This is a genomic window from Micromonospora sp. CA-111912, from assembly GCF_050948415.1.
In the GTDB taxonomy this organism is placed as follows: Bacteria; Actinomycetota; Actinomycetes; order Mycobacteriales; family Micromonosporaceae; genus Micromonospora.
The window spans coordinates 2046161-2103831 of record NZ_CP192007.1; the positions used below are offsets into that span (position 1 = coordinate 2046161).

46 protein-coding genes (2 of these 46 running past the window's edge) are annotated in these 57671 nt (G+C 74.5%); 19 read left to right on the plus strand and 27 right to left on the minus strand.

The genetic code is table 11. The features are described 5' to 3' along the window. A protein-coding gene (locus ACQPZO_RS09325; RefSeq protein ID WP_433348819.1) for a caspase family protein crosses the window boundary here: on the plus strand, positions 1-1930 show its 3' portion. 59 nt of this gene lie to the left of the window's left edge; the window shows 1930 of its 1989 coding nt (coding positions 60-1989); its start codon lies beyond the left edge, outside the window; its stop codon occupies positions 1928-1930. Positions 1931-1975: 45 nt separating this feature from the next. Here ACQPZO_RS09325 and ACQPZO_RS09330 read toward each other — a convergent pair whose 3' ends face one another. From ACQPZO_RS09330 to ACQPZO_RS09340, 3 genes are all read right to left on the minus strand, one after another. After that, positions 1976-4081, minus strand: a complete 2106-nt coding sequence (locus tag ACQPZO_RS09330) for a CHAT domain-containing protein (protein ID WP_433348821.1) — start codon at positions 4079-4081, stop codon at positions 1976-1978. 37 nt (positions 4082-4118) lie between these two features. Next, on the minus strand, positions 4119-6851 hold the full coding sequence (locus tag ACQPZO_RS09335) for a CHAT domain-containing protein (RefSeq protein ID WP_433348823.1): 2733 nt from the start codon (positions 6849-6851) through the stop codon (positions 4119-4121). A gap of 153 nt (positions 6852-7004) precedes the next feature. Then, on the minus strand, positions 7005-7490 hold the full coding sequence (locus ACQPZO_RS09340; RefSeq protein ID WP_433348825.1) for a peptidase inhibitor family I36 protein: 486 nt from the start codon (positions 7488-7490) through the stop codon (positions 7005-7007). A gap of 221 nt (positions 7491-7711) precedes the next feature. Between ACQPZO_RS09340 and ACQPZO_RS09345 the strand changes: the two genes are divergently transcribed. The 8 genes from ACQPZO_RS09345 to ACQPZO_RS09380 all read left to right on the plus strand — a co-directional run bounded on the left by ACQPZO_RS09345 (position 7712) and on the right by ACQPZO_RS09380 (position 16052). Beyond that, positions 7712-8962, plus strand: coding sequence for a helix-turn-helix domain-containing protein (locus ACQPZO_RS09345; RefSeq protein WP_433348827.1), 1251 nt, complete (start codon positions 7712-7714; stop codon positions 8960-8962). Between the two features lie 207 nt (positions 8963-9169). Further along, positions 9170-9490: a putative quinol monooxygenase gene (locus ACQPZO_RS09350; RefSeq protein WP_433348829.1), complete on the plus strand. Its 321-nt coding sequence runs from the start codon at positions 9170-9172 to the stop codon at positions 9488-9490. Next, positions 9487-10713 carry a cytochrome P450 family protein gene (locus tag ACQPZO_RS09355; protein WP_433348831.1) on the plus strand — a complete coding sequence of 409 codons (1227 nt, stop codon included), beginning with the start codon at positions 9487-9489 and terminating at the stop codon, positions 10711-10713. Before ACQPZO_RS09350 ends, ACQPZO_RS09355 begins: the two co-directional genes overlap by 4 nt. Before the next feature lie 147 nt (positions 10714-10860). Continuing rightward, the gene (locus ACQPZO_RS09360) at positions 10861-11544 is read left to right on the plus strand and encodes a TcmI family type II polyketide cyclase (protein WP_433348832.1); all 684 of its coding nucleotides are present in this window, start codon (positions 10861-10863) and stop codon (positions 11542-11544) included. A 100-nt stretch (positions 11545-11644) separates the two neighbouring features. Continuing rightward, positions 11645-13087 (plus strand): M48 family metalloprotease, encoded by a 1443-nt coding sequence (locus ACQPZO_RS09365; RefSeq protein ID WP_433348834.1) that lies wholly within the window; start codon positions 11645-11647, stop codon positions 13085-13087. Further along, positions 13045-14529 (plus strand): hypothetical protein, encoded by a 1485-nt coding sequence (locus ACQPZO_RS09370; protein ID WP_433348836.1) that lies wholly within the window; start codon positions 13045-13047, stop codon positions 14527-14529. Before ACQPZO_RS09365 ends, ACQPZO_RS09370 begins: the two co-directional genes overlap by 43 nt. A gap of 144 nt (positions 14530-14673) precedes the next feature. Continuing rightward, complete coding sequence (locus ACQPZO_RS09375; RefSeq protein WP_433348838.1) at positions 14674-15159, plus strand: hypothetical protein; 486 nt, start codon at positions 14674-14676, stop codon at positions 15157-15159. Beyond that, entirely contained in the window at positions 15156-16052 is an 897-nt protein-coding gene (locus ACQPZO_RS09380; protein ID WP_433348840.1) for a hypothetical protein, read from the plus strand. The genes ACQPZO_RS09375 and ACQPZO_RS09380 overlap by 4 nt, the downstream gene beginning before the upstream one ends. Before the next feature lie 122 nt (positions 16053-16174). Here ACQPZO_RS09380 and ACQPZO_RS09385 read toward each other — a convergent pair whose 3' ends face one another. Beyond that, a complete protein-coding gene (locus ACQPZO_RS09385) occupies positions 16175-16798 on the minus strand; it encodes a TetR/AcrR family transcriptional regulator (protein ID WP_433348842.1) in 624 nt (207 codons plus the stop codon). Between the two features lie 219 nt (positions 16799-17017). Here ACQPZO_RS09385 and ACQPZO_RS09390 point away from each other — a divergent pair, with 219 nt between their 5' ends. Next, positions 17018-19915: a BTAD domain-containing putative transcriptional regulator gene (locus tag ACQPZO_RS09390; RefSeq protein ID WP_433348845.1), complete on the plus strand. Its 2898-nt coding sequence runs from the start codon at positions 17018-17020 to the stop codon at positions 19913-19915. Here ACQPZO_RS09390 and ACQPZO_RS09395 read toward each other — a convergent pair. From ACQPZO_RS09395 to ACQPZO_RS09475, 17 genes are all read right to left on the minus strand, one after another. Then, positions 19830-21071 (minus strand): NADase-type glycan-binding domain-containing protein, encoded by a 1242-nt coding sequence (locus ACQPZO_RS09395; RefSeq protein ID WP_433348847.1) that lies wholly within the window; start codon positions 21069-21071, stop codon positions 19830-19832. The two genes, ACQPZO_RS09390 and ACQPZO_RS09395, sit on opposite strands and share 86 nt — an antisense overlap. Further along, positions 21068-21592, minus strand: coding sequence for a phage tail protein (locus ACQPZO_RS09400; RefSeq protein ID WP_433348849.1), 525 nt, complete (start codon positions 21590-21592; stop codon positions 21068-21070). The genes ACQPZO_RS09395 and ACQPZO_RS09400 overlap by 4 nt, the downstream gene beginning before the upstream one ends. A 31-nt stretch (positions 21593-21623) precedes the next feature. Then, entirely contained in the window at positions 21624-23579 is a 1956-nt protein-coding gene (locus tag ACQPZO_RS09405; RefSeq protein WP_433348851.1) for a putative baseplate assembly protein, read from the minus strand. Next, on the minus strand, positions 23579-23989 hold the full coding sequence (locus ACQPZO_RS09410) for a GPW/gp25 family protein (protein WP_161692193.1): 411 nt from the start codon (positions 23987-23989) through the stop codon (positions 23579-23581). The genes ACQPZO_RS09405 and ACQPZO_RS09410 overlap by 1 nt, the downstream gene beginning before the upstream one ends. Positions 23990-23994: 5 nt before the next feature. Continuing rightward, positions 23995-24276 carry a PAAR domain-containing protein gene (locus tag ACQPZO_RS09415; protein ID WP_433348853.1) on the minus strand — a complete coding sequence of 94 codons (282 nt, stop codon included), beginning with the start codon at positions 24274-24276 and terminating at the stop codon, positions 23995-23997. A gap of 26 nt (positions 24277-24302) precedes the next feature. Further along, the gene (locus tag ACQPZO_RS09420; RefSeq protein WP_433348855.1) at positions 24303-26144 is read right to left on the minus strand and encodes a VgrG-related protein; all 1842 of its coding nucleotides are present in this window, start codon (positions 26142-26144) and stop codon (positions 24303-24305) included. Further along, positions 26128-26898, minus strand: coding sequence for a LysM peptidoglycan-binding domain-containing protein (locus ACQPZO_RS09425; RefSeq protein WP_433348856.1), 771 nt, complete (start codon positions 26896-26898; stop codon positions 26128-26130). The genes ACQPZO_RS09420 and ACQPZO_RS09425 overlap by 17 nt, the downstream gene beginning before the upstream one ends. Before the next feature lie 3 nt (positions 26899-26901). Beyond that, the gene (locus ACQPZO_RS09430; RefSeq protein WP_117672064.1) at positions 26902-27339 is read right to left on the minus strand and encodes a phage tail protein; all 438 of its coding nucleotides are present in this window, start codon (positions 27337-27339) and stop codon (positions 26902-26904) included. Positions 27340-27398: 59 nt separating this feature from the next. Continuing rightward, positions 27399-29975, minus strand: a complete 2577-nt coding sequence (locus ACQPZO_RS09435; protein ID WP_433348859.1) for a hypothetical protein — start codon at positions 29973-29975, stop codon at positions 27399-27401. 52 nt (positions 29976-30027) lie between these two features. Further along, a complete protein-coding gene (locus ACQPZO_RS09440; RefSeq protein WP_433348861.1) occupies positions 30028-30186 on the minus strand; it encodes a DUF6760 family protein in 159 nt (52 codons plus the stop codon). Continuing rightward, on the minus strand, positions 30183-30632 hold the full coding sequence (locus ACQPZO_RS09445; RefSeq protein ID WP_433348863.1) for a hypothetical protein: 450 nt from the start codon (positions 30630-30632) through the stop codon (positions 30183-30185). The genes ACQPZO_RS09440 and ACQPZO_RS09445 overlap by 4 nt, the downstream gene beginning before the upstream one ends. 4 nt (positions 30633-30636) lie before the next feature. After that, complete coding sequence (locus ACQPZO_RS09450; protein ID WP_350888608.1) at positions 30637-31080, minus strand: phage tail protein; 444 nt, start codon at positions 31078-31080, stop codon at positions 30637-30639. 24 nt (positions 31081-31104) lie between these two features. Then, a complete protein-coding gene (locus ACQPZO_RS09455; protein ID WP_433348865.1) occupies positions 31105-32634 on the minus strand; it encodes a phage tail sheath family protein in 1530 nt (509 codons plus the stop codon). A 180-nt stretch (positions 32635-32814) separates the two neighbouring features. Next, complete coding sequence (locus tag ACQPZO_RS09460) at positions 32815-32994, minus strand: hypothetical protein (protein WP_433348867.1); 180 nt, start codon at positions 32992-32994, stop codon at positions 32815-32817. Positions 32995-33071: 77 nt separating this feature from the next. Further along, on the minus strand, positions 33072-33683 hold the full coding sequence (locus ACQPZO_RS09465; protein ID WP_433348869.1) for a DUF6939 family protein: 612 nt from the start codon (positions 33681-33683) through the stop codon (positions 33072-33074). After that, entirely contained in the window at positions 33673-34467 is a 795-nt protein-coding gene (locus tag ACQPZO_RS09470; protein ID WP_433348871.1) for a hypothetical protein, read from the minus strand. The genes ACQPZO_RS09465 and ACQPZO_RS09470 overlap by 11 nt, the downstream gene beginning before the upstream one ends. Beyond that, a complete protein-coding gene (locus ACQPZO_RS09475) occupies positions 34455-38078 on the minus strand; it encodes a phage tail protein (protein ID WP_433348873.1) in 3624 nt (1207 codons plus the stop codon). The genes ACQPZO_RS09470 and ACQPZO_RS09475 overlap by 13 nt, the downstream gene beginning before the upstream one ends. Before the next feature lie 427 nt (positions 38079-38505). Here ACQPZO_RS09475 and ACQPZO_RS09480 point away from each other — a divergent pair, with 427 nt between their 5' ends. After that, on the plus strand, positions 38506-40398 hold the full coding sequence (locus ACQPZO_RS09480) for a hypothetical protein (protein ID WP_433348875.1): 1893 nt from the start codon (positions 38506-38508) through the stop codon (positions 40396-40398). A 33-nt stretch (positions 40399-40431) separates the two neighbouring features. Here ACQPZO_RS09480 and ACQPZO_RS09485 read toward each other — a convergent pair whose 3' ends face one another. Next, positions 40432-41190, minus strand: a complete 759-nt coding sequence (locus ACQPZO_RS09485; RefSeq protein ID WP_433348877.1) for an eCIS core domain-containing protein — start codon at positions 41188-41190, stop codon at positions 40432-40434. A gap of 520 nt (positions 41191-41710) precedes the next feature. Then, complete coding sequence (locus tag ACQPZO_RS09490; protein ID WP_433348879.1) at positions 41711-41965, minus strand: hypothetical protein; 255 nt, start codon at positions 41963-41965, stop codon at positions 41711-41713. Here ACQPZO_RS09490 and ACQPZO_RS09495 point away from each other — a divergent pair. Further along, a complete protein-coding gene (locus ACQPZO_RS09495; protein ID WP_433348881.1) occupies positions 41964-42323 on the plus strand; it encodes a hypothetical protein in 360 nt (119 codons plus the stop codon). The two genes, ACQPZO_RS09490 and ACQPZO_RS09495, sit on opposite strands and share 2 nt — an antisense overlap. Before the next feature lie 44 nt (positions 42324-42367). Here ACQPZO_RS09495 and ACQPZO_RS09500 read toward each other — a convergent pair whose 3' ends face one another. From ACQPZO_RS09500 to ACQPZO_RS09515, 4 genes are all read right to left on the minus strand, one after another. Then, positions 42368-44485 (minus strand): ATP-binding protein, encoded by a 2118-nt coding sequence (locus ACQPZO_RS09500; protein ID WP_433348883.1) that lies wholly within the window; start codon positions 44483-44485, stop codon positions 42368-42370. A 3-nt stretch (positions 44486-44488) separates the two neighbouring features. Next, positions 44489-45115, minus strand: coding sequence for a DUF4255 domain-containing protein (locus tag ACQPZO_RS09505; RefSeq protein WP_433348885.1), 627 nt, complete (start codon positions 45113-45115; stop codon positions 44489-44491). Between the two features lie 4 nt (positions 45116-45119). Beyond that, positions 45120-48827, minus strand: coding sequence for a VWA domain-containing protein (locus ACQPZO_RS09510; protein ID WP_433348887.1), 3708 nt, complete (start codon positions 48825-48827; stop codon positions 45120-45122). Positions 48828-48940: 113 nt separating this feature from the next. Next, positions 48941-49564, minus strand: coding sequence for a helix-turn-helix transcriptional regulator (locus tag ACQPZO_RS09515; protein ID WP_387024591.1), 624 nt, complete (start codon positions 49562-49564; stop codon positions 48941-48943). Between the two features lie 154 nt (positions 49565-49718). Between ACQPZO_RS09515 and ACQPZO_RS09520 the strand changes: the two genes are divergently transcribed. The 7 genes from ACQPZO_RS09520 to ACQPZO_RS09550 all read left to right on the plus strand — a co-directional run. After that, positions 49719-51050 (plus strand): COG1470 family protein, encoded by a 1332-nt coding sequence (locus ACQPZO_RS09520; RefSeq protein ID WP_433348890.1) that lies wholly within the window; start codon positions 49719-49721, stop codon positions 51048-51050. 131 nt (positions 51051-51181) lie between these two features. Next, entirely contained in the window at positions 51182-52171 is a 990-nt protein-coding gene (gene rfbB / locus ACQPZO_RS09525) for a dTDP-glucose 4,6-dehydratase (RefSeq protein WP_433350906.1), read from the plus strand. 60 nt (positions 52172-52231) lie between these two features. Then, complete coding sequence (locus ACQPZO_RS09530) at positions 52232-53011, plus strand: TetR/AcrR family transcriptional regulator (RefSeq protein WP_433348892.1); 780 nt, start codon at positions 52232-52234, stop codon at positions 53009-53011. Positions 53012-53260: 249 nt separating this feature from the next. Beyond that, positions 53261-54574: a hypothetical protein gene (locus ACQPZO_RS09535; protein WP_433348894.1), complete on the plus strand. Its 1314-nt coding sequence runs from the start codon at positions 53261-53263 to the stop codon at positions 54572-54574. Between the two features lie 17 nt (positions 54575-54591). Beyond that, a complete protein-coding gene (locus tag ACQPZO_RS09540) occupies positions 54592-55695 on the plus strand; it encodes a transporter substrate-binding domain-containing protein (protein WP_433348896.1) in 1104 nt (367 codons plus the stop codon). 13 nt (positions 55696-55708) lie between these two features. Further along, entirely contained in the window at positions 55709-56803 is a 1095-nt protein-coding gene (locus ACQPZO_RS09545) for a hypothetical protein (RefSeq protein ID WP_433348898.1), read from the plus strand. Then, positions 56800-57671, plus strand: partial view of a tetratricopeptide repeat protein gene (locus ACQPZO_RS09550; RefSeq protein WP_433348900.1) — the 5' portion only. The gene runs 1372 nt beyond the window's last position; 872 of the gene's 2244 nt are visible here — the first part of the coding sequence; it begins with the start codon at positions 56800-56802; its stop codon lies off the right edge, out of view. The genes ACQPZO_RS09545 and ACQPZO_RS09550 overlap by 4 nt, the downstream gene beginning before the upstream one ends.

The window sequence follows — 57671 nt, forward strand, 5'->3', positions numbered from 1 at the left end:
CGACCTGCGCGGGTGCCGGACCGACATCGACGACGCCCTGGCCTACCTGCAGACCCGCACAGCACCCGGCGTCGACCTCGACGCGCTCGTGCTGTCCGACGGGCAGGCCACCCGGGCGGCGGTGATCGGGGCGCTGCGGTCCCATCTCGGCCGGGCCCGCTCCGTGGACACCGCCCTGTTCTGGTTCAGCGGCCACGGGTCGCAGGCTCCCGCCCCGCAGTGGTGGTACGCCGAACCGTCCCACCTGGTGCAGACCCTGGTCTGCGCGGACAGTCGCCACGGCGGGGTGCCCGACCTGCTGGACAAGGAGCTGTCGATCCTGCTCGACGGCGTCGCCCGCCGGGCGGGACACGTTGCCGTGGTGCTCGACAGCTGCCACTCCGCGGGCGCCACCCGGGAACTTGAGGGTCGGGAACCGGGCGCGCGGGCCCGCGCGGTGGAGCCGATGCCGGCGTCGCCGGGGCGGGAGCTGCTGCTGCCGGAGCTGGCGGGCGACGAGCCCCCGTCACCGCCCGCGCCGGACCACGTCCTCCTGGCCGCCAGCCGGTCACACGAGGCGGCCCAGGAGATGGACCTGGGTGGCCGGCGGCGGGGGCTGTTCAGCTGGGCGCTGCTGCGCGCCCTCGGCCGGCTCGGCCCGACGGCGACGTACCGGGACCTGCTGGTCGCCGCGCAGGCCGAGGTGGAGCAGAACGCGTACCAGCAGGTGCCGCAGCTCGTTCCGCCCGGTCGCGGCATCGCCGACCGGCCCTTTCTCGGCGGACGCCTCGCGCCGCCGTCGTCGGGCCTGGTGTTGCGGTACGCCCGCGACGGGTGGGAGGTGAACGCCGGAAGCTGTCACGGTCTGTTCCCGCCGCCCGACGCCACGGCGGGCGCGGCCCGCGTCGCCGTCGTCGGCGGGTCGCCGGCGCGGGAGGCCGAGGTCGTCCAGGTGCTCGCCGAACGGAGCCTGGTGGAGCCGGTGGGATGGCGGCCCGAGCCGGACAGGCAGTACCGGGTGGTGCTCAGCCGGGTCCCGCTGCCGGCCACCACCGTGGCGGTGGGCGGCGTGGACCAGGACCGCGCCACCGCTGCCGCCGTGCTCGCCGCGCTCGGCACGGCCGGGCCGGGCGGTGGGCCGTCGGCGCACCTGCGTCCGGTCGATCCGGCGGGCACCGACACGGTCCCGGAACTGCGGGTACGGACGCCGAGCCCGGGCGTGGCCAGGGTGGAGGACCGGCACGGCGTCCGGTTGACCGGGGACCTGACCGGCGTCGGCGGCGGCGGGGCGGGGCGGGCCGTCCGGGCGCTGGAACACATCGCCCGGTGGCGGCAGCTGCGCGACCTCGCCAACCCGGTGACCGGGTTGGCGGGCGCGGTGGCCGTCGAGGTGGTCGCGGCGCGACCGGGGGAGTCGATCGCGCCGCTCACCCGTCCGCCCGTCGAGGCGGACGGGGACGGCGTGATCAAGCTCCGCTACGAGCCCGGCCCGGCCGGGTGGGTGCCGCCCACCGTCTTCGTCCGGCTGCACAACCGCAGCGACCGGCGGCTGTTCTGCGTCCTGCTGAACCTGACCGAGCGATTCCGGGTCCACGCCGACCTGTTTCCGGGCGACCACGTCGTTCCGGGTGGGCGTGCGGCGGCCCTGCGGGGACGCCGGGTGGTGGTGACCCTGCCGGCCGGCTCCGTGGTCGAACCGGGGAGGCGGGCGCGGGACTGGCTGAAGCTGGTGGTGGCGGAGGAGCAGTTCAGCCCGGAGCCGTTCGAGATGCTGGCGCTGGACGACCCGCGCGGCGTCGCCCGGGGGCCGCTCGCCGTCCAGGGCTTCCTCGACCGGATCGGTCGCGCCGTCGCGCACCGCGACCTGGTGGCGTCCGCCGAGGACGGCGCGTACGACTGGGCGACCGTCACCGTCCCCTTGGTGATCGAGGTTCCCGGGCCCGGGAACTGAGCCGGCGGCGTCGGTCGGCTCGGATCCCGGGAACACCATGCCCGCTCAGATCCCGTGGTACACCATGGCGCTGCGGTACGCCGGGTCCGCGAGGGCCGGGCCGGTGACGTCCATGGGGGCCGGTGCCAGCCCGGCCGGCGTCGTGCGGTCCGGAGATGCCAGCCACCGGCGCACCGCGCGGACGGCGGCGGCCGGCCGCAGCCCGCCGCGGACCAACCCGGTGTGCAGGACGGCCAGCATCAGCGTGGCGACCGGGCGGGGCACCGGCCGGGCCCAGCCCACCACCCCGGTGAAGCCGGCCGCCAGGAACGCCTCGGCGAGCGGCGCGGACCCGTCGCCGGTGGGCGGCAGGACGACCAGGCCGCCCTCGGTCGCGGTGCGCGTCGTCCGCCCGGTGATCGCGGCGGGGCCCAGGTCGGCCGGCCCGGCCAGCTCCAGCGCCCCGGCGGCGCTGACGCCGCAGGTCAGGTGCAGCATCGACGCGTCGAGGCGGCGGCGTACCTCCTCCGGCGTGCCGGGGCCGTCGCTGCCGCCGTCGGCGCGGCCCAGGACGACCGCCCGGGGGTAGAGGCGGCGGCACAGGCGCACCAGGCTCGCCTCGTCGTGGCCGCCCCGGGGGTCCACCACGAGCACCGGGGCCTCGGTGACCCGGAGCGGGACCCGCCCTGCCAACTCGCCCGCCTGCCGGGCGGAGGTGACGTGGGAGATGACCGCGTCGTCGTCGGGCAGGGGCTCGGCGCCGACGACCACGACCCGGGGCGGTAGGGCACCGTCGGGGCGGCCGTCGCGGAACCTGCCGTCGTCCGTGTGCAGCAGCAGGCGCGTCCCGTCCGGCCGGGGCCAGGCCAGCGCCTGGACCCGGACGCCGCGCAGCGCCTGCGCCACCGGGACGAACCGGTCGTGGAGGGCGTCGCCGACCCGCCCCTCGGGGTTGCGCCCGTCGAGGAGCCTCGCCAGGTCGACGGCGAGCGGAACGACGCCGGACGGGTCGGCGGGCAGGGCGTCCGCGGCGGCCGACAACGCCACGGCGGCGGCCCGGACGTCGTCGTCGGCGTCCCCCCACCCGTCGTCGGCGTCGTCGCGACCGCGCAGGTACAGCGCCACGGCCAGCACGATCCGGTCGGCGGCGGTGGCGGTGGCGCCCGCCGCGTGGGTGACGGAGGTGGCCAGTCCCACCAGGTCGTCGACCAGCCCGGCCGGTGGCGGCGGCGCGTCCGGTCGCAGCAGGGCTGCGAGGGCGGCGTACGGGTCGCCGTCGCCCGCCACCCGTTCCCGCAGGGCGCGCCGCAGCGCCGCCAGGTCGACGGGGGCCGCCGACCGCCTGGCGCGGTCGCCGTCGCCGGGCCCGGGCTCCGGCCCGCGCAGGACCGTGACGGGAAAGTCCAGCGGGTCCACGGTGGTCGTCGCCCGCCCGCCGAGGAGGTTCGGCAGCCGCGGCATCGTGCCGGCTTCCATTCCGTCCGAAATCCGGCGCTGCACGTCCTGCAGCGTCGCCATCGTCCGCATCATCGGCCCGAAGTCGATGTCGATGCCGATGCCGGTGCCGGCGCCGGCCTCGATCCCGACGAACAGGTCCCGTACCGCCTCGGCACACGCCAGCATGGCCTTCGCCCCCTCGGTCACCTCCGCGCCGAGCAGGTCATCGGCCAGCACCTGCTGAAAACAGTCGATGGCCCGTTCGACCTCCGTGAGGGCGGGCCCGTGGTCCCCTCCCGCCAGCAGGGTCGGCACGTCGAGCGACTGCAACCCGCGGATCGCCGCGGTCAGGTAGAGCTGGCCCAGGGTCATCCGCGCGATGCACGTGAACATGGGTGGCAGGTTGGTCGCCGCGAGTGCTTCCTCCAGCAGCCCGGCCGCCCGCTGCCGGTCGCTCTCCGGCCCGCCGTGCGCCATCTGCCGCGCGCCGAGGAACCACCCCAGCTGGCTGGCGACCTGTGCCCGCATCGGGTCGCCGGGCCGGAGATGGCCGTACGCCTCGGTCAGGCAGTCGACCGCCTCGTCGAGCGCGGGCAGGGCGGCCGGCCGCCCGGGTCCGGCACGCCAGTACCGGTCGGCGAGGATCTGGAAGAGCTCGAGCAGCGGGCGCGTGCGGGCGGCTCCGGTCAGCCGGGCCAGCCGGGCCCTCAGCTCCTTCTCGGTGTCCTCTGCCACGGTCTCCCTCTCCTGCCCGGGGCCACCATCCGGCGGCTCACCATCCCCAATGGACGAAACCGGCCCAGGCGGCGACGTGGGCGAGTTCCTCGTGGTGCAACTGCTGGTGTAGCCGCGCAGGCATGCGGTCCGGGAGCGACCGCTCGGGGTCGAGCATCCAGATCTGCGCCCGCCGCAGCGCCTCCCACGCGGGCAGCCCCTCGGCCATCACGTGGTGGTGGAACATGTACATCAGCACCGAGGTGGCCCGGTCGGGGATAGCCCACTGGGTCGAGAGCACCGACCGGACCCCGCCGGCGAGGAACGCGGTGCCCAGGCTGTACGCCTCGTCGTACCCGTTGATCGCCAGACCGGTGCGGCAGGCGGCGAGCACGATCAGGCCGATGTCGCGGTCCGGCGACCGTGCCGTCAGCTCGATCAGCTCCTCGGCGGTCAACCGCCCGCCGCCGTCGAGCAGGAGGTAGGAGGTGGCGGACTCCGGGTCGGTGTTGATGACGCCGTGGCAGGCGAGGTGCAGCATGGCGCCGGAGCCCGGGCTGGTGCTGGTCAGCCAGTCCCGGACCTCGTCGACGCTGCCGGGCCCGGACCTGCTCGGCGAGCCGTCCACCCGCCGGCCGACGTACCTCCCGCCGGGGTAGAAGGACCGATGGATGGCGTAAGCCTCGGCCCGGGCCGCAGCCAGGTCCGGCGCCACGTCACCGGTGTCCGGGTCCCCCACCACCAGGCCGACCGGTGTGGGCGGCACGGGGGCTAGGGCGGCCGAGTGGCACAGCATGCGCGCCGAGGCGGCCTGCGAGAACGCGACCAGTTGCACCGCGTAGGTGCCGTCCGACCGGCGGGCCGCCTGCCACGGGAACCGGGCGAGTTCCCCCATCGGCACCAGGACCACCCGTGGCGGCCGGTCGGCGTCGGGACGGGCGAGCGTGGGCAGGTATCGCTCCACCAGCGGGCCGATCGCCGCCCGCCAGGCCCAGTCGCACATCGAGTCGAGGCTGGCGGCGAAGTCGGTCGGATCGTCGAGGGCGGTCAGGTCCCGGCCCGGGTCCGCGACGGCCGCGTCCCGCCGGGCCAGGGCCCTGAGGTACCGCTCGACGTCGAGGTCGTTGCGAACGTGCAGGTTGGGCAGGGGGATGTAGCCGGTCGGTCCCCGCTGCGGTGCGATGACCGCGAAACCCGGCACCGGCCCGTCCCCCGGCACCAGGTAGGCGAGCGCGTCGGCGTCGAGGGCGGCCAGGGCGGTGCGGATCTCGTCGAGGCCCGGCGCGTCGAGCATTGCCCCGCCGCCATCCGGGGCGGCGAGCACGGTCAGCACCTCGTGGCGCAGGTCGGTCGGGAGGCTCTCCGCCGAGCCGGCCGCCGCGGCCTCCCGCCAGCGGCGCGCGAGGTCGGGCCGGCCGGCGTCGTCGAGGCGACGGGGGATGTTGCGGACCTCGGTGGCCGCGTGGAGGGCGAGTCCCCGGCCGGCGTCGAGGGCCCGGATAGCGGCGTCCGGATCGTTGAACACAAGGCACTGCCGGGCGACGTCGACCGCGTCCCGGGCCGCCCGGCGCGCGGCGCGGTTCGCGGCCGGCAGGTCGGACTGGAGCAACACCTTCCAGGCGTGTTCCTGGAGTCCCTCCAGGGCCGCCTTGTGCGGGTCCGGCACGGCTCCGCGCCGCCGCCGGGTGTACGACAGCATCTCGTTGATGCCCGCCCACATCGGGTGCGCCGGACCACCGGCCAGCGTCCGCGCCTGCTCGAGCAGCCCGTCCGCCTCCTCGACGTCCCGGGTGGAGCCGGTGAGGTCGCCGCGGTGGTACAGGGCGACCGCGAGCCCCAGCAGGTGGACTGGGCGCTTGGGGCTGTCGGGGCCGGCGAGGGCAACCGCCGTGCGGAGATGCTCGATGCCCTGCTCGACGCGGGCCGGGTCGGCCCCCCAGCCGGAGTAGACGGCCACGCTGCCGATGCTCCCGTGGTACGACGCCCGGCCCTCCGCGCCGAGTTCCGGCCGCAGCGTCAGGTTTGTCATGGCGGCGAGTTGCTCGTCGGTGAGGGCTGTCGCCGGGGTGTCCGGGCTGTCGTCGTACATTCCGGACAACGGACCGGCGAAGGTCGCCATCTCCTCGAAGGCGCTCCGCAGCGGGTCGTCCGGTGGCAGGTGCTCGACGGTCTGCCCGAGCTGGTCGATGGACGGCCGCAGGTCCTCGTTTCGATGGTGCGCCCCGAGGACGTCCACGAGGCCGGCGAAGGTGTCCGCGAGGTGCGCCATGGCGGGGTTGCCGGCCAGCCGGTTCCGGATCCGGCGCGCCTCGTCCGGGAAGCGCCGCAGCGCGGCCTCGTCGCCGCTCTCGAGAGCCTGCAGGTACGTGAGCATGGCCCGGACCGAACCGACCAGCGGCGCGGTCGCCGGGTTGTCGTCACCGCCGACCTGGTCGAGGAGAGAGTCCAGCTCCGTGAGCATCGCCCGCTCGTCCGCCACCTCCCCGTCGGCACCGGCCCGCAGCAGCGCTATGGTGCGGGCCGCCGCGCGCACCTGTGGCCACTCCGCCGTGTCGGGCGGGTGTCGTTCGGCGATCTCCAGCAGGTCGGCGATCTGCCGCGTCCGGTTCCGGTCCCCAGGCGGGACGGAGCGCAGGAGCGCGGGCAGCAGATCGGCCGCCAGGACGCCCCGGACGGCCAACCCGGCGGGGAGCCGGTGCAGGTCGGCGACCGCCGCGTCCAGGTCGCCCCGCCCGAAGGCCGCCCGGCTGATGGCGACACACCGTTCGGTGATGCCGGCCGCCTCGTCCACGCGTTCCCCCTCGCCATGTTCAGCCCGACGACTGGACCTGACGGACGGCGGGCGCCGGACGGGCTCCCGGACGGAGTCGAATCCGTCCGGGAGCCCTCGGCGACTTATCGGTGGTGGTGCGAATTCAGCGGTTGCCGACCGGCCGGCTGCCGGTCAGGAGAACTTGATCGAACCCGCCCGGTTGCCCCACCCGTCACCGATGTTTCCGAGCACGGGCGCCTGGTCGATCCAGGTCGACGACGCGCCGGTGAAATTGATCCCGTCGAAGAGCTTCACGTCGCACTGGTGGTAGGTGTGCACCGAGCTGATCTTGTTGTTCAGGTCGCCCGCCGCGGTGCTGCGCAGGTCGTCCCACTGCAACTCGGCGTCGTAGGCCGGCGTGCACTCCTGGCCCTGGACCCAGGCCAGCACCGTGCCGGTGTAGTTCGCCCCGGTGTAGGTGCGGGCGATGACCAGACTGGCCTGGGCGCCGACCGCGCGCAGGGCCCGGTCCTCGCTGCTCGCGCAGGTTACCGCCCCGGTGTCGAGGTTGACCGCGCAGTTGCGCTGCGGCGCTGCGGCGGCCGGTGCGGCGAACACACCGAGCAGGCTCAGGGTGCCGAGGGCTGTGCCGGTCATGGTTACCATTCGTGCCTTCATCGTTCTCTCCTTCGTCTCGTGAACCGGTGCGGACCGTCGATGACGTCCCGGGTCCATTGCTAGTCGCCGGCCCGCTTGATCGGGAGGCCCACGGGCCTGGATCAATCAACTCCGGACAATGTGTGTTCACCAGCGGCAACGCCACAGCCGCCCGGCCCGGCTGGACAGCGTCGGTAACGATGAATCGGATTTGCTCCGAGTTCTGGGTGAAAGGGAGCTGAGTGGCTCGTCAGGAGAGACCCGTCGATCCGACCGCCGGCCCGGTACAGGCCCTCGCCTACGAACTGCGCAAGCTCCGCGCCGAGGCGGGCAACCCCACCTACCGTCAGCTCGCCAGATCCGCCGGCTACGGCGCGACGACCCTGTCGGAGGCGGCCGGCGGAGCCCGCCTGCCGACGCTGGAGGTGCTGCTGGCCTACGTCGGCGCGTGTGGGGGCGACCCCGACGAGTGGCGGCGGCGCTGGCACGAGACGGCGGAGCGGGTGCGCCCGGCGGAGCCCGTTCGGCAGGTCGCGGGGGAGCGGGACGGCGACCCGGAGGAGGTCGGCGCTGCGGGCACGGAGGGCGGCGGGGCGAGCCCGGAGGGCGACGGCGCGGGTGCGGAGGGCCCCGAACTGTCGGCGGTTGCGCCGTCCGGGGTGCGGCGCCCCGGGAACGGGCCGCCCCGGTCGCCGCGCCCGCGGTGGGTCGTACCCGTCGTCGCAGTCGCCGCCGCGATCGTCGCCGTCGTCACGGTGGTCGAGCTGCCGGACGACGGCCCGACGGCCCCCGGTACGGCGCGCTGTCCCGCCGTGCCGGACGGGGCCGCCTTCACCGGGGTGACCTACGGGGGCGGCGCCCACGTGCGCGACGGGGCGGCCCGGGACGAATCCGTGCTGACCACCATCCCGCCGGACTGCACGGTCGGCTTCACCGGCTTCTGCGTCGGCGAGAAGGTCTACGACAACACCGGCGGCATGCCGGACGTGCGCTGGTTCAAGGTGGCCGGCGGCGGGGTCGTCTCCTCCGCGGTCGTGCACGGCAACCCGCCGCGTGACCTGCGGGCGTCGGACTGTCGCAACGGCCGTCCGACCTCGACCAGCCTCGAACTGTCCGTCGTCGCCGGGGCGGGCCGATCCGAGATCGTGACGTTGCGGGCCACCGGCAAGGACCTGTACGTCGTGGGCTTCGCCACCTCCGCCGGGGACCCGGGGGCGTCCGGCGAGCGAATCTGGCGGCAGGTCAGGCTGGTCGACGTGCGGGATCCGACCGTCGGGGCGAGCGTCCGGCTCGACGCGCTGCCGGGCCCCTCGGCTCGTGGGCCGGTCGTCCTGGTCGCTGCGGCCTGCCTCGGCGGCGACAGCCCGACCGGTCTGGTGCGGGCCCGTCAGGTTCGGCCGGAGGATCCGCGCGGGGCGGTGCCGGTGACGCTCGACCAGCGGCAGCTGGCCGAGGCGGTTGGGTCCGCCTGCCGCTATCCCAGCCGGGGGTGAGGGGCGGGCCGGCCGGGCCCGGGTTTCTCGCAATCCCCCGGCGTGCGGCGGCCGGGCCGGGCGGGCGTCAACGGGCTGTCACCGGTGGCCCACAGTTTCTGGCGCACCGTGACGCTGGGGTGACGCCCGCCCCCGCAGACTCCATTCGCACAGGGCCGGCGAAGGAGACCTCATGATCGGAATGCGGCGGGTGCCCGGAGGCACGGGATGACGGGCGTGCGCACGGTGCTCGCGATGCGCACCAGGGAGGGCTGTGAGCAGCGGTTCGAGGCCGAGTGGCTCTCGGCCGCCGAACAGATCCGCACCCTCGACGGGTGCCTGCGTCAGGACCTGGTCCGCGACGCCGAGGACCCGCGCAGCTACCTGATCATCAGCGACTGGGCGGACCGGGAGCGGTTGGACGCCTTCGGCCGAAGCGAGCAACGGGACCGGCTGCTGCGCGTGGTCCGTGAGCTTCGCGAGTCTGCGCAACGGCACACGTACCAGGTCCTGCACGTCCTGCGGAGCGAGCCCGAGGAGTCGCGATGACCGAGCACCCCGTCCCCGCGTCGGAGCTGTACACCGACGCGTTCGCCGCCGACCCGTACCCCAGCTACGCCCAGCTGCGGGCCGACCGGCCCGTCTGCCCGGTCAGCTCGCCGCGGTTCGACTCGTACCTGATCAGCAGGTTCGACGACGCCCGGACGGCGCTGACCGACCCGAGACTGTCCAAGGACCTCTACGGGCCAGGACAGCACTACCTGCGGATCTTCGGGCCGAACTCGGAGGGGTTGAACAAGAACATGCTCAACTCGGATCCGCCGGAGCACACCAGGCTGCGTCGGATCGTGTCGCAGGCGTTCGCGCCGCGCCGGATCGAGGCGCTGCGCCCCCGCGTGGCGGAGATCGTGGACACGCTGCTCGACCGGATCGTCCCGCGGGGCGGGTGCGACCTGATGCGCGACTTCGCCATCCCGCTGCCGATGCTGGTGATCAGCGACCTGCTCGGGCTTCCGGAGTCCGACCACGAGCGGGTCCTCGACTGGACGCAGGTGATCAGGACGTCCGGCTCCGCCAACCGCAGCCCCGAGAAGGACCGGGCCGCCGTGCAGGAGGCCCAGCTACGCCTGCATCACTACCTCATCGACCTGGTGCAGGCCAAGCGCGCGCACCCCGCCGACGACATGATCGGCGCGCTGGTCGACGCCTGCGACCGCGACGGGGAGCTGACCGAGCAGGAACTGGTCACCACCACCTTCCTGCTGCTGTTCGCCGGGCACCAGACCACCGCGGACTTCATCGGCAACGCGACGGTGGCCCTGCTCACCCACCCCGACCAGCTCGAACTGCTGCGGGCCAGGCCGGAGCTGCTGCCGTCGGCGATCGAGGAGCTGCTGCGGTTCGACGGCCCGTTGCCGGTGGCCAGCCCGAGGATCGCCACCGAGGACGTCGAGTACCAGGGCGTGTGCATCCCGCGCGGGTCGGTCGTCGGTGTGGCGATCAACTCGGCGAACCACGACCCGGAGCACTTCGCCGACCCGGACCGGCTGGACGTCCGCCGCGAGCGCGCCCCGCACATCGGGTTCGGCTACGGCGTGCACTACTGCCTGGGCGTCTCGCTGGCCCGGATGGAGGCGCAGATCGGCATGGGGACGCTGCTGCGCCGGCTACCCGGGCTGCGGCTCGAGGTGCCGGTCACCGAGCTGCGCCGGCTGCCGGCAGCGTCGCCGTTCCGTGGCCTGCTGGAGCTGCCGGTCCGGTTCGCCGCCTGACGCGCCCGGTGGCCCCGCCCGCCCGGCCCCGCCCGCCCGGCCCCGCCCCATGTCCGCCCGATCCATGGCCGCCCGGCTCGCGTCCGCCCGATCCATGTCCACCGGTCGATGCCGCCCGGTTCACGTCCATCCACCTGAGGAGCAGCCATGATCTACCGGTCCGTGATCGTCTGCCACATCGTCCCCGGCAGCGAGGGCACCGTCGGCGACGTCTTCGGCTACTACGACAAGACGACCCGACCGCAGGATCTCGGCGTGATCGGCCGGACCCTGCTGTCACTGGACGACCTGTACATCCACGTGATCGAGCGCAACATGGACCCGAAGGCGTCGCTGGGCAAGGCCCGGGGACTGCCCGCGTTCCAGCAGATCGCCGAGGCCATCGCCCCGTACGTGACGCCGTATCCGAAGAACTGGCAGAACCCGTCCGACTCCGTCGCCAAGGAGTTCTACAGCTGGGTTCCGACCGGGGGATCGGTGCCCGCCTCGGACTCGGACGACGGGAACATGACCGTCATCGTCGCCCGGATCAAGCCCGGGGCGGAGCCCAACGTCGCGCGGGTGTTCGCCGAGTCCGACGCGGGATCGCTGCCGGTCGAGCTGGGCGTCACCGGGCGCTGGCTGTACTCCATCGACGACGTCTACCTGCACCTGCTGGAGCGCACCGACGCGGCGTTCGCCCAGGCCATGCGGGAAAGCCACGCCAAGCCGGCCTTCGCCAAGATCATGGAGGACCTGAACACGTTCATCACCCCGTACAACCCGGAGACCTGGCGCGGCCCGGAGGACGCGGTGGCCAAGGAGTTCTACCGCTGGCGCGCCGAGGACTGAGGCTCCCGACGCCGGGGATCGCCGACCCGACAGCTTTCGCGCCCTCGTCCACCTACGCTCAGCCGACCACCGTCGACAGCGGAGCGGATGGTGAAGCGTGGTGGGACAGCCCTCTTCCGCCGCCACCGGGGCCGAACCCGGTCTGCGCTGGCTGCACCTACTGGTGCTGCTCGCCCTCGTGGCCGTGGGGGTGGGCGTCGGCGACGTGGTGTTCGTCGTCCACAACCTCGGGCACTGGGGCGAGGTGCAGGCGTGCGCCGCCCTGCACGACCTGCCGCCCGACGGCGGGCAGGTCGCCCGCCTGGTGGGCCGCAGTGCCGAGTACGACCGCTGCGCCGCCGGGTTCGAGGCCACCCGCCAGGCGGCGCAGCTCACCGGTGGGACGGCGATGCTGGTGCTGGCGGGGCTGGTCGTGTTCCTCGACGGCCTGTCGGTGCGGCTGGGGCTGTCCCGCCGGGGCCGGCGCCGGCCCCCCGACGGGGACGCGGCGGCGCGGATCAGGCAGCGGTTCGAATTCTGGTGCGACGAGTTGGGGCTGCGCGGCCGGGGGCGCCCCAGGGTGGTCGTCGCGCCTGTCGGGGCAGCCGACGCGCAGGCGTACACGACCGCCGTCCCGTACGGCCGGGCCGTCGTCGTGGTGCCCGTCGCCCACGCGTACGGCCGCCGGGACGTCCTCGACCTGGTGGTGCTGCACGAGCTGGCCCACGTCCGGGCCAGGGAGGTGTCGTGGGCTGCGGCGACGTGGTGGGCGGGGTGGCTTGTCGTGCCGGCGCTCCTCTCGGCCATGGCCCCGGTGCTGGTCGCGCCCGCCGCCGTGACCGGGTCGTACGCCGTCTCGCTGTCGATCGCGGCCGGGGCGGCGACCGCGATGCTGATCCTGCGCGCCGCCGTGCTGCGCCGCCGCGAGCACGCCGCCGACCGGTTCGCCGTCGCCCGGGGGGACCTGCGGGACGCGCTGGTCGCCGCCGCCGACGACGGGGAGGCCACCGGCAGCCCGGCGCGGTGGAGGCCGGGCCGGCTGTTCGTCACCCATCCGGACCCGTCCGGCCGGGTCGCGGCGCTGGGGCACGACGACCGGTGGGAGGGCGGCTTCGCCGTCGCGGCCGTCATCGGGCTGGCGGCGATGTCCGCCCTGCAGAGCACCCGCCGCGTGCTGCTGCACACCCCCGACACGCCCCTTCCGCTCGGCGTGGACAAGGAGGACCTCGCGGTGGCGGTCGCCGCGCTCGTCTGGGCGGCGGCGACCATCCCGATCTGGATCCGCCATCCCGCGCCCACCCGGCGTCGCTGGTGGGCGCGGGTGCTCGGCGCCGCCGTCGGTCTGGCGGCCGGGTGCGCCCTGCCCAGTGTCGGGACGACCGCGTCGATCTACGCCACCTTTACGGCCGGGTTCGGGCCGGCCGCACTCGCCTGGCTGGTGCCGGCGCTCGTCGGCGTCGCCGCGCTCGCCGCCGGCTGGCCGAGGCGGCGGCGGCCCTGCCCGGCGGCGCCCGACGCGTCGTGGCGGCGCTCCTGTCGGTGCTCGGCGCGGCGGTGCTGCTGACCGCGGTCGCGCTCACCGCCACGCTGCTGCTGTACGGCCACTGGGCGTGGCACAGCGTGGCCATCGACCGGGTCCTGTGGAGCACGCCGGGTCGCCTCCAGAGCTGGGCCGCCGTGGCGCTGGTGGCGGCCTGCGTCCTGCCGGTCCTCGCGAGGGCGAGTGGCCGAGGTGGCCGGTGGTCGGTGCGCCGGCTCGCCCTGCTGGTGGCGGTCGCCGGCATCGCGGCGGGGCTCGTCGGCGCGGTTGCCGCCGCGCCGCTCGCCGACCGGCTCGTCGGCGACGACGCCGCGTTCTTCCCGCTGTCCACCGGCTGGTGGGCGTGCGCGGCGGCGGGCTGGGGGGTGGCGCTGGCGCTCCTGCTGTCGCTGGGGGCGCGCGGCCCCGACGGCGGGGTGGCCGTGGCCTGGCTGGCCGGCGCGGGTGTCACGGCCGTGAGCGGCACCGTCCGGTACGCCGGGGAGGTGCTCGCCGGCCGAGGCCCGGCCCACCCGCTCACCTTCGTGCAACGGCCGTGGTGGCTGCTGACGGCCCTGGTGCTCTTCTCCACCCCGGCAGCGGTGCTGGTCCGGGACGTCGTGGCGGCGCGGCGGGAGCGGGTCGGCCGCCCGCCGGTGCCTCGCCGGGCCTGGCCGGTACCCGTGGCGACCCTCGCCGGAGCCGTGGCGGTGACCTGCGTCGTGGCGCTCGGCTGGACCGTGCCGGTCACCGGCCGGCAGGGCGACCTGGCCCGGTTCCTGGCGGCGCGCGTGGATCCCGCTGCGGCGGACGGCGGCCGGGGCCGTCCCGCGGGCACCGCCCCCGGCCGGCCGCTCACCCGGCAGGGGGCGGACGCCGTGCTGGCCGGGGCGCGACGCGGCCTGCCGTCGGACTGGCCGCCGACCCGCACGGTGGCGTGGACCGGCACGGACGACCCGGCGACCGTGCGGCCGAAATCGTGTGCGGACCGGTTCGCCGCCGTCCGGCAGGCCGAGGCGCTGCGCGCGGCGGTGACCACCCGCGAGGTCAGGCTGGAGGTGCCGGCCGGCGTCCTGCCACCGCTGGGGGCCACGCTGCACCTGCGGCTGACGTCGTACCCGTCCGCCGACGCGGGGGAGCAGGTCGTCGCCGCGGCCGGGGACACCGTGGCGGCCTGCCCCCGCTGGTCTGTGCCGGCGCCGCTCGCCGACGACGGGGTGTCGCGCCGGTGGGCCGTCGCCATGCCGGCGCCGGACCTGCCGTACGACAGCTGCCGGACCAGGATCACCGAGTCCTCGTCCGTCGGCGGTCTTCCCGCGGTGACCGGCGGGGCGATGGTCGTGGTGGGGATCGGCCACAACGTGGCGGTGGCGGAGATCGCGTACGGGCGGCCCTTCCGGGACCAGTTGGAGCCGAAGGAGCAGGGCCTGCTCGACGACCTCGCGGTCGTGGCGGCCCGGCTGATCGTGAACGCCCTCGACTCCTGAGGGCATTCGGGTGCGTACGGACGGCCACCCGCCCCGACCGCTCGACCGATCCCGGTCAGCGGGCTGTGACTGTTCTGCTACACAGGTTCGAGGTACCCCGACGGCTTCCCGCTCCACAGCGGACGAACGGATCGGTGATGCGCCATGGTGGATTCGACGCCCAGGTCCGAGTCGGGCCTGCTGCACCTCAGCGATCTCGCCCGGGAGGTGATCGAGGCCGCCGCGCCGGAGGAGGCCGGCCTGCTGCCCGAGGTGACCGCAGCCTGGCTCGCCGGTGACCTCGCTGCCCGGCCCGGCCGGCGGGGGCGTCGGCGGGGTGCCGCGATCGGCCTCGGCCTGGACGCGCCGCTGCTGGTCACGGTCGTCTACCCGGTGCTGGCAGCGGCACTCACCCCGCTCGCCGTCCCGGCCGCCGGGCGGGGCTGGCGGCGGCTGTCCGACCGGTGGCGACGCCGCCGGCGGCGCACCGACGTCGTGATCCCCCGCGAACTCGTCGAGCAGGCCGAGACGGTCCGCGACGCGATCCTGGCCAGCGCGCCGGGCGTGGGGGTGTCCCGCCGCCGGGCCGCCGTGCTCGCCGAGGCCGCGTACGCCGCGCTGATCCGGCGGCAGTTCGGCGGTGACCGGTGACCGGGCGTCCCGCCGGCCGGCCGCTGAGCAGGCGCCACGCCCTCCGGCTGGCCGGTGCCGGCCTGACCGGGATGCTCGTCGGATGCGGCGACGACGCCGGGCGGCCCGCCGGGGACCCGACCCTGCCGACCGCCGGGTCCGGCCCGTCGCCGGGCACCGCCGGTGTCCTTGCCGACCGGCTCGCCGGCTACCGCAGCGCGTTCCGCTTCATCCGGACCAACACCATGGCGTACGACGACGAGGCGGCGTCGGCCAGGGACACCGTCGCGATGCGGGTCGAGATCGCCGCGTTCCTCGCCTGGGCCCGGGACCACGGCCACCCCGACATCCGCCCGGCCCTGCCCCGGGTCCCCGCCGGCGAGGAGTACCTGCTGGATCCGCTGATGGGCAACGACGAGAGCCTCGACACCGTGCCGCTGGCCGGCGCCCGACAGCCCTTCGGCCGGCTGATCCCCGACGCCGAGACGGTCAAGAGCTACCCCTCCACCCGGCAGGCCGGGTTCGCGCTCACCGTGCTGAAGACGGTGCTGTCCCGGGCCGAGTACGCCCGGCTCGTCACCGAGTCCCCGTTGGTGCGGACGGCCGGCGGCAAGAGCATCATCACCATCTACCCGTTCTCCGCGCCGGAGCCGAAGGGCGGCGACTCCTACCTGGTCCTGCTTCCCGGCGTCCGGGACGCCTTCCGGGTGGACCCGGCGCTGCGCTGGCTGGTCGCCAACCCCGGTCAGGCCATGTCCGGGGAGAACCAGCGCCGGCTGGTCGGGGGCGGCGGGACGCTGTACACGGCGGAGGGGTACCGGGTCGTGTACATCGACAGCGCCCGGGCCGGGGACGTGCCCGCCGTGGTCGCCGGCGCGCTGTACGAGGCGCTGTGGACGGTCCGGGACGGCTGACCCGGCCCCCTCGGCGGAGTGCGCGTCGGCCGGCGCGGCGCCGGCCCGGCTCGATGCCGTGCCGGCGGCCCGGTCGGCGTAGCCGCCAGCTCGATCACGTTACCTGCCAAGGGAGTGGTTGATTACTCGCTTACTGCCAGGGTGACCGCGCGACGGTCGGCTGGGCCGTCGCGCCGGTCGGTGCCCGCGGGCCCGTCGACAAGCGTCCTGGCCCACGGGGCGTCGACCTGCTCGGCGCCCATGGTCACCACCACGCTGCACATCGCACCCTTGGCGAAGAACTCCCGCACCTGCGCCTCGCTGCCGCCGGAGACGCTGCGGGTGTACTCGACCAGGCGGGCGTAACCCTGCTGGACGGCCCGCCGGATCTCCGGCACCGAGACCGCCGCGCACTGGGCGTGCAGCTGCACCAACAGCAGGTCCTGGTCCCGGATCAGCAGGGTGTAGGCGCCGGCCATGGCGGACAGGACCGCCTCGGGCGAGCTGCCCGGGGCCGCCGCCGCACCCTCGCTGAGGCTCTCCCGGAACCGCTCGAAGCAGCGCTCGGTGACCGCGGCGAACAGCGACTCCTTGTCCGGGAAGAGCCGGTACAGGTACGCCTGGGAGATGCCGGCGCGCTTGGCGACCTCGACGGTGGTGGTGCCGAAGTAGCCCCGGGCCGCGAACGCCCCGATGGCCGTGGACAGGACGTCCTCCCGCCGCTCCTCGGCGGTGGAGAGCGTCCTGGTGCGGGTGGTCGGAGACATGTGAGTAGGCAACCACACCCGTCAATTGGTGGCAAGCGGTTGCCGGGGAACGCGCGGGGTCCCGGCGTGGCACGTCCCAGCAGGTGGCCGGTTCCCTGCCGAAATCCGACCGAGGTGTCCGATCACGGGCAGCTACCAGGGTGTATTGATGACTACCATCAGTGGTGTCGCTCGTCCCGGGCCGGCTCGACGGCCGTCTACCTCGGGGAGGTGTGCGCGATGCCGACGGAACCCGCCCGTAGCCCTTCGCTGAGCCTCACGCGGTCGAGGCTGATCGCCGCGCTGGACGTCCGGCCCCGATCCCTCGGCCTGGTCGTCGCCCCCGCCGGGTCCGGCAAGACCACCCTGCTCGCCCAGTACGCGGCCACCGGTCGCGGGCCCGTGGGCTGGCTGCGCGTCGTGCCGTCCGACGCGGACCCGGCGCGGGCGCTGGAGCGTGTGGAGGCGACGCTGCCCGACGCCGGTGCCGGCCCGCTCGTCGTCGACGACCTGCACCTGGTCGAGGGAACGCCCGGGGAGTCCGTGCTGCTGGACCGAGCCCTCACCCTGGTCCGCACGGGCGTCCGGGTGCTGGTCGGCACCCGCCGCATGCCGCCGCTGATCCTGACCCGGCACGAGTTCTCCGACAGCGTCGTCATCGACGCCGAGCAACTACGTTTCCGTACCTGGGAGGTCGAACGGCTGCTGCGCGACATCTACCGGGAGCCGCTGCCGGCCGACGACGTGGCGGCCCTGGCCCGGCGGCTCGGCGGCTGGGCGGCCGGCCTGAAGCTCTACCACCTCTCCACCCGGGGCCAACCGCTGGCCGACCGGCGGCGGGCGGTCGCCTCGTTGGGCGCACGCTCCGCGCTGTCCCGGGACTACCTCACCCGCACGGTGCTCGCGGAGCTCGCCCCCGACCTGCGTCAGTTCCTCGTCCGGACCTGTGTGTTCGAGGTCCTCACCGCCGAGCGCTGCGACGGGCTGCTCGACGGCGACGCCCAGGCCGCGCTGGAGGAGCTGGAGCGCCGGCAGGCGTTCACCGTCTCACACGACGGCGGCCGGTCCTTCGCGTACCACGAGGTGTTGCGCGCCCACCTGATCGCGGCGCTCACCGAGGAGCTGGGGGAGACCGCGGCCCGCGCCTGGCACGCCCGCGCCGGCCGGCTGCTCGCCGCGGAGGGGGCGGCGCTGGAGGCGGCCCGGTGCTTCGCCCGCGCCCAGCAGTGGTCCGACGTGCACCGGTTGCTCGACACCGCCGGTAGCGACGTCGCCGTGCGGGGCCTCGACCCCTGGTCGGACCTGCTGCCCACGTGGTTCATCGCCGAGGACCCGTGGCTCGTGCTCGCCGACGCCCGGCACCGCATCAACGAGGGTCAACTGGCGGCGGCGGTGCCGCTGCTGCGCCGGGCCGAGGAGATGTTCGGCAGCGAGCCGGCCCGGTCGCGTTGCCGCTCCCTGCGCGCCGACGTGACGGCCTGGCTGCCGGACGGCCCGCACTGGCGCGGGCACTGGTCCGGCTGGCTGCGGGCCGCCACCCGCCGGCACCCGATGGTGGTCGTCGGCGAGGCGGAGCGGCTGACCGGGGCGGCCGACGTCCTGGTCCGGGCCGGCGCGTTGCTGCTGGCCGGGCACGCCGCCGAGGCGGCGCGCGTCCTGGACCGGCCGACCCCATCCGAGGCCGGCCTCGTCGGGCTGGCCTGCCGGCTGCTGCGCGCCGCCGTCGCGTCGGCCGGCGGGGACCCGCAGGCACCCGCCGTGGCCGTCGCAGTCGGGCTGGACGCCGACCGGGCCGGCCTGCCCTGGCTGGCTCGGCTCGCCCGGGCCGTGCCCGCGCTGGCCGGCGCGGAAGCCGACCTCAAGGAGGCCGCCGCCGTCGTCGAGGAGTGCGACCGGCTGGAGGACCGGTGGGGGGCCCTGCTCGCGGCAGGCTGCGCCGCGCTGGCGCGCTCCCTGCACGGTGGCCCGGAGGTGGAGGAGGCCAGCCGGCTGCTCGACCGGGCCCGGGACGTGGACAGCGGAGTGCTCGCCGCCTGGGTGCAGTCCCTGCTCGCGCTGGCCGCCGTGCGCGCCCGGCTGCCCGACGCCGAGGTCGAGGTGCGCCGGGCGGAGAGCACCGCCCGCGCCGCCGGTGTGCCGGGGGCACGGGTGCTCGCCCTCGCCGCGGGCGTGCCCGCCGGGCCCGGCCGGGCGGTGGGCCTGTCCGCCGTGCACGCCGCCGCCGAGCAGGCCGGGCTGCCCCGGCCGGCAGTCACCGCCTGGGTCACCCCGGAGCGGGGCCCGGCACCGGCCGCGCCGGACACGGCGCCGCTGACCGTACGCTGCTTCGGCGGCTTCCGGATCTGCCTGGACGGCGAGCCGCTGAACTGGTCGCCGCTGCGCCCCCGGGCCCGGGCCGTGGCCCGGATCCTCGCCATGCACGCGGGCCGGGCCGTGCACCGCGACCGGCTCCTGGAGGCGCTCTGGCCGGACACCGATCCGGCCACCGCCACCCGCACCCTGCACGTCGCCCTGTCCAGCCTGCGCCGGTTCCTCGACCCCCACCTGCCCGCCGGCGAGGGGGAGAGCCTGCTGCACCGCGACGGCGACGCGTACCTGCTGGCGCTGCCCCCGGGTAGCTGGTGCGACGTCACCGAGTTCCGGCTCGCGCTGGAACGGGCGTCCCGCGCCGGGGCGAGCCGCGACCCGCGCGCGCTCGACGACCTGCGGGTGGCCGTGGCCGCGTACACCGGCGAGCTGCTGCCGGAGGACGGCCCGGCGGAATGGGTGGTGGCCGAGCGGGAGACGCTGCGGCGGCAGGCCGCGGACGCGGCGGCGCAGCTCGCCGAGGCGGCCCTGGGCGGCGCCGACGCCGATCCGGCGGTCGCGACGGCCGCCCGCTGCGTCGAGATCGACCCGTGCCACGACGCCGGCTGGCGGCTGCTGATCGCGGCGCACGACCGGGCCGGCAACGCCGCCGCGGCCGAGCACGCCCGCCGCCGGTACGCAGACGTGCTCGTCTCCCTCGGCCTCGACCCGGCACCCGCGGAGACCACGCCACCGGGGGCCACGGTCAACGTCGACCGAAGAATTCCGCCTCCCCGATCGCCACGGCCGGATCCAAGCCGGGCCCGTACGTCGAGCGGACCACCAGCCTGATCCGCACCACGTTCGACGCCTCGACGGGGAAATGCTGCTCCCCGGGCTCGTCGCGCAGCTCGATGTCGGTCTTCTTCTCCTTCCCGCCGGCGTCGACGGTGACCACGGTCAGCCCGCGCGGCCGACCGGCTTCGAGGAACGCCTGCCGCCGCTCGCCGACGCCCGGGGTGATGATGACGGTGAGCAGCCGCACGGGCTCGGTGAAGCGGCCCTCCACCCAGGCACCGGCGGCCGTGCCGGTCGGCGCCCAGTAGCGGTTGCTCGCCCCGTCGGTGAGCCGGGCCGCGCCGGCACCCAGCTTCTCCGACGACGCGCTCATTGCCGCCGGGACGAGCGACGCCGGGTCCTCGGTGCGGTCGCGCACCGCCTCCACGGCCCATCGCGCCAGGGGCGGCCCGGCCACCGCCAGCACGCCGACGAGGCAGAGCCCGAGCACGAGCAGCAGCAACCGGCGGGCCGCCCCGGCGGCCCGGCGGTCCTTCGGGGCGGAGCGGCGGGGCCCCCGGCGGCGCACCCGGTCCCACAACCGCCGCCACCGGTCCCGCAGCCGCTCCCACCAGGTGGCGCGCTCCGGCTCCGGTGCGACCGGCGCGGTCAGAGTTTTCCCGCAGAACCGGCAGATCCGGCGGCCGGGCGGGTTGATCCGGCCGCAGTGGGGGCAGGTCGGTTCCGGTGGCCGGGGCGCCGGAACGACCGGGTCGACCGGCCTCGGGGCCTCCCGGGTGGTGCTCGGTGGCCCGGGCTGCAGTGCTTGGGGTGTGCCGTCGCCCGCGCGGACTGGTTCGTCCCCGGTTAGCTTGGCCCCGCCCGGCTTGTCCCCGCCCGGCTTGGCCCCGCCCGGCTTGGCCACGGTCGGGGCGGGCTCGGCCGGGGCGGGCTCGGCCGGGTCGGGTGGCCGCCCGACAGGCGGCGGTCCGACGGGTGGCCGCCCGACGGGCGGCTTCCCGCCGACGGTGGAAGGCCCGGGGCCCGGCGGAGCCGGGACGACCGGATCCGTCGGCGCGTCGGTGGCCCGGTCGGTCTCCGGCCGGCCCCGGGTGACGGCGGGCCCGGAGGCGGGCCGCGCGGTGCCCTCGTCCCACAGGTACTCGCCGCAGGCGGCGCAGAACTGCCTGCCGTCGGCGTTGGACGCGCCGCAGTTCGCACAGGTGATCATGACTCGATCTCCAGCGTCAGCCGGACGTGGGCCGGCACGGCGGACGCGACGACCCGGCGCACCAGCGCCTCGTCGGCCGCCCCGACGACCCGGACCCGGACCTCCGGAACCTCGTCCGGCGGCGGCCCGCCCGTCGGCGTCGCCGAACACGTCACCCCGCCGTTGTCGGTGACCTCCACCTGTGCCCCGGTGGCCACCCGCACCGCCAGCTCGACGCCCCGGGCCGTCCCGCGCCACCGGTGCGCCTCCACCGCGTGCCGGACCACCTCCCGGCGCACGTCCGGCGCCCGGTCCCCGTCGACCGGCGCGGCCACCCAGCCGGCCAGCCAGTCCAGGAAGTCCGGCGGGGCCAGGTCCAGGTCGAAGTACGCGTCCAGGCAGTCGAGCGTCAGCAGGACCGGCGCCAGCACCTCGTCCAGCCCGGCGGTGAACCGCTGCGCGAAGTCGTCCTCCAGGTACACCGCGGGCAGCTCCTGCCCGATCGGGTGAGGGCTCGCCAGCCCTGGCACCGCACCCCGCATCATCCCCTCCTGACCTCGACGACGCGCCCGCTCACCCGGTGACCCGCACCTGGTGGGCGTACGAGAAAGCGATGGCGCTGACGTCCAGCTCGATGCGCTGCACCGCCTCGCCGCGTTCCCCGGTGGTCGGATCGGCCCCGAACAACCGGACCTCCTCCACCAGGTCCACCCCGTCGACCCGCTGCAACACGGCGTGCAGCTCGCCCGACTGGATCGGCCGACCGAACGGCCACCCGTCACCGTCGGGCCCGCCCCGCACCGGGTCGAGGTAGTCGTACAGGGCCCGCAGCGCCCGGCGGCGCAACTCGGCGGCGGACGTGCTCACCCGCGGCCGGGCGCGGACCCGGGCGACCACCGTCACCCCCTGGTAGAACGGCGGCTCCACCAGCACCCGGGCGCCCACGCAGCGGCGCGCGTCGAGGAACGCCTTGATCCGGTCCAGTACCTCGTCGCGGGGTCGCAGCGCGGCGAACCGGGCCGCGTCGTCCTCGGCGTCGCCGTGCTCACCCAGCGCCGGCACCACCAGCACCCGCACCGCCGCCGAGCCGTCGCCGGCCGGCACGCACTTCACCCGCAGCATCTCCGGCGCCGCCTCCCGGGCCAACTGCTCGTAGTCCTCGGCGGTGACCGCCCGTTCCCGGGTACGCAGGCTCAGCGGCCCCCGCACCGACGTCTCGGCCAGCGACTCGCCGTCGACGCCGCCGGTGGCCGCCGCCCGGTTGGTCACCGTGGACACGAACGGCACCGGGTCCCGCAGCACACTCAGCGTGCGGGCGGCCACGTTGCCCTGCCGCCCCCCGCCCGTGCGGTAGGCCGGGATCCGGACCACCGCGCCCTTCGGCGGCACCGCCCCGTACCGGCGTACCGTGCCGTCGGCCTGCCGGACGGCCGGGCCGAAGCCGATCTCCCCGGTGGACCGGTCGACGCACACGTGCCGGTCCTCGGGCCCGGAGCTGGCGAAGCTCGCCACCTCCCGCCAGGTCTGCCAGCCCTCGGCGGCGCCCACCTCGATCCCGATTGCGCCGTCGGCGGCCACGATCGGCGCCCGCTGCACCGTGAACCGCTGCCCCGGCACCCCCTCGGACGCGCCCAGGGTCTCCCCGCCGATCAGCTCGGAGTGGCAGGCGCTCACCGTGCCGCCGATGGTGACCGCCTCCGCCCGCCCCAGCCGGGGCGGGGCATGGAAGAACGGCTGCCCGGCGACGGGCTCGCGCAGCCGGCAGCGCAGCCAGCCGGCGCGGTGGCGGGCCTCCACCGACGCCGCGTGCCGCGCCGGGACGTGCAGCACCACCTCGCCGGCCCGGTTCAGCGCGCCCGTGGTGTCCCGCTCCACCGGGCACTCCTCCCAGCCGCCCTCGGTCCACGCCTCCCACACCAGCGGCGGATTCGTCGGGTCCACCCCGCGCCCGGCGACCACCCAGTCCATGGTGAGCAGCACGGCGCTGCCCGGAACCGCCCCGTCCAGGCCGAACAGCACCGCGTCGCCGGCCACCGGCGGGTCCGCGAACGCCGGGATCCGGTCCGCACCGCCCAGGTCCCCGGTCCGGTCCGTCGCCCGCCCCCCGGCCGGCACGGTCAGCACCCGGACCAGCCGGCACGGCGGCACGGCCAGCTCGTGCAGCGTCTCGAAGGTCACCGGCTCCGTGCTCTCCGCGCGCACGGTCGCCACGTGCGTGCCGGCCGGGACGACGACCGGGGCGTCCCTGGGCGCGGACAACCAGAACGTCACGTCCGTCGACGCCACCGCCGGCGGGAACGGGACGATGCCGAGCAGGTCCAGGAACTTCACGTAGTGCCGGTCCGGCACCCGGTTGAGCCGGTACAGCAGCTGGTCCACCATGTACGCGAACGTCTCGATCAGGGTCACCCCCGGGTCGGACACGTTGTGGTCGGTCCACTCCGGGCAGCGCCGCTGCACCAGGCGCTTCGCGTCGTCCACCAGGTCCTGGAAGCGGCGGTCGTCGAGGTGGGGGGCGGGCAGGGCCATCACTCGGCTCCCGGGTCGTGCGCGGGGATGACGTAGAACGGGAAGACCAGGTTGCGCGGGTCGTTGTCCTGGCGCAGCCGGTACCGGATGTCGATGTAGAGGGTGCCCCGGGCCGCGTCGGCGAAGTCGACCAGCACGTCGTCCAGCTCGACGCGCGGCTCCCACCGCTCCAGCGCCAGCCGCACCTGGTACGCCACCTGACCGGCCGTGGACGGGTCGGCCGGGGCGAACGCCAGCTCGTGGATCGCGCAGCCGAACTCGGGGCGGCCCGGCCGCTCGCCCGGGGCCGTGCCGAGGATCAGCCGGATGCTCTCCACCACCTCCCGGTCCCCCCGGACCAGGGCGATCCCGCCGGTGGGATCGGTGCGCAGCGGGAACGCCCAACCGGCGCCGACGAAATCGGTGGCCATCGGCGTCACCCGCCGATCAGCACGGTCGGGCAACCGGCGAGGATCGGCGCCCCGCAGCCGGTCAGGTCGCCGAGACGGGCGGCGGGCCGGCCGCCGATGAGCACCGTCGGGCAGCCGGGCGGCAGCAGTGGCGACGGGGGGTGCGGCGGGATGCCCGGGAAGGAACAGGCGTGCATCGTGCCCACCGTGGCGGCGGGCTGCCCGCCGATGAGGACGGTGGGCGCCCCGGGGCCGCCGACCACGCCCGGATGCGCGGTGGGGTCACCGACGCGAGCTGCTGGTGGCACGGCGCTCTCCCTTCACTCACGTACCGTCAGTTGATCCGGACGACGCCGCCGCGGACGGTGACCGGGCCGCTCGCGGTCAGCTCCGCGCCGCCCTGCCCGGCGACCTTCACCGTCGCGCCCTCCACGGACGCGCCGGCCGCGCCCTTCACCCGCACCTGCCCCTGACCCTCGATGCCGACGTCGCCCTTCGAGGTGACGGTGACCCGCTGCCCGGCCAGCTCCAGCGGCCCGGAGCCGGCGTCCAGGCTGATCCCGTCCTTGGCGCGCACGCTGACCTTGCCGTCGCTGACGATTTCGACCTGCCGGCCGGTGCGGTCCAGCCGCAGGGTGAACTTCCGGTCCCCGGTGGCCAGCAGGATCCCGTCCGGGCCGCTGCCGGCCTCCAACAGCTCCAACCGGTGGCCGGTGCGGGAGACCAGGGCCCGCGCCGCGATCCGGCCGCTGCTGCCGTCCACCGGATCGGTGTCCAGCTTCGGCGGCGCGTCGGTGCCGTTGTGCAGCCCGCCGAGGACGTACGCGGCGTCGAGGTTGCCGCCGGTGAACCCGACCAGCACCTCGTCGCCCACCTCCGGCAGCAGCACCGCCCCCCGGCCGGCGCCCGCGCCGGGCTGCACCACCCGCGCCCAGCCGGTGGTGTACCTCTCGTCCAGCCACGGCAGGGTGAGCCGGACCCGGCCCAGCTTCTTCGGGTCCTTCACGTCGCTGACCACCGCCGGGACCAGTCCGTCGCCGGCCCGGTCGGCCGCCGCCGCGCCGGCGGTCAACCCGTACAGCGAGCGGTCGGAGCGGCCGGAGACGGTGAACGCGGTGGTGTAGCCGGCCTGCTCACTGAACACGTGCCGGGTGCTGGTCAGCACGTACTTTCCCTGGAACGGCTCGCCGATGTTGGCCAGCGCCACCGCCGCGCCCGCGCGCAGCCGGGCGTTGCCCTTCGCCACCCCCTCGATCTCCGCGCAGCCGCCGCCGAGGTCGCCGGCGAGCGCGCCGGCCACCGCCCGGACCGCCGCGTCCGAGCCCAGGGTCGGGTCGGCGACCAGGTACGGCGGGCTGCCCACCTTCTTTCCCAGCTCGGCCGGGTCGACGCCGATGCCGTCGGCGCCCGGAACCTTCGGGGTGGCGGTCGCGCTGACCGCCCGTTTCGTCGCCGGGTCCCAGCCCCGGGCGGCCACCTCGGGCACCTGCGCGGTGGCGGTCACCCCGGCGCGCAGGGCGATCAGGTTCCGGTTGACCTCCAGGACCAGCGGGTCCTGGGTGGCCCGCGCGGACGGGTCCGGTGCGCCCGCCGGAGGCTCGGGCATCCGCAGGTGCAGCGCGCCGTCGAGCACCATCACCTGCGCGCCCACCAGTGCCGCGAGCCGGTGCAGGAAAACCCAGTCGCTGACGTTGTCCTGGCTGAGCTGCGCCTCCGGCTCCCCGCCGATGCCGGTCACCGGGTCGATCCGGCCCGCCTTGAGCCCGGCCCGCTGCGCCACCTGCCGCACGATGTCCGGCACGCTCATCCCCGGGTACGCGGCCACCCGCCGGCCGCGCAGCAGCCGGTGGGCCAGGTCCAGGCCGCGGACCTCGGTGAACGTGCCGGTGGCGTCCAGCTCGCACTCCACGGCGGTGACCTCGCCGGCGAGCAGCGGCGCGGGGCCGCCCGGATCGGAGGTCTGCACGGTCAACTTCACCGGGGCGCCGATGGTGAAGCCGCCCTTGGCCAGCACCGTCCGGCCCGGGTCCCGGTACCGCAGCACGAACCGGTCGGGCAGGTTGCGGCTGTCGTCGACCGCCGCGTACGTCAGCAGCGCGGCGATCTCCGCGGGCAGCGGGCTGCCGCCCACCTCGACGAGGAGCGCGTTGGCGAACTGCTCATTGGCCACGGGCACCGTCCGGCAGCTCCTCGAGGGCGGGCACCAGCAGTACGGTGCCGGGCCGCAGCCGCATCGGGTCGTCGATGTCGTTGGCCTCGGCGATCTGCCGCCACAGCCCCGCCCGCCCGTACGCGTGCTGAGCCACCGAGTGCAGGGTGTCCCCGGCGACCACCACGTGGACGTCCCGGGCCGCGAGCGCCCCCGACGTCGGGTTCTGACCGGGCTGCTCCCCGGAGATCTCCTCCAGGGTGACCGTGCACAGCGCCCGCACCGGGGTGCCGCCGGGGGTGAACAGGGTGTACTTCGCGTTGACGCTGGCCACGAACGCCGGGAAGCCCACCATTCCGCCCCAGTGGAACACCACCCACGGCGGGGAGCCCTTCTTCTGCTGCCGGCTCGCGTCGGTCGGCACGCAGCAGGCGAACAGCTCCTCCACCCGCTTCACCACCGAGCTGTCCATGGTGCCGGTGGCGTCGAAGAACATCTCCAGGGTCAGCTTGGCCGGGTCCGATCCGGTGAACTCCGGCACGCCGCTCTTCTTCGCGTTGCGCTGCGCGTCCCGCTTCCACTTGGCGGTCTTCGTCAGCGCCAGCTCCTTCGGGTTGAACTGGAACGGGATCCGGTTCAGCGTCGGGCCCGGGGCGGCGGTGCCGCCGTTGCGGGGCGGCTCGTGCAGTTGCAGGTAGGCGTGGGTGAGCTGTGGCGGCGCGCCGCCACCCCGCCCGGCGGGGCTGCCGGCGGCGGTGAAGGTGACCGGAGAGGCGCTCACGGGTCACCCCCCGGTCCCGGGGCCGAAGAAGCCGTGGTGTGCCAGTTCGAGGGTCTCGACGGCCACCTTCGGGCTGTCCGGGCTGAGCTGCGGCCCCGTCCACTTGACGGGGATGACGTCGAGCAGCCCCCACCGGGCGATCACCGTGCCCTCCAGGGTGCGGGCCTCGATGGTGGCGGTCTTGCGGGTGATCCCGTTCGCCATGCCCGAGAACCAGCGCATCAGCTTCGTGCTGTCGGCGGTGACCGGGCGGGACAGCTTGACGTTGGAGAACTTCATCCGGGTCGGTAGCTGCCACACGTGCCCGTTGTTGCCGCCCTCCTCGCGCTGCTCGACGACGACTTCGCAGCCCAGCCCGTCGCAGGTGTTGAACGCGCCGAGATCCTGGTCGTCGATCCTGACGACGAAGGCGATCGCGACGGCGACCTCATCCTTGGCCATTCGTCCCTCCTGGTCCTGCGCGTGTGTCCCCTGGTCCCTGGCGTGGCTCCCGGTCCCCGTCAGCCCGGCCCGCCGAGCGCCCCGTGCCGCTCCCGGTCGAGGCGCAGCTCGGTCTTGAGCCGGCGCAGCAGCGGGTCGTACAGCTTCTTCAGCAGTTCCTCCGGTTCGGCCCCGCCGGCCGGCGGGACGCCCGGCGCCGCCGGCCCACCGGCCGCCGCCCCGCCACCACCGGGCGGCGGGGCGGCGGCCGGCGCCGCGGGCGCGTCGACCGGGGGCGGCGGGGTGGCCTCGTCGGCCGGCTCGGCCCGCTGCACGACCGGACCCGACAGCTCACCCATGGAGTACGCGGACAGCGGCGGCCCGGGCGACGCGGTGTCCCGCCCCCGGGGCCGGCCGGCCGACGGCGTGCCGGGAAGCGCGCCCACCCACCGCTGGACGGGCGGGAGCCCGCCGCCGGCCTCCGCGCCGGTCGAGCCGGCCGCGTCGGTCGATGCCGCCGCGCCCGGCGCGGTGCTCAGGTACGCGGCGGCCGGGGTCGCGTACAGGTCCACGGGGACGGCCCGCTCCGGGTCGGGTGCGGCGGCCCGCCCGCCGCCGGCCGGTGGCTCGTCCCGCTGCCAGGTCACCCGCTGCACGGCCGGCCGGTCGGGCGGCGGGGCTACCGGCCCGGCCCCGGTCAGCAGCGGGGGCGGGCGGTCACCGACGAGCCGGGCCACGACCAGGGGCAGGGGAGGGGGTGCGCTCCCGCCCGCGTCCACCCCTGCGGGGCCGGCCGGCCCGGCCGCGTCGCCGGTGGGGTCCGCCGTGCCGCCGTCTCCGCCGACGAGGCCGGCGACGTCCGGTCCGCCGTCGTTCTCCCCGCCGGCCGCGACGCCGCCGACCGGGTTCGTGTCGCCGTCGGTGACGGCCTCCCAGCCGGCCGGGGCGCCACCGACCGAGCTCGGTCCGCCGTCGTACGGGGCGACGGTGCCGGTCGGCGACTCGGTGTGGGGGACCGGTCCGGCGGCGGTCGACGGCTCCCCGGCGTGGGGGCCGGTCGGGGTGGCCGACGTCGCCAGGCGCGCCACCACCGGCAGGTCGGGGCCGCCGGAGCCTGCCTGTCCCGCCCCCGGACCGCCGGCCGGTTCCACCACCCGAGCGCCGGCCGCCGGCCCGTCCGCTGAGGAGGAGGTGCCGCCCGGGGTCGTCGACGTGGGCGGCCCGCCCAGCAGCGGGGCCACGCCCACCCCCGCCGGCCCGTCCCCACCGGCCGTCGTCCCCCCGTCGGGCGGTGTCTCCCCACCGACCGTCGTCAACCCGCCTGGCGGTGTCTCTCCGGCGGGCGGTACGAACGTCTGGACGGGTGCCGGTTCGCCCGTACCCGGGTCTGCCGCGCCGCCGGCCCAACGGGCGGGCGGGGCGTCGCCGCGCGGCGGACCGGCGAGCGGCAGACCCTCGGCGGGCGGTGGGGGACCGCCGACGGGGTTCTGGTCCCCGTCGGCGGTCCCCGCCTCGGCCTGCGGCCCCACGGGGGAGGGGCCGAGACCGGTGGGGAAAGCTTCCGTGCCGAGCCGGGAGACGGTGACGGCCCCGGAGCCCACGAGCGTGGTCGAGTCGCCCGCCGGTGCCGCGCCTCCGGTGTCGGCCGGTCGGCCGGTGGCCCCGGGCTCGGTGACCGGCCCGCTCCCGCCGGCTGGCGACCGCTGGATGAGCGGCGCGGCGGCCCTCGGCTGCGGGCCGCCCGCCCGGCCCTCTCCGGCGGCGGAGCGTCGTACCTGCTCGGGATCCTGCCCGGGCGCGGAGCGTTGCACCGCCGGGGGAGCGGCGTCGCCGGTCGGCCGGGGCGCCGGGGGGAGCACGGGGGACACGATCGGCTCGCCCAGCCCGAGCCGCCGGGGTTGCCTCGGGCCGTCCCCGACGAGTCGCTGCACGGGCAGGTCCGGTGCGGACGGCCCGGCGCCGCCCGACGTGCGGGACCCGGCGGCAGCCGCCGCCGACCACGCGTCCGACGCCGGACCCGGGACGTCACCGCCGAGGGGACCGGCGGGGGCCGTCGCGTCACCCGTCGCCGGGTCGTCCCGTCCGAGGGTGGGTGCCTCGGGCGAGGCGGCGTCGGGGCGGGGAGCCTCCGGCGGCGGGTCGGCCGGGCGGTCGGCGACCGGCAGGAGCAGCTCCTCCGGCGGCGGGGGCGCGGTCAGCAGCCGGCTGACCGGCACCGGCTCCACGGGCACCGCCCGGCCCCGGGCCGGCACGGCCAGCGGATGTTCCGGCACCGGTGTGGTTCCCGGCGGGCCGGCGGCCTGTCGTTGCAGGGACGGTGCCGGCGGGCGGTGGTCCGCCGACGGCGCCGCGAGCGGCAGCGGCCCGGGGCCGTCGCCGTGCGTCCGGCCGACGGGTTCCGGGACCGAGCGGGGCGACTCGCTCACCGGCACGGCCGTCTCGTGCAGCACCCCGGCCGGCTCGGCGGCACCGACGAGGTGACCGAGGGGCGCCAGATACGACGGGTCGCGCCACGCGGCCAGCGATCCGGTGAACGTGTCGGGCAGGTTCAGCCGTGGCTCGTCCGGGATGACCCGCTGGAGCGGTGGGAGGCTCTGCCACGCCGGCGGCCCGCTCCGGGTGGGGGCCGGTGAGCCGTCTCCGGGTGGCGCGTCCACGATGGACCGCTGCACGGTCCCCCGCGATCGCCGGCGCCACGGCCACATCGGGTCACCGTCCCTGACTGATGCGGGTGTTGATGCTGGCGATCTCCGTCACGTAGCGCAGCCGCTCGCCGTGTTCGAGGTCGAGGATCTCGTCCAGCGACCAGTGGAAGTGGTAGGCGACGTACGCGACCTCGGAGTAGATGCGGTCGGCCGCGTACGTCACGATTCCCCCAGGCGCCCACCGGCGAGGTCGACGGCGAAGCGGTGCCGGCACTCCGGGCACACCACGCTCGCCCGGGTGTGCCCCTCGCTGTTGATCCGCCGGTACATGTCCTGGAGGAACGCCAGGTCCGAGGCGAACAGGTCCTCCACCACGCCCGGGTGCACGTCCAGCACCGTGCCGATCCTGGTGACCACCCGGCTGAGCAGCACCACCGTGAGGTACGGCGGGTTCTCCCGGACCCGGTCGTCGCGCAGCGGCACCAGCTCGTCGCGAGCCGTCGCCAGCCGCATCACCCCGTCCCGGTGCACCGTGCCCGAGCCGTCGACGTAGCCGCGCGGCAGCTCGAACGGGAACTCCGTGCGCAGCGTCTCGCGGCGCGGGGCGACGGCGGGCGACTCGGCCGGCTCCGGGCCGGGCGGCGGGACCAAGGACGACGTGCGGCGCATGGGGCTACTCGACCTCCATCGACTCGTACGTCACCACGAGCTTCTCGGTGAGCACGCTGGTGTCGCCGGCCTTGAGCGAGCTGATCTCCAGGCTCTTCGCCCACGCGTTGGTGAGCTTGTACCGCTTGATCGGTATGCCCTCGTAGTCGAAGACGATGATCGCGCCGCCCTTGCGGGCGGAGCCCATCTTCCCGAAGCGGCAGTCCTTGACCCACCGCTCGAAGCTGTTGTCCGCCGTCAGGCCCCGGGTCAGCGTGACCTCGCCGGCCTTCGGCGCGCCGGGCGCCTTGCGTACGGCGAACTTGCCGTCGGCGGTGTTCGACTTGTACTCGATGACGTCCTGCTCCATCTTGAGGCCGGAGACCTCGGTGATCTGGCGGATGATGATGCTGTCCACCTCAAGGCCGAACGAGTGGCCGACGGCGGAGTCGAAATCGGGGAGCGGCACGACTGCCTCCTGACGCTTTGGGGACTACTCGTTGACCAGGCTGGTGCCGCCGGACATCTGCGCCAGCTGGAAGATGACGAACTCGGCGGGCTTCACCGGGGCCACGCCGATCTGGCAGATCACCTGGCCGGCGTCGATGCTCTCGGCGGAGTTGGTCTCCTCGTTGCACTTGACGTAGAACGCCTCGTCGGGGGTGAGCCCGAACAGCGCGCCCCGCCGCCACTCGTTGACCAGGAAGGCGCTGATGGTGCGGCGGATGCGGGCCCAGAGCATGTGGTCGTTGGGCTCGAACACCACCCACTGGGTGCCGTTGAGGATCGACTCCTCCAGATAGTTGAAGAGCCGCCGCACGTTCAGGTACCGCCACGCCGGGTCGGACGACAGGGTGCGCGCGCCCCACACGAGGATGCCCCGGCCCGGGAACGAGCGGATGCAGTTGACGCCGATCGGGTTGAGCAGTTCCTGCTCCGCGCGGGTCAGCTGCGTCTCCAGGGCGATCGCACCCCGGATCGTCTCGTTCGCGGGGGCCTTGTGCACGCCCCGGTTGGCGTCGTTGCGGGCCCACACCCCGGCCAGATGACCCGACGGCGGCATGAACCGGTTGGTGCCGGTCACCGGGTCGAACACCTTGATCCACGGGTAGTAGAGCGTGGCGTACTTCGAGTCGTAGCCGGCCTGGTCGGTGCGCCACTCCTTGACCTGCTGCGGCGACAGCCCCGGCGGCGGGTCCAGGATGGCCATCCGGTCGCCCATCAGCTCACAGTGGGCGATCATCGCGGACTGCACGGTCTTCACCGACTCCAGGTCGATCGCGCCACGCTGGTAGGCCCCCATCAGGTCGGGCACCGCGACCATGGTCACCTCGTCGACCGCCTCCAGGCCGCCGAACCCGGTACGCTCCGCCGCGTCGCCCACGTACTCGTCGGCGGAGACGGTCTCGGGCGCGGCGGTCGGCCCCGGGCCGATCAGCTCCACCTCGCCGCCGGTGGGCCGGGCGAGCTGGCCGGTGGGCGCGGCCTCCTCGATCGTGATCAGCTTGGACTTCTCGCGGACGACGGTCACCACGTTGTCCTTGCTGCGCTTGGTGGTCACCGACTCGAACGTCTCGACCACCTGACCGCCGCGCTTGACGACGAGGTTGAACCGGTCCTCGCCCGCGCCCTCCGGCGGGTCGGCGACCTCGACCGAGAGGTCGTCCGGGACGCCCTCGGGCAGGGCGCGGGCCACCACCCGGTACGTGCCGAGGATCGCGGTCGGCTCGGGCGCCGACGGCAGGGCCTCGTCGCTGGCCCGGTCGCCACCGACCCGCACGATGTACGCGGCCCCGCCGCCCTGCATGAAGTACCCGTACACGGCGTGGCCGAGGTAGCAGTCCGGGGCGAACTCGCCGAAGACCTGCGAGTACTGGCTCCAGTTCGTCACCAGGGTCGGGGTGTTGAACGGCCCCTGCGCGGCGAAGCCGACGAACGCGGCGACCGCCGTGCCGACGCCCTCGATCGGGCGCGAGCCGGCCACCTCCTCGACGTACACGCCCGGTGCCAGGTAGTTGGGCATCCCGCCTCCTCGTCCCTCGGTCGGGTCGAGCGTCCCGCGTACGTGCGGGGCTTCACACGTCCGGCGGGCCGATTGATCGGGAAGGAGTTGATGTCCTTTCAGGCAACCGTCCGGTTGTGGTGAGGCACGGGCCGCGCTGTCGGGGCGGTCCGGTCCGTCCGGTCGGCGACCCGACGCGGTCTACCCGCTGATCAGCTCGTCGCGCCACTGTACGAAGCGCTGGCGCAAGGGCGCGATCTGATCCGGACGCGTGCCGTAGTCCGCGAACGCGGTGTCGGTGACCTGCGCCAGCGCCCCGATGGCCTGGGCGAACATGGACCGGTCGAATCCTGGGTCCGCGGCTTCGGCGAGCTGCAACAACTGCTCTCGTGAGTAGCGACCGGACTCGATGGTGGAATCGACTGACGTCTACCCGGTCATCAGTAGTGGTCCACCTTCTATGCCATCGGTTGACTGTCGTTGTCACGACCATCCGACTGGTACTCAATTGCCTGCGTCGAACTTGGCCATCGACCTTCGACGTAGAGCTGGATCAACCCTGCATGGGATAAGGGTCGGGTTAGGTCATCCACGTTGGAGTTGGTGTTGTAGTCGAGCAGCACTACCAGCCGTTGGTCGCTCAGGCGGGCGAGCTTGTCGATCAGTTCTGCGGCCTTGTTCTCGAGCATCCAGCGGTAGCACGGAAGGTAAATCCGGTGGCGAGCCACCCCGTAAGGGAGAAGAGTGCCGCCCTGTAAGCCGTACCGGTGACCGAGCACCTGTCCGTACTGCCGACTCGTCCGCTTGATTCCCCTCATTGAATCGATGGCGAGCCTGCGTGGATCGACATCGCACGTCTCGAATACCTTCAACGCCTGCCAGATGCCCTCTACCGACTGGCCGACGGCGCCGGGAGAGCCGGGCACAGGGATGTCGCCGTGCGGATAGAATGGGCTGAGGCGCACCCAGGGCTGTGGTCCACGCGAGGTGACGTCCGCGACTGACGCGTCCGGGTACGCGACAGCCAGGGAGGCGGGCGAGCGTCGTCGGCTTGCCACCTCAATCGCCATCGCGGTCACTTTCGAAGCAGGGGAGTGCGGGTAGTCGGGGATAAAGCTCCCCCGGAAAACCGTTGGCCAGACCGGGTTCCAGGTAACGAATAACCTCGCGGGCCATGCTGACCGGCGACCACCCGTAGCGCCGCGCGAGTGCGGCGGCTGCACAGGGCTCAGGGTCGAAGTCCGGCGCGCTGCGGGGATGGTAGAACTCCCAGTCGCCTTCCGACTCGGCGATCCAGAACTCCGCGATATTGCCGAGTGCTTGATCGATTGCGGTCCGCTCGCCGGATGGTATGGCCGTGAGCAGTGTCCGCCAGGATTGATCAACTATGTCGCTGTCGGGCAGGTCGTCTGTGGCAGTTGCGTTGATCGCCAGCCGCCAAAGGGCGATGGCCGAGGGGGGACCGGATTCCGGCGTGAGCGGCGACATCGACTCCAGTAGACACCATTCGCCCCCGAGTATCGCATAGGGACACGCTGCGAGAATTTGATCATTGATCGCATGGCCGAATGCAGTGAGTGCCGCCCAACGTCGCCAGCACCTGTGCTCTGCGCCGGCGGCGTACAAATAGGAAGCCGTCTCACGTGCGAGGTCCGTGGCGAATGACAGCTTCCCAGCTTCTTTTCCGAAGCTGAGTTCGGCTGCGGCCGCGTGCAGGTCACGGCGGACAAGATCGAGCGCGGAAGGCATGTGGTCGACTACGCCGAGTCGCCGGGTCGGTCCTGGGGGTGCGGCGACCGCGTCCAACTCGGCGGCGAGCAGGTCGACATAACGTTCGACTGTCAGGAAGTCCATTCGCGAATCCCCCCTTCCGCTGCTCCATGCGAATCCGCTGCCGCTCGTGCCTTGTCCGCGACACCGCTCACGCTGTCCGCTTCACCTGCGTCTACCTCGGCCACTCGGTTTTCCCCGGGGATGTGGCCGGTGAAGGTCACCTCGCCCTCATGGATGATTCGAGGCCCGATCTTGACCTTTCCGCCGTTCTGTAGCTCCTGGACATTGGCTGGATCCTGCTGCTGCAACTGTCGCAGCGAGAATACGTATACGAACACCCTGCCCACCACGCCAACCGTCCTCTTGTCCTTGTCGTCGATAAACTTCTCCCCCTTGGCGTATGCCGCGGAGTGTTCGGCCTTCTTCGACGTGGACATGAAAGGAATGGTGGTGAACCCCATTCCGCCAGGCTTCGTGCTGGGGTCCTTCAACTCTTTCTCAAACGCGTTGTACGTGTTGATGTACCGCTGAAGCAGTGCGAGATAGAGGTTGTCGAACTGCTGTTTGCGGCTCCCCCACCATTGCCGGACGGCCTGGGGGTCTTTCGTTTTCTTCACGGTCTCCTGAACCAGTTCGGCCGCTGCTGTCAGATCTTTCTCCGGAACGTCGGAGCCGTCCGGCGTGCGACTTCCCGCGATCTCTCGGGCGGCTGCGCTGAACTCAGGCTTCCCTACCAATTTCTGCTGCAACGTTCTGTCGTACGTGTCCGGATCCCACGTGCGCTTGAAGTGGATTCCGCGATACGCGGCGACAGCTCCTCGCACCTCGCTGCCGGTGAGGGCCTCCGTGGGCTTGGTTTGCTCCGGATTGATCTTTCCGGTGACGGACCAATGTTCGCCAGTCTTCTCCGCATGGAGGGATGACAACCCGTAGCGAAGTCGGATTGCCGAGAGTAGTGGCTTTATCAAGGAGCTCTTTACCGGTTTGCCGGCGTATTTGTTGACAGCACGAACGCCGGCGGCCATGCCTTGGTCGAGCAAGTGGCGCTTCTGCTCGGGGGTCTTGTTTCGGCTGAGCCGGCCCTTCAGCTTCTGGCCCTTTGCCTTGAGCTTGGCCCAGATTTTCTTGCCCAGGGCGGCGATCTTGTCGACGACCCAGTGCACGGCCTTTCTGACCGGCGCGCTCAGCGACTTGAAGAACTTCTGGACCTTCTGCGCGATCCCGCCGACGCCGAGGACGGCGGCCAGCACCCCGATGAGCACCGGCACCGACCGCGCCAGGGCCTTCTCGATCAGCGCCGGCACCCCACCCGTCCCGCCGCCGGCGATCGCGATGATCGCGTCGAGGACCGAGTTGACGAACTCCAGGATCTGCGCACCCTGGGTCACGATGAACGTGACGAAGTCGATGATCATCTTGACCGCGCGGACGAACGCTGAGGCGGGGTTGAGCAGCGAGATGATCCAGGTGATGCCGGCCATCAGCACGGTCGGGATCAGGTACTCGCTGATCTTCGAGAACAGGTTGGCCTTGAGGTCGCCGACCTTGTCCTGGATCTCCTCCCACAGGCCGCCGAGGCCCTGCGCCTGCACCTTCTGCACCAGCGGGACGGACTTCTCGACCGCACCCATCGCCGGCTCGGGCACCCCGCGCTGGATGATCAGGCCCCGGATGGACGCCCAGGTCAGCCCGAGCAGGGAGCCGACCATCATGACGATGCCGCGCAGGTCGAACTTCGCCGGCAGTTCCAGCCCCGCCCCGGCCATCGCCCCGGTGAGCCAGCCGACGAGTCCCTTCTTCAGGTGCTCGCCGATGTTGGCCAGGAACCCGCGCAGCCCGGCCCCGACCGCGCTGACCAGGTTGCCGAGGAACCCGATCGGGTCCTTGATGATCGCCATGACCGCCTGGGCGGCCTTGGCCAGGACACCCATCAGCATGTCCTTGAGCTGCATGATCGTCTTGATGACCCCGGCGACGGCGTCGACGGCCTTGGCCACGAGGCCCTTGTTCTTCTCCTTCTCGGCCGCGATCTCCTCGTCGACCGACTTGAGCGCCTCGTTGTACTTCGACGCGAGGGTCTGCACCAGCTCGGTGCCCTTGTTGTTCACCGACTCGGTCAGCTCGTCGAACTTCCCGGCGAACTCGCCGGCCGCTTCCTTGCCGATGGCCTGCAACTCCGGCGCGAGACCCTTCACCGCCGCCTGCAACTCGGTGCGGCCGGTGGCGATGCGTTGCTTGGCCCGGGTCAGCTCCGCGCCGATCACGTCGGCCACGCCGGAGATGACCTGCTGCATCCGGTCGACGTAGCCCTTGCGGGCGGTGGCGAAGATCTGGTTGGCCTCCTCGGGCAGCCCGGCGAACTTGTCCTTGATCCACCGGCCCTTGCCGAGCAGCCCCGAGTACCGCTTGTCCTTGTAGGCGTCCATCAGCCGGGTGTGCTCGGCGGTGAACGCGTCCCGGGCCGCCTTCTCGCCCGCGCTGAACTTCTCGTCGACCTTCTTGTCCAGGCTGGACAGGATCTCCTCGACGTCTTTCTTCGTGGCGTCGAAGACCTTCTGCAACGTCGCGGTGACCTGCGCCCGCTTGACCTCGTCGGCGGACTTGGCCTGCTCCTTGCCCGCCCCGACCGCCTGCCCCGCCTGCTTGCGGTCCCCGGTGAGGGCGGTCATCGCCGTCGCCCCGGCAGCCCCGGCCGCCGCCTTCGCCCCGGTCAGGGTCTGCGCCTCGGCCGCCCGCATCTGACCCGGGGCCGTGGCCGCGTGCTGCTCGACGGCGTCCTTCTCCTTCAGCGCCCCGGTGAACTCCGGCTCGTTGGACTTCGCGAGCTGCTCCTCGGTGACCTGCGCGTCGGCCATCTGCTGGTCGACCTGCTTCGGCCCGCCGGAGAGGTCCGTCGCAGCCGGCGGCGCCTTGTCCGGTACGGCCTTCGCCGGGTCCGGCATCCCCGGAGTAGCGGGGGGCTTGTCCGCCACCAGGGGCGTGACGGGTTTGTCGACCGCCTGGGACGTGTCCGGCGGAGCCTTGGTCGTGGTCTCGATCGTGTTGGCCGAGGCCTTCTTGCCGTCGGTGACCTGGCCCTGCACCTGCCCCTTGACCGCGTCGGCCTTGCCCGAGTCGCCGAACTTGTCGGCCTCGTCGAGGTTCTTCGGCGCCTGCGCCGCGATCGCCTCGTTGACCGAGCGCACGAACGCGGCCTTGTCGAACTCGCCGGGCTTGGCGGCGTTCATCTTCTCCGCGTTCGCCGCCTTGCCCTGGGCCTCCTTGTCGTCCTGCGGCGCCTTCGCCGCGCCCTGCGCCTTCGACGCCTCCGACGTTGCCGGCGGGTGTGCGCCGAGGACCTGCTGCTTGCCCCGCACGTCCGCCTTCAGCGCGGCGAACTTCGGGTCGGCTTGCGGCCCGGGGCGGTGGACGGGACCGGCGTCGGTCGCCAGCCGCTGCACCGGTACGTGAACCGACGGGTCGACAACCTCCGGACCGGCACCACCGGTCGCTGGTGCCGTCGTCGGCTGGACCGTTGCCGAGGAGCAGGACGATGTCGAACCCGTCTTCGATGCCCTGCCGCCGAAAGTCGATCGGGCGGTGGTCGGCGATCGCCGCGCGGCCGATCCAGCCGCCCTGCGCTGCGCCACCAGGGCGGACACCGCCCGGTTGCCGGCTGTTGCCTGCAACCGTTGGGCGACGGCCGGGCTCAAGGGACGCGCCCCAGGGCCTCGGTGTGCTGCGGTCGTGGCGTCGGAGTCATCAGCCGCCCGGGCCGGTGCAGGCGCTGCCGGGCGTACCGGAGCGCGTTCCGCACCTCGTTCCTCGGCCGGCGCCTTCACGCTGTACCTCCCGGGCCGGGCACGCCATCGTCAGTTCACCGTGGAAACGAGCGTCCGACACTCGGAGTCACTGGTCACTGACCGTGCGGCCTCTTGGGAGTGCCGCGAAAGTTGCCCGATGGGGCAGCGCTCGCGTGGTCGGACCCTCGACTGTCCGCTCCACCAGGAAACCCAGGAGGCAGATTCGCGAGATGCCGGCCGACGGCTAAAGGCGTGGACGACGCAACCAGAGATCCATACGATCGTCGATGCGCTGCGTCATTTCGGGTTCGCAGGCATACGGGGAAAGGTTGTCTCCTTGAGATCGTCAGTTTTGGGCCGGAGGTTGGCTGCTGCCCTGGTCGCGGTGGTCGGTGCCGGCGGGCTCGCCGTCGTGTCGGCCGCAGGAGCGGCCTCCGCGGCTCCCCACCACGAGAGTCAGATACCGATGCACATCGGCTACACCGACTCCGCCGACGCACAGGTCGCCCACGAGTGGGAGGGCGACACCAACGCCCCGCTGGGCACCTGGCAGGACGGGGCGAGTCAGCTCCACACGTCCCGGGTCTACGCCACCTTCGACCTGACCGGCTTCACCGCGCGGCAGGTCATCGGCGGCAAGCTGTACCTCCGCGAGCAGAGCGCGGCGCAGTGCCCGAAGCGGGACATCGAGGTCTGGCGTACCGCAGCGGTAACGCAGACGCCGACCTGGGCGGGTGCCCCGGCGGGGATCGAGAAGCTGGACGAGGCGGGCGACTCGGCGTACTGCCCGACGGATCTGGCGTTCGACGTCTCGGCGGCGGCCCTCGACGACGCCCGCGAGGACGACGGGCGGATCACCATCGAGCTGCGGGTGTCGGCGCAGCACGAGAGCGACCTCAGCTATGGCCGCCAGCTCAACTGGTACAAGCGGTTGCAGCTGACCGTCACCTACAACTCGTTGCCGGCGCTTGACGGCGGTCGCCTCTACAACGGCGGCTTCCCGTGCCGGGAGCAGGCCCCCTACCCGATGCTGCCGGCCCAGCGCGCGACCCTCCAGGCCGTTGGCAACGACGCCGACGGCTCGGACAGTCTGCGGCTCGACGTCGGTGTCTGGCCGGTCGGCGACCCGGCGGCACGGGTTGAACTGAACCAGGAGCACGGCCGGTCCGGCCGGATCAGCACGGTCCAGGTGCCGGACACCGCGCTGGTCGACGGCACGACGTACGCCTGGCAGGCCCGGACCTCCGACGGCCTGGACACCTCCGCCTGGTCCCGGACCTGCTACTTCACCGTCGACCGCACGGCGCCGCCGGCCGTTCAGGTGGCCTCGGCCAACTATCCGACCTCGGACACCGGCCCGACCCCGCTCGGCGAGCCGGGGGTGTTCACCCTCTCCGGTGGCGGCAACCCCGACGTGGTCGGCTTCGCGTACGGCTGGGAGTCGATCCCCGTGTCCGGGTGCGGCTACGGCGACCTCGGTCAACTCGTCTGCCCGGATCCGGTGACCGTGCCGGGCACCGTGCAGACCGACATCCCGGGCGGCTCGGCGACGCTGACGCTGAACCCGCCCCGGGACTTCCTCAACACGCTGGTGGTGCGTGCCCTCGACCGGGCGGGCAACCGGTCGGCCGAGACCCGCTACGAGATCCGGGTGCCGGACACCGACCCGACCGTGACGGTGGTGGGCGACCAGCCCGACTGGGGTGACGAGGTGACCGTCCGGATCACGCCGCACGCCGGGGTCGCTGCGGTCACCGAGTACGAGTATCTGCTGACCGGGGGTACGAAGCAGACCGTCCCGGCCGGCCCGGACGGCAGCGCCACGGTCACCTTCACCGCCGACGAGCCGACGGGTTACCAGCTCACGGTACGCAGCCGCAGCACGAACGGCTGGGTCTCCTCGGAGGGGTCGTGGTCGTTGCGCTTCAACCACCAGCCGCCGGGCGTCTCCTCCACGGTCTACCCCGCCGGCGGGCCGGCCTCCGGTGGCATCGGTGTGCCGGGGACGTTCGTCTTCTCGCCGCCGTCCAACTGGGACGAGGTGAGCGAGTACCGGTACAAGTTCACCGGTGACTCGGTGTATCAGACGGTCGTGGCGGGCCCGGACGGCACCGCCTCGGTCACCTGGACCCCGCCGTCACGCGGGTTCAAGACCGTGAGTGTGTACGCCGTCCGCCCCGACGGGAAGCAGAGCTACTTCGCGAAGTCGTACGCCTTCCGGGTCGCCTGACGGGCCCGCGCACGACCGGGACGGCCGGCGAGGTCAGGAGGTCGACTCCGCTTCCTCCTCCTCGCCGGTCTCCTCCCGCTGCACGTACGTCTGCGCCGACTCGTCCTCCTCGGACATCTCCTCGGCGCGCTGCACCTCGGGGTGGTCGTGCCCCTCGTGCTCGACCGCCCGCTGGACGGGGGCGGCGGCAGCCGGGGCGGGAGTGGCCGGGGTGCTCATCAGCCGGTCGGCGTTGGCGACGGCTTCCCGCTCAAAACGGTCGGACGGGTCGCTGACCTTCACCCCGCCGCCCTGTTCGGTGCCGTCGACGGGGCCGCTGCGCTGCTGCACGACGTGGGTCAGCTCGTGGGCGAGCATGTGCTGCCCCGCCGACGACGCCGGGTCGTAGCTGTCGCGCTGGAAGACGATGTTCGACCCGACGGTGTACGCCTGAGCGTTGACCGACCTCGCCGACTCGTGCGCCGCCCCGTCGGTGTGCACCCGGACGTCGCCGAAGTCCTGCCCGCCGAACCGGGTCTCCATGTCGGCCCGCAGGTCGGGGGCGAGCGGCGTACCGCCGCCGGAGTTGACCACGTTGTGCACCGGGGAGCGTTCCGGCTCCAGCAGCTCCCCGACGGCCTGGTTGCCGATCGCCCGTTGCAGGCCGAGCAGCCCGGACGCGCCGAGCACGTCGGGGCGGCCGGCGCCGGCGGCGGCGTACATGAGGTGGTCGGTGTCGCGCTCGGGGCCGGACGGCCGGTCACCGGCGGGGCGTGCCGCCGCCTCAGAGTCGAACTCGCGATGTCCGCGCATGCCGGGCCTCCTCGCCGGGCCGACCCGACGCGATCACGGCAGGGTCTCCCGTCTCGACCGTCCCGTGTCGGGCCGCCCCGGCACAGGGCGAGCCGGGCCAGCCGTAGAGGCAGCCCGAAGTGCCCACCCAGGCAGTCCGCCGCGCCCTGGCGGCCCACGGCGGCGCACTCGCGGACACCGATCGCGGCAGACGGTCCCGATTTGGTCGCGGGGCCGGCCGTGCCTTGCCGGACGGACCTAACATCGGCGGTCCGGGCAACTGTCTATGTTGGACGGGAGAGCTCATGATCCTGCGTCGATCGGGGCGTCGCGTGCCGTCGCGGCGACCGCGCTCGGGCGCCCGCGAACCGGGCCGCCGGTCCTGGATGCAGGGCTGGGGGCTCAAGGCGGCCGTCATCTCGGCGGTCGTCCCGCTCGTCGTCGCCGCCCTGTGGGCGAAGGGCACCGGACTGGTGGATCGCTGGGTCGGTCCGACCCCGAGCGCCTCCGGGTCCGTGACGCCCGTGGCGGTCGCCGGTGGTCAGGCCCCGGGACCGTCGGTCAGCCCGTCATCGGTCAGCCCGGCACCGGTCAACCCGTCATCGGTCGGCCCGGCACCGGACGGCTCGCCGTCGGACGGCCCGCCGCTTCCTCCCGAGCCGATCTGGGACCCGACCGGGCCCCCGTCCGACGGGCCCACGTCGAGGCCCGACCCGACGTCGAAGCCGAAACCGCCCCCGCCGAGCAACGAGGCGGCTGTCTCCGCGCGGGTGCGGCGGAGCGGAACGCTGGTCATGGCCGACTACACGGCGTACGACCTGGACTCGACGGCCGCCGACTGGAACCCGACCAAGGACGACTGGGGCTCCAACCGCGACGTCGGGTACGCCTCATGGTGGCCCGACGCCAGCAACGACGCCGTCGTCAGCCGTGCGGACCCGAGGTACGCGGCGTCGCTGCCGGGCACCGGCCCGTGGCAGCGCGCCGACTGTGTCCGGGCGGGGTACGGGCAGCCGTCCGCCCGCCCGGTCGGGGATCGGCTGCTGGAGCGCCGGGGAATTTGCGTGGTCACCTCGGAGGGGCGCTACGCGCTGCTGGTGGTGAGCAGGGCGGTCGAGAAGCAGCTCACCGTCCGGGTCACCGTCTGGGAGTGACGTTCCCGCGTCCGGCAAAGATCTCCCGCCGCCGGGTGCCGGTCTCACACCGCCAGCCCCAGGTAGGGGCCGAACTCGCTCTCCAGGGTCAGCCGGCCGAGCTTGCGGTACTCCCGGCCCACCGCGCCGATCAGCTCGGCCATCCCCACCGGCCGCCCCGCCCCGGCGGCCAGGTACCCGGCGGTCACCGCGGCCGAGCGGATGTGCCCGCCGGCCAGCTCGAACGACTCGGCCAGGAAGCCCAGGTCCACGTCGGGGGCGCGGGGCACCCGGTCGCCGAGGCAGCGGTCCCACAGCGCCTTCCGGGCCGCCTCGTCGGGCACCGGGAAGTCGACCACCACGTCGAGGCGGCGGGTGAACGCCTCGTCCAGGTTGGCCCGCAGGTTCGTGGCCAGCACCGCCAGCCCGTCGAAGGTCTCCATCCGTTGCAGCAGGTACGCGCTCTCGATGTTGGCGTACCGATCGTGGGCGTCGCGGACCTCGGAGCGCTTGCCGAAGATCGCGTCCGCCTCGTCGAAGAGCAGCACGCCGTTGACCCCGGCGGCCTCGCCGAAGATCCGCTCCAGGTTCTTCTCCGTCTCACCGACGTACTTGTCCACCACCGTGGCCAGGTTCACCGTGTACAGGTCCAGCCCGAGGCTGCCCGCCACCACCTCGGCGGACATCGTCTTGCCCGTGCCCGAGTCCCCGGCGAACAGGGCGGCCACCCCGTGCCCGCGCCCGCCGCCGGGGCGCATCCGCCACCCGCGCAACACCAGGTCCCGGTGCCGGGCCCGGCCGGCCAGCTCGTGCAGCAGCGACAGCGTCCCCGGCGGTAGCACCAGGTCGTCCCAGCCGACCTCCGGGACGATCCGCCGGGCCAGCCGCTCCAGGCCGGCCGCGTTCTGGGTACGCGCACCCGCGCGCAGGTGCGCCGCGCCGACAGGGTCCCCGGTGGCGGCGGCGAGTTGGACGGCCACCGAGGCGGCCCGCCGGATCGCCGGGGCGCCGAGGACGAACTGGGCGGTGGCGGCGGCCGGGTCGAGCCCGTCGGCGACCGGGCCGGGCAGCGCGGCCCGCCACACCTCGGCCCGCTCGGCGGCGCTCAGCGGCACCACGTCGACCTGCACCGGCGCGCTGGCCGTCCACGCCGGGTCCCACGGCTGCGTCCCGTACGCCAGCACCGGAACCTCACCGGCGGTGAGCCGGGACCAGACCGTCCACGGCTCGTCGCCCCGCACCGGCCCGACGACCAGTCCCGCCCCGGTGAGCAGGGCCTCCCGGACCAGCACGGTGGCCAGCTCCGCCGCCTGCGGGTCGGCCGCGAGCCGGGGCAGGTCGACGGCGAGCGCGCCGCGTCCGGCCTGGTCGAGGGCGGCCACCGCGAGGGCCGTCGCGCTGCCGCCCGGCTTCTCCCGCAGGTACGCCAGCCGCGCCCCGGACCGGCCGAGCTGCTCGGCGCCGGGCGGCGGCGGCCCGGCGGCGTCGACCGGCTCGGCGAACCCGACCAGCGACGGTTCGGGGGCGTCGGCGCCGAGCAGCCAGCCGCCCACCCGGTCGGGCACCCACAGCCCGCGGCTGAGCACCGGCCGGTCGGGGGAGTCGACGCGCAGCAGCGCCAGGTCGATCAGCGGCGTCCCGGCGGCGAGCCGGAGCCGGGCCGGCGCGGCGGCCTCGGGCAGCCCGCACAGCCGCAGCGCCAGCCCGACCGAGGGGCGGCGGCGGGTCACGTCGTCGTTGAGGTACCCGTAGAACAGCTCGAACCGGCTGTCCACGTCCGGGGCGAGGGCCACCAGCAGCAGCGCCTCGTCCAGCGGGGTCAGCCCCGCCGCCCGGGCCAGCGCCGCCAACCGGTCCGGCCCGGCCTCCCGCCCGGTTCCCTCGAGCCCGGCCGGTGCCCCGGCCGGCGTCGGCCCGGCCCCGGCCGGCGTCAGTCCGGGCCCGGCCGCCGGCCCCGATCCGGCCGACGCCCTTGCCGAGGCATCGGCCGGATCGCCCGGCCACGGGTGGAAAGGCTCCCGGCCGGCGTCGAGGGCGGCGTCGACCGCCTCGTCGGACAGGTACAGCCCCCGGAAGGGGTCGTCGGGCTGCGGGTCGGACTCGCGGCGGGTCGTCACCGCAGCACGTACCGCCAGCTCCACCCGCTGGAGACGGCGCAGCAGCGTCGGCGACCCCCGGGCCACGGCTCAGCTCCCGGCCGGGGTCGGCCGGTGCCGGACCCGGTCCCCGGCGGCGTCGCGGGCCCGGTCGGCGACCTCGGCCACCATGCCGTCGCGGGCCGGCGGGCCGGCCTCGACCACCCGGCCGCTGTCCACCGGCGTGCTGATCACCACGTCGAGCGAGGGCTTCAGCTCCCCGCCGAGCGCGGTCCACACGTCGGCGAAGGCCCGGTCCTCCGGCGGCGGCAGCGCCACGGTCATCGGCACCGGCATGCCGATCGCGGCCACCGAGCCGGCCAGCACCGCCGGGGGAAGCGCGTCGAGGCGCAGGAAGCACAGCAGCAGCGACGACAAGAGGCGGTGCTCGTCCTCGGGGCGCTGGGTCCACGCGGTGACCAGGTAGGACAGCTTGATGTAGCGGGGCGGGGCGACCCGCCGGGCCACCTGGCCGCGCTCGTCGTACTCGTTGACCAGGCCCCGGGACCGGCGGCGCAGGTCCTCCCGGATGTCGTAGAGGTAGACGTTGACAGTGGGGGCGTTGCGCCGGGCCGCCCACTCCTTCGTCGGCGCTTCGAGCACGATGTCCACGCCGGAACCGGGCAGGGCCTCGTCGCGGACCAACCGGCGCAGCGCGTCGTCGATCTCGTGGATCACCCGCTCACCACCTGCCCCGGAAGGGCGGGTCGAGCCCGCGCGGCACCACCAGGAACGGTTCGGTGGCGCGCACCGGCCCGAAGGCGCGGCCTCCCGAGACCCGCGCGGCGGCGAGCTCGCGCGGGCCCAGCTCGTCCTTGCGCAGCACCAGCACCTGGGTACGGAAGCTGCCGTCAGCGTCGGCGGTCACCGTGTCCGGGATGGCGGTGATGCCGGGCTGCCAGCGCAGCCGCACCGTCGCCCCGGGCGGGAAGCCGGTGCCCACGGCGGCGGTCACGAACCCGGGTGGCCCGATCGCCGGGTCGACGCGCAGCCGCGGCGCGATCACCTGCACCGGCGCCTGCGCCGTGCGGGTCGCCGACACCTCCCGTACGGTCGCCGTGAGCCGCCCGGCGACCGCCGCGACGACCGCTGCCCGCGCGGGCAGCACGACCCTGACCACCTGCTGCCCGCCGGGGCCGAGCGCGCCGAGCAGGCAGAGCCGGCGGCCGGCCCCGCAGCGCGGGTCGGCGCTGATCGGCGGCAGCAGCGGGGTGGGCGGGGTGACGTCCAGCCAGACGTTGTCGGCCGGCAGGCGACCGGCGTTGCGCACGGTGAAGGTGACGGGGACCGGGTCGCCGCCCAGGTAGGCCGGCTGGTTGCCGACCGAGACGGTGAGGGTGAGGTCCGGCGACGGCAGGCGCTGGAACGCCGGCTCCGACCCGACCTGCCGGATGACCGTCGTCGGCGGGCCACCCGCGCCGGACAGGACGACGATGTCCGGCGGCTCCTCGGACCCCTGGAGGGTCACCGCGATCCGCCGGCCGTCCGGGGACCACGCCGGGTCCGCCACCCAACGGCCGTCCCGGTCTCCGGGGGTGAGCGGGTGCCGGGCGGCGGAGCCGTCGGGCGCGACCACGCACAGGTCGGCGGGGCGGCTGCTGTCGGCGAACGCGATCGCGGCCCCGTCCGGGGACCAGGCCGGCGACCGGTCCGTCTCGCGGGCCGGGCAGCCGTCGCCGATCCGGGCGCTGAGGTCGGTCTGGTCGGTGACGGTCAGGGTGCCGGTACCGGTGCCGGTGCCGTCGAGCCGGGCGAGCCAGATCCGGGTGCCGGTGAGCTGCGGGTCGGACACGATGATCAGCGCAGTGTCGGCGCCGGTGCGGCCGGCCAGGTCGGTGGCCCGGCAGGTCACCACGGTCTGCCCGATCGGGAACCGCGAGCCCGACGGCGGCTCGCAGCGCACGGGCAGCGGCCGGTCCGCCGCGTCCACGGCCGTGGCCTGGTAGGTCACCTGGGCACCGGTCGGCCCGGTCGGGGCGACCTGCACGTCGTCGACCCGGACCAGCGGCAGGCCGGGCTGGGCGACCCGGACGATCAGCTCCTGCACGGCGTCCGACCCGGCCTCCGGCGGGTCGAGGTCGAAGCGCAGCGTGCAGCGCAGCACGGACCCGGGGATTGCCCCGGGCGCGACGGAGACGGTCTCGGTGAACCTGGCCGGCGTGCCGGCGTCCACCCTCGCCGGGTCCGGGTCGAAGGCGACGGAGAGGCCGTCGTCGCAGGTGGCGCTCGGCCTGACGGTGACCTTCAGCTTCCCGATGGCCTCGATGATCGCCTCGATCATCTTGTCCGGGGCGCTGTCCTTCGTCAACACCCCACCCGTTGCACCGGTGAGTTCCGTCGCCACGTGGTCCCCGTCAAGCCCCAGTTCCCCAGCGGAACTCTTGATCGGCACCCCGATCAGGGCGATCTTCTCGGCCTGGAGTTGCCCTAGCAGGGTCTCCGTCGAGATCGGGACGCCCTGGGGCGTGGTCTTGTCGAGGCTGTAGGTGTCGCTGATCAGCACGACGATCCGGCTGGTGTCCGGGCGGAACCCGATCCGGTCGTTGCCGGCGAGCTGCCGCAACGCGTAGAACCAGTTCTCCGTGCCGTACGGGCTCTGCGCGGTGAGCCGCTGCACGGCGGCGTCCACGGCCGCGTCGTCCTTGGTCAGCGGCTGGCGGGGCAGGTACATGTCCGGGTCGTACTCCCCCTCGCCGCCGCGCCCGCTGAACGTGGCCAGGCCGAACCAGGCGTCCGGCTGGCTCGCCCGCACGTTCCCGATGACATCGGAGAGCCGGGCCTTGAGCTGGCTGATCACGCTCGCCCCGCCCTCCCCGGGCCGGGACATCGAGGCGGTGTCGTCGACGAGGAAGACGATGTCGGGGCGGGGCGGGATCGGTGGGGTGGGCAGCGACTGCTCCACGGTGAACGAGGTGCCCGGCAGCGCCGGCCGATCCACCCTCGGCACCGCCAGGTCGCTGCGCCGGGGGGTGGCCAGCCGGGAGAACGCGAGCCGCAGGCCGTCCGGCGACCAGGAAGGCTCGGCGTCGCGGCCGATCAGGTGCGGGGGCATCGGCACCTCGGCGAGGAGCCTCCCGTCGGCGACCGCGACGACCAGGATCCGCGAGGGGTCGTCGTCCGACGGCTGCCGGGTGAACGCGACCGCCTCGCCGGTCGGGGACCAGGTCGGGTCGGTGTCCCGGTCCTCCTCGGCGGTGCCGGGCGGGGCGAGGGCGCGCGGGTCGGCGCCCGAGGCGTCGGCGACGACGACCCGGGCCCCGCCGCCGGGCTGGTCGGCGCTGTAGGCGAGCCGGGTGCCGTCGGGGCTGAACGCCGGCCCGGTCTCCGACAGACCGGGCCGGGCGGTGTGGTCGCGGCGGTCCCCGCCGGTGGCGTCGGCGGTCCACACGTCGCTGGTGTCGGCCAGTTCGGTGGCGGTCCAGATCAGGTCGCCGCCCCGCCAGGCGGGCTCGTGCTCGGGCAGCGGGCCGGTGGCGACCGGGGTCACCCGGCCGGCCCGGGCGACGTACACGTCCCCGGCGGGGTCGTCGCGGGTGGAGGTGACGGCGATCCGCGTGCCGTCGGGGGACCAGGCCGGCTCCGCGGCGTCCCGGGGGCCCGGCACCGCGCGGGTCACCGGGCCGCCGCCGGGGGCCACGGTGGCCACCGTGCGGAAGGCCGGGTCGGCCGCCGGCGCGAACCGGGTGGTGGTGAAGGCGATCCGCGCGCCGTCCGGGGACCACGCGGGCTGTCCCTCGGTGGCCGGGCCGTCGGTCACCCGGACCGCGGCACCGCCCCCGGCCGGCAGCACCCAGACGTCCCCGGCGGGGTCGCCCCGGGTGCTGCCGAAGGCGATCCGGGCCCCGTCCGGCGACCAGGTCGGCCAGCTGTCCTCGGCCGGGTGGTCGGTGAGCCGGCGCAGCCCGGAGCCGTCGACCCGGACCACCCAGATGTCGGCGTTGCCGGCCCGGTCGCTGGTGAACGCGACCTGCCGGCCGTCGGGGGACAGGGCGGGGTGGGCGACCGTGCCGGGGCCGCCGACCAGCCGCACCGGCGACCCGCCCGGGCGGCGCAGGTAGAGCCCTCCGCCACGGTCGGCACCGCCGGGGGTGGCCCGCCGCCCCACCCAGACCAGCCGGCCGGCGCGCGCGTCGACGTCCCGCTCGGCGTCGCCGCGCTCGTTCTCGGACAGCAGCGGACGGGGCGTGCCGGTGGCATCCGCGCTCACCACCGGGGTCGGGCGCTCCTCGCTGCGGTAGCCCAGCCGGTAGCCCACCTCGGCGTCCGGCGGGGCCGGCGCCGGTGCGGGCGGCGTGGGGGCGGGCGGCGCGGGTGGCGCGGGCGCGGCGAGCGCCGACCCGGCCACCAGCCCGAGCACCATGACTCCCCAGCGGCGGTTGCCCCAGCGCACGACACCTCCCCGTGGTCACCCCTGTCCCCACCGTGTCGACCCCCGGCGGGGCGGGTAGCGGCGGTCGGTGCCGGCCTGCGGGCAGTGCGGCCTGCCCGATAAGGCAGCGCGGCTCAGATCAGGCCGTTGCGCAGCGCGTACGCCACGGCGTGGCAGCGGTTGCGCAGGTGCAGCCGGTTCGTCACGTCGTGCAGGATGTTCTTGATGGTCCGCTGCGAGTAGGAGAGCTTCGCGGCGATCTCGGCGGTGTCGAAGCCGTCGGCGACCAGGCGAAGCACCTCCACCTCCCGGTCGGCCAGCCCGGAGAAGGTCAGCCCGCGCGGCCCGAGCACCTCCCGTTGCAGCGCACCGACCTGCTGGAGCAGCCGGCCGAGCAGGTCCGGCGGGACGGCGCCCTCGCCCGCCGCAGCGGCCCGGACCACCGCGACGAGGCGGTCCGCGCTGGCCTCCGACCGGCGGACGATCCCCGCGACGCCGTGTTCCACGGCGGCGACCAGCCCGGCGTCGTCGACCTGGGTCACCACCAGCACCAGCGCGGGCGTGCCCCGGCTGCGCGTCGCACGCAGGGTCCGCAGGGACGACTCGTCGATGCCGTCTGTGATGATCACCGCCACCTCGGCCCGGTCGGCCTCGGCGTCGTCGAGCAGCAGCACCTCCGGCCGGGGCCGAAGCTGACTGACCACCCCGGCGCGCGAGATGACATCGGTGGAGGACAGGTGGACTGGTACGCGTCGCATGAGCACCCCCGGTGCGCTGGGACGATCGGTGACGCCGAGTATCGCCCGCCGCACCAATCGTGCAGTCAACGTGGGCTTAACGGCCCTCCCGCGTTGCCCCAAGGTCTTCCTCCACGGCGGATTGAACGGGTGGGCATCCACCTAGAGTCGCGCCATGACCACCGACGCGAACCTGGACACCGACCTCGTCGAGGTCAGCCCGGGCGGCGAGGCGAGCTGCCGGCTGGAGGTCCGCAACGCCGGCCCGATCGTCGAGGCGTACGTGCTCGAGGTGCTGGGCGACGCCGCCGGTTGGGCCCACGCCGAGCCGCCCACCGTCTCGGTCTACCCCGGCTCGGCCGAGACGGTCGTGATCCGCTTCCAGCCACCCCGGTCGCCGCAGGTGGTGGCCGGCGAGCGGCCCTTCGCGGTGCGGGTCACCCCGGCCGAGAACCCGGACGGTCAGGTCGTTCCGGAAGCCACGGTGCGGGTGCTGCCGTTCGCCGAGATCGCCCCCGAGATCCTGCCGCGCACCTCGCGGGGGCGCTGGGGCGGCCGGCACGAGCTGTCGGTGTCCAACCTGGGTAACACGCCGCTCGGGCTGACGTTGGCCGGCAGCGACCCGGACAACCGGCTCCGCGTCGCGGTCCGCCCGCCGCAACTCGCGGTGGCCCCCGGTGAGGCGGCCTTCGTCCAGGTGCGGGTCCGCGCGCGCCGGCTGCGGTGGCGCGGTCACCCGGTGACGCTGCCCTTCCAGGTCGCGGTCGTCTCGGAGGAGACGCCCCCGGCCACCCTGGACGCGGCGACCGTGCAGGAGCCGTTGCTGCCGCAGGGGATGGGTCGGATCCTCGCCGCGCTGGTGGTCCTCGCGTTGCTCGGCGCCGGCCTGTGGTACACGCTGCTGCGGCCGACGGTGAAGTCCCTGGCCGAGGAGGTCGCCCAGGAGCAGGTGGCCCCGGTGGCGCAGCAGGCCAGCGCCGCCGACAGCCGGGCCCAGCAGGCCGACGACAAGGCCCAGCGGGCGCTCGGCGGCGCGTCCGCCAGCCCTCGCCCGTCGGGGCCGACCCCGAGCAACCCGCCGCTGCCGCCGTCGGCGACGCCCAGCGCCCCCGTGCCGGGTATCCCGGCGGGCGGGCAGTCCTTCAGCCGTCGGCTCGCGGTCACCGCCGCGAAGGGCGCCACCCGCACCGACCAGTACACCGTGGCGTCCCGCCGGGTGTTCGTGCTGACCGACATCTTCCTGCAGAACCCGCAGGGCGACGAGGGACGGCTGGAGCTGGTGGTGGACGGGACGACGGTGCTCACCGTGGCGTTGAACAACTTCCGGGACCTCGACTACCACATGGTGTCGCCGATCGAGGTCCGCGCCGGCCGGGTGATCAGCCTACGAGCCACCTGCCGGAAGGCGGGCACCACGCTCGACGGGGCCGGTGGCGGCGGCGGCCAGTGCCGCGACTACGCCCTGCTCAACGGCTACACCCGCAGCACGAGCACCCCGGCGGCCTGACGACACCGGCCGGGTCGCCGCCGTCGCCCAGGCGCAGTGCGGGCGTGGCCGCGTCACCGGCCCGCCGGCGGCAGGTGACGGACTTCGACCCGGCCTCGAGACCCGTCGGCTAGCGTCGCGGCATGGAGCAGATGCTGGTCACCGGGGGTGCGGGGTTCATCGGCGCCAACTTCGTCCACCGGGCGCTGGCCGCCCGGCCGGACCTGCGGCTGACCGTCCTCGACGCGCTCACCTACGCCGGGAACCGGGACAACCTCGCCGAGGTGGGCGACCGGATCACCTTCGTCCACGGCGACGTCCGCGACGGCGACCTGGTCGACGGCCTCGTCCGGGACTGCGACACGGTGGTCCACTTCGCCGCCGAGTCCCACGTGGACAACTCCCTCCAGGACCCCATCCCGTTCCTGCGGACCAACATCGAGGGCACCTTCGTGCTGCTCGAGGCGGTCCGCCGGCACGACCGGCGGCTGCACCACGTCTCCACCGACGAGGTGTTCGGCAGCCTGCCGTTGCACGGCGGCGAGGCGTTCACCGAGGAGACCCGGTACGACCCGTCGAGCCCGTACTCGGCCACCAAGGCGGCCTCGGACCTGCTGGTCCGGGCCTGGGCCCGGTCGTACGGGGTCCGGGCGACGCTGTCGAACTGCGCGAACAACTACGGGCCGTACCAGAACGTGGAGAAGTTCCTGCCCCGGCAGATCACCAACGTGCTGATCGGGCGGCGACCGAAGCTCTACGGCACCGGCGAGAACGTGCGGGAGTGGACCCACGTCGACGACCACAACGACGCGGTGTTGCTGATCCTCGACGCCGGCAGGGTCGGCGAGACGTACCTGATCGGATCCGGCGCCGAGTGGAGCAACCGGGCCCTGGTGGAGCTGACCCTGACGCTGCTCGGCCGGCCCGTCGACGACTTCGACAGCGTGCCGGACCGCCCCGCCCACGACCTGCGCTACGCCTGCGACAGCGGGAAGATCCGCCGGGAGTTGGGCTGGCGGCCCCGCTGGGCGGAGCTGCCCGACGGGCTGGCCGCCACCATCGACTGGTACCGGGGCAACGAGTGGTGGTGGGGGCCGCAGAAGGCCGAAACCGAGGCCCGCTACGCGGCCATCGGGCGCTAGCCGGCCGAGCGATCCGGGGCGGTACGTCGTACCGTATGCCCTGGATAGGATGGCGGCACTATGCCGAACGAGCGCAAGGGCAAGATCGACCCCGCCCGCAGCCTGGCCATCCTCTGGCGCACCCGGGAGCCGACCAGCCGCAGCGCCGGGCCGGGGCTCAGCGTCGACCGGATCGTCCGGGCGGCGATCGAGATCGCCGACGCCGAGGGGATCGACGCGCTCACCATGCGCCGGGTCAGCGAGGCGCTGGGCGTCGGGACGATGTCGGTCTACACGTACGTGCCGGGCAAGGCGGAGCTGCTCGACGTCATGGTCGACACGCTCTACGGCGAGATCGGGCGCCCGGTGGACGCCCCCGGCGGCTGGCGGGCCCGACTCGAACAGGTCGCCCGGGAGAACCTGGGGCTCTACCGCGCCCACCCGTGGCTGCTGCGCGCCGAGACCAGCCGGCCCGTGCTCGGCCCGAACATGCTCGCCAAGTACGACTACGAGCTGGGCACCGTGGCTGGCATCGGCCTCGACGACGTGGAGATGGACGCCGTGCTCACCCTGGTCCTCGGGCACGTCAAGAGCGCGGCGCGGGCCGCGCTGGACGTGGCCGACCTGGAGCGCGAGACCGGCATGACGGACGGCCAGTGGTGGCAGTCGCATGCCCCCTGGCTGGAGAGGTTCATGAAGTCGGGCAGCTATCCGACGGCCTCCCGGGTGGGCTCGGCGGCGGGGGAGGCGCACGGTGCGGCGTACGGGCCGGAGTACGCGTTCGAGTTCGGCCTCCAGCGGGTGCTCGACGGCGTCGCGGTAATCGTCGCCAAGCGTTCGGGCGCGGCCGACGCCGGATAGGCGGGAATCGCTGCCGGGCGACGCCATGCCGGGGCGGCGGCCAGTGCCGCGACTTCGCCCTGTTCAACGGCTGCACCCGCAGCGTCGGCTGACGTCCACTTTGTCGGCCCGGTCGGATACCGGACATGGTGCGGCCGGCCACCCGGCTGCTCTGCCATCCTGGATCTTCCCCGCCGGTGTCCATCCGCGCCGGCCAGACGCGGCCGGCGAGCCGGAGGCAGCGTGCGGCGGGGGCGGACGGGGGCGCGGATGACCGTACGTGTGGAAGCCGGACGCAGGGCCGAGACGTCGACCGCGACGCTGACCCGTGGCGCGGCCCAGCCGGGCCGGGCCGGCCTGTCGCGCTGGCGGGACCCGCTCCGCACGACCCCCGCGCGGATCGTGCTCCACGGGCTCCTCCTCGCGTCCCTGCTGTTCGCCACGGCCGTGGTGGCCCTGCGCGCGGGCGGTCCGGCGACCACGCTGGGCGAACGGTCCGCCGCGTCCGCCGTGCGGACCGGCACGAGCGCCCGCCAGATCTACGTCGGCCTGGCCGACGCCGACGTCGCCGCCAGCGCCGTCTTCCTACTGCCGCCCCGGGAGGAACGGGCGGCCGGGCTGAGGGCCGACTACCAGCGGAAGATCCAGGAGGTCGAGCACGCGCTGAACGCCTCGATGGGCGCGGCGGTCGACGACCCGGACCGACTGGCGAAGCTGGCCACGATCGCCGCCCGGTTGCAGGTCTACCAGCGCATCATCTCCGACGCGCTGGCGGTGGCCGACGGGCCGGGGACGGCTGCCAACCAGGGGGTGCTCGCCTCCGCGTACGCGCGGGAGGCGTCCCACTACCTGTCCACCGAGCTGCTGACCGCCGCCCAGACCCTGTGGGACTACGACACCAGGCTGCTGCGGGAGGCCCGGGTCGACGCCCGGTGGTGGGTGGCCGCCTCTCTGCTGATGCCGCTGCTGACCCTGGCAGCGCTCGGGGCCGTGCAGTGGTGGCTGTGGCGGCGCACCCGCCGCCGGCTCAACGCCGGCCTGCTCGTCGCCTCGGCGGGCGTCGTGGCCGTCCTGGCCCTGGCCGTCGCCTCGTGGTCGCACTGGCCGGCCGCCGACAGCCGATTCCCCGAGCTGGCGCGGGCCGTGGACGAGCAGAGCGCCACCCAGCAGCGGCTCGGCACGTTGCTGGCCGGCCGCGCGGACGTCTACCTGGGGCTCGGCGGCAGCGTCGACCCGGTGGGCCACCACGAGGACTTCGACGGCCGGCGGCTCTGCGACGTCCCGGACGGGGTGGACTGCACCACCCTGACCGCCGTGTGGACCGCCCGGCAGAGCCAGGAACCGGACGCGTTCCGCCGGGCCATGGACGCGGTGCTGGACGCCGGGCCCGCCGGGGAGTCCTTCGACGCGGCGACCGCCGCCCTCACCAGCCGGCTGGACGAGGGCGACAAGGTGGTCGCCGGCCACGTGGGCGGCCTGCCGGCGACGCCGCGCCAGTTCGGTGGGCTCGCTGCGTGGGTCGTGTTGCTCGCCGGCGCCGCGGTCGTCGTCGGGTTGCGGCAACGCTTGGCCGAGTACCGGTGAGAGGGGCGGGGGAATCGATGACGACACGGGTGACGAGGCGCTCGGCGGCCCGCCCCGGCGGCGGCCCGGTGGCCGCCCGGGCCGTGCTGGCGGGCGTCCTGCTGCTGGCGGTGGCGGCGTGCACGGCGGTCCCGCCGGACTCCGCCGCCGTACCCACCGCGGTGCCCTCGGGCGTGCAGCGGATCGCCACCGGTGGTGGGGCGGCCAACGCCATCTGCACGGTGCGCAGCAGCTTCGCCCCGAGCGGCACCCCGCCACGGGTGATCCGCGACCGGGCGTCGGGGCAGGGCCTGGTCGCGGGCGTCGACCCGTCCGACGCCACGATGAGCCACTGGAACGCCGAGACGCAGCAGTTCGAGGGCTTCAACATCGACCTCCTGCTGGCGGTGGCCCGGGCCATCTGGCCGGGGGAGGAGCCGCGCAAGCGGATCACCTTCAAGGTGGTGCCGCCCGGGCAGGGCGCCTTCGAGATGCTGGCACCGGACCACCCGGACCGGGTCGACCTCATCGCCACCTCGCTGACGGCGAGCTGCGAGCGGGCGAAGCAGGTCATCTTCTCCAACGACTACCTCGACTCCGGCCAGACCGCGCTGGTCCGACGCGTCGGCGGCCGGCCGGAGTACGCGGGCATCGAGCAGCTCGGCGGCCGTCGGGTCTGCGCGGCGGCGCGGACCACCTCGCTCGCGGCGATCGCCGGCTACCGCACGGCCGACGGCGCCCGCCCGGTGCCGGTGCAGGCGGCCCACCCGATCGACTGCCTGGTCATGCTGCGCCAGGGGCAGGTCGACGCGGTCAGCACGGACGAGAACATCCTCCTCGGCTTCACCCGGATGACGCCCGACACCGTGCTGGTGACCGAGGCGCCCCGGGACAACGCCCAGTTCTGCCGCTACCACGACGGCAGGCGGCCGTGCACCTGGTTCACCGACGAGCCGCACGCCTTCGCGTTCGCCCGGGACAACCCGGACAGCCTCGAGCTGGCCCGGTTCGTCAACCATGTCCTGGAGTCCACCCGCGCCTCCGGGGTGTGGTCGACGGCCCACCGGCAGTGGCTCGCCGACCACCCCGACCGGGGGCAGCCGACACCGGGCCCGCCGGTCACGTCGTGGCCGCCCGGGTGAGGGGCGGGGCGTGATGCCGGACGGCGATCGGCTCGACGCGGTGCGGGCCGCGCACGGCCTGGCCGCCGAGTGGCTGCTGGAGGCGCAGGCGCTGATCACCGGGGAGTTCCGCGCCCCGCTCACCGGCGTCACCGCCGGGACGGAGAACGCGGCCTGGGACGAGCTGCACGTGCTCGGCTGCCTGTCGCTGGCCCTCGACCCGATGGACGACGGCCCCGACCCGGCGGTGCGGCGGAACGACCGCCTCGCCCGGTTGCTCACCGACCCGATCGAGGTCACGTTCACCTCCGCCACGGGGGAGGCGCCCCGGACGGAGCGGTTGTCCCTCGACGAGATCGTCGCGGCGGCCCGGGAACGCCGGGCCACGATCCGCCGGCTCGTCGACGCGTACCGCGCGGCCGTGCGGTTCGTGGAGGCCGACCTCGACCGGCTGCGCAAGGAGGTCGCGGACCCGCGGCACCGGGCCGGGGCGGCCGACCGGGGCCCGACGGCGCCGGACGTACCCGCCGTCCGGCTCGCCGGGCTGGAGCGGGAGGCCGCGGCGGACCCGGTGGGCTGCGCCCGTCCCGGCCCCTGGCGCGACGCGCTGGACGGCCTCGCGGACGACCTGGCCGCCGTACCCCGGGCGCTCGCCCCGGCCCCCGGCGACCCGGACCGGCGGACGTCCGGGGAGCGGCGGCTGTGCTCGTCGGTGAAGCGCCTGCGGGAGCTCGCGGCCGAGGCGGCCCGGGAGGGGCTGGGTGACGGCGGCGACCCGGTGGCCGCCCTCGACGTCGACGGGCTGCTCGCCCGCGCCGCCGCTGCCCGCGGCGCGTCGCCCGGCGACCCGGCTGGCTCCGCCGGCGAGTTGGAGACCGCCCTCGATCGGGCCGCCGCCCAGGTCGACGCCGCCCGGCGGCGGCTGCGCGGCCGCTGCCACCTGGAACTCGGCGGGCGGCTGGAGGCGTACCGGCAGCGCGCCGCCGACGAGGGCCGGGCCGAGCACCCCGACCTGGAACAGAGCTACCGCGAGGCGCGGGACAGGCTGCGCCCCGATCGCTTCGCCGTGACCGCCGCGAGCCGGGCGGTCCGCGCCTACCAGCAGGCCGTGAACGAGGTGACCCGATGACGCCGACGAGCCGCTCCTGCGCGGAACGCAACTGCCCCGGGACGGTGGACCAGGACGGCTTCTGCCGGCTGTGGGGCCACCCGTGCGACGGCGGCCCGCCGGGCGCGGACCCGCCGTCGCCGTCGGTGGTCCGGCCGCCGTCGCCGTTGTCGGTGGTCCGGCCGTCGTCGGTGGTCCCGCAGCCGTCGTCCCGCGTCCCACGGCCCGTCCCGGTGCAGCCCCGCGAGCCGTGGCTTGCCCGGGTCCGGCCGTGGGAGAGCCCGGCGCTCATCCCGTCGGCCCGGGCCCGGGACCCGCTGGAGGCGGTGCTGTCCCAGGTCGTCGTGCCCGAGCATTCCCGCTACTGCCCGCAGACGACATGCCGGCGCAGGGTGCCCCGGGTCAGCGGGTACTGCCCGAACTGCGGCTCCCGCTACTCGTTCACCCCACCGCTGGCCATGGGCGACGTGCGGGCCGGCCGGTACCGGATCGAGGGCTGTCTGGGGCACGGCGGCGTGGGCTGGGTGTTCCTCGCCCGCGACGAGGACATGGACGGCAGCTGGCGGGTGCTGAAGGGGCAGCGCAACCCCGAGGACCGGGAGGCCGCGGCGGCGTTCGTCGGGGAACGGCAGGCGCTCATCGCACTCAACCACCCCCGCATCGTGACGATCACCCACGCGCTGCGCCCCGAGTCCGACTCCGACGTCGGGTACCTGGTGATGGAGTACGTCAACGGCGGCACCCTGGAGGACGCTCGCCGCACCATCGGCCCGAACGGTGGCCCGTCCGCCGTGGACGTGCCGCAGGCGCTGGGGTACGGGGTGCAGATCCTCGACGCCTTCGAGTACCTGCACGACCAGGGCTGGTTGTACTGCGACCTGAAGCCCGA

What these genes read in the sequence shown, in the direction of transcription:
- ACQPZO_RS09430 (WP_117672064.1), bottom strand. Translation starts at nt 27,339, where the DNA reads ATGGCCAAGGATGAGGTCGCCGTCGCGATCGCCTTCGTCGTCAGGATC.
- ACQPZO_RS09465 (WP_433348869.1), bottom strand. Translation starts at nt 33,683, where the DNA reads ATGGCGATTGAGGTGGCAAGCCGACGACGCTCGCCCGCCTCCCTGGCT.
- ACQPZO_RS09490 (WP_433348879.1), bottom strand. Translation starts at nt 41,965, where the DNA reads ATGACCAGCGTTCCGCTCCGCCGCACCCGCGCGGAGACAGCCGCCTCG.
- ACQPZO_RS09385 (WP_433348842.1), bottom strand. Translation starts at nt 16,798, where the DNA reads ATGTCTCCGACCACCCGCACCAGGACGCTCTCCACCGCCGAGGAGCGG.
- ACQPZO_RS09455 (WP_433348865.1), bottom strand. Translation starts at nt 32,634, where the DNA reads ATGCCCAACTACCTGGCACCGGGCGTGTACGTCGAGGAGGTGGCCGGC.
- ACQPZO_RS09520 (WP_433348890.1), top strand. Translation starts at nt 49,719, where the DNA reads ATGACCACCGACGCGAACCTGGACACCGACCTCGTCGAGGTCAGCCCG.
- ACQPZO_RS09355 (WP_433348831.1), top strand. Translation starts at nt 9,487, where the DNA reads ATGACCGAGCACCCCGTCCCCGCGTCGGAGCTGTACACCGACGCGTTC.
- ACQPZO_RS09535 (WP_433348894.1), top strand. Translation starts at nt 53,261, where the DNA reads ATGACCGTACGTGTGGAAGCCGGACGCAGGGCCGAGACGTCGACCGCG.
- ACQPZO_RS09545 (WP_433348898.1), top strand. Translation starts at nt 55,709, where the DNA reads ATGCCGGACGGCGATCGGCTCGACGCGGTGCGGGCCGCGCACGGCCTG.
- ACQPZO_RS09495 (WP_433348881.1), top strand. Translation starts at nt 41,964, where the DNA reads ATGGCCGACTACACGGCGTACGACCTGGACTCGACGGCCGCCGACTGG.
- ACQPZO_RS09470 (WP_433348871.1), bottom strand. Translation starts at nt 34,467, where the DNA reads ATGGACTTCCTGACAGTCGAACGTTATGTCGACCTGCTCGCCGCCGAG.
- ACQPZO_RS09405 (WP_433348851.1), bottom strand. Translation starts at nt 23,579, where the DNA reads ATGGCCCTGCCCGCCCCCCACCTCGACGACCGCCGCTTCCAGGACCTG.
- ACQPZO_RS09340 (WP_433348825.1), bottom strand. Translation starts at nt 7,490, where the DNA reads ATGAAGGCACGAATGGTAACCATGACCGGCACAGCCCTCGGCACCCTG.
- ACQPZO_RS09390 (WP_433348845.1), top strand. Translation starts at nt 17,018, where the DNA reads ATGCCGACGGAACCCGCCCGTAGCCCTTCGCTGAGCCTCACGCGGTCG.
- ACQPZO_RS09485 (WP_433348877.1), bottom strand. Translation starts at nt 41,190, where the DNA reads ATGCGCGGACATCGCGAGTTCGACTCTGAGGCGGCGGCACGCCCCGCC.
- ACQPZO_RS09360 (WP_433348832.1), top strand. Translation starts at nt 10,861, where the DNA reads ATGATCTACCGGTCCGTGATCGTCTGCCACATCGTCCCCGGCAGCGAG.
- rfbB (WP_433350906.1), top strand. Translation starts at nt 51,182, where the DNA reads ATGCTGGTCACCGGGGGTGCGGGGTTCATCGGCGCCAACTTCGTCCAC.
- ACQPZO_RS09540 (WP_433348896.1), top strand. Translation starts at nt 54,592, where the DNA reads ATGACGACACGGGTGACGAGGCGCTCGGCGGCCCGCCCCGGCGGCGGC.
- ACQPZO_RS09395 (WP_433348847.1), bottom strand. Translation starts at nt 21,071, where the DNA reads ATGATCACCTGTGCGAACTGCGGCGCGTCCAACGCCGACGGCAGGCAG.
- ACQPZO_RS09445 (WP_433348863.1), bottom strand. Translation starts at nt 30,632, where the DNA reads ATGCGCCGCACGTCGTCCTTGGTCCCGCCGCCCGGCCCGGAGCCGGCC.
- ACQPZO_RS09400 (WP_433348849.1), bottom strand. Translation starts at nt 21,592, where the DNA reads ATGCGGGGTGCGGTGCCAGGGCTGGCGAGCCCTCACCCGATCGGGCAG.
- ACQPZO_RS09375 (WP_433348838.1), top strand. Translation starts at nt 14,674, where the DNA reads ATGGTGGATTCGACGCCCAGGTCCGAGTCGGGCCTGCTGCACCTCAGC.
- ACQPZO_RS09350 (WP_433348829.1), top strand. Translation starts at nt 9,170, where the DNA reads ATGACGGGCGTGCGCACGGTGCTCGCGATGCGCACCAGGGAGGGCTGT.
- ACQPZO_RS09410 (WP_161692193.1), bottom strand. Translation starts at nt 23,989, where the DNA reads ATGGCCACCGATTTCGTCGGCGCCGGTTGGGCGTTCCCGCTGCGCACC.
- ACQPZO_RS09515 (WP_387024591.1), bottom strand. Translation starts at nt 49,564, where the DNA reads ATGCGACGCGTACCAGTCCACCTGTCCTCCACCGATGTCATCTCGCGC.
- ACQPZO_RS09530 (WP_433348892.1), top strand. Translation starts at nt 52,232, where the DNA reads ATGCCGAACGAGCGCAAGGGCAAGATCGACCCCGCCCGCAGCCTGGCC.